This is a genomic window from Sporomusa sp. 246TCP1 (assembly GCF_057319775.1).
This window is the reverse complement of sequence record NZ_CM170492.1, coordinates 795874-853544: the sequence shown is the minus strand read 5'-3', so window position 1 is coordinate 853544 and position 57671 is coordinate 795874. Positions and strand designations below refer to the sequence as shown.

Annotated in this window: 60 protein-coding genes, 1 tRNA gene and 1 pseudogene (1 of these 62 running past the window's edge); 9 read left to right on the top strand and 53 right to left on the bottom strand. The window is 43.5% G+C overall.

All coding sequences use genetic code 11. The features are described 5' to 3' along the window. Positions 1-5: 5 nt before the first annotated feature. Positions 6-1379, bottom strand: a complete 1374-nt coding sequence (locus AC1ECB_RS04085) for an aminotransferase class V-fold PLP-dependent enzyme (RefSeq protein ID WP_485667577.1) — start codon at positions 1377-1379, stop codon at positions 6-8. Positions 1380-1534: 155 nt separating this feature from the next. Between AC1ECB_RS04085 and AC1ECB_RS04080 the strand changes: the two genes are divergently transcribed. Together AC1ECB_RS04080 and AC1ECB_RS04075 are read left to right on the top strand one after the other, a co-directional pair. Then, positions 1535-4801: a DEAD/DEAH box helicase gene (locus tag AC1ECB_RS04080; protein ID WP_485667576.1), complete on the top strand. Its 3267-nt coding sequence runs from the start codon at positions 1535-1537 to the stop codon at positions 4799-4801. A 106-nt stretch (positions 4802-4907) separates the two neighbouring features. After that, positions 4908-5603, top strand: coding sequence for a metallophosphoesterase (locus AC1ECB_RS04075; RefSeq protein ID WP_485667575.1), 696 nt, complete (start codon positions 4908-4910; stop codon positions 5601-5603). 11 nt (positions 5604-5614) lie between these two features. On the opposite strand, the gene AC1ECB_RS04070 is transcribed toward AC1ECB_RS04075, so the two are convergent. Then, on the bottom strand, positions 5615-6319 hold the full coding sequence (locus tag AC1ECB_RS04070) for a cytochrome c biogenesis CcdA family protein (RefSeq protein ID WP_485667574.1): 705 nt from the start codon (positions 6317-6319) through the stop codon (positions 5615-5617). Then, positions 6309-6842, bottom strand: coding sequence for a TlpA family protein disulfide reductase (locus AC1ECB_RS04065; RefSeq protein ID WP_485667573.1), 534 nt, complete (start codon positions 6840-6842; stop codon positions 6309-6311). Before AC1ECB_RS04065 ends, AC1ECB_RS04070 begins: the two co-directional genes overlap by 11 nt. 78 nt (positions 6843-6920) lie before the next feature. On the opposite strand from AC1ECB_RS04065, the gene lgt reads away from it, so the two are divergent. Next, a complete protein-coding gene (lgt, locus tag AC1ECB_RS04060; RefSeq protein WP_485667572.1) occupies positions 6921-7718 on the top strand; it encodes a prolipoprotein diacylglyceryl transferase in 798 nt (265 codons plus the stop codon). Positions 7719-8022: 304 nt separating this feature from the next. On the opposite strand, the gene AC1ECB_RS04055 is transcribed toward lgt, so the two are convergent. Together AC1ECB_RS04055 and AC1ECB_RS04050 are read right to left on the bottom strand one after the other, a co-directional pair. Beyond that, a complete protein-coding gene (locus AC1ECB_RS04055; protein ID WP_485667571.1) occupies positions 8023-8373 on the bottom strand; it encodes an Hpt domain-containing protein in 351 nt (116 codons plus the stop codon). 19 nt (positions 8374-8392) lie between these two features. Then, positions 8393-10975, bottom strand: coding sequence for a response regulator (locus tag AC1ECB_RS04050; RefSeq protein ID WP_485667570.1), 2583 nt, complete (start codon positions 10973-10975; stop codon positions 8393-8395). 232 nt (positions 10976-11207) lie between these two features. Here AC1ECB_RS04050 and AC1ECB_RS04045 point away from each other — a divergent pair, with 232 nt between their 5' ends. Then, positions 11208-12293, top strand: a complete 1086-nt coding sequence (locus AC1ECB_RS04045; protein WP_485667569.1) for a response regulator — start codon at positions 11208-11210, stop codon at positions 12291-12293. 284 nt (positions 12294-12577) lie between these two features. Here AC1ECB_RS04045 and AC1ECB_RS04040 read toward each other — a convergent pair whose 3' ends face one another. From AC1ECB_RS04040 to AC1ECB_RS03995, 10 genes and pseudogenes are all read right to left on the bottom strand, one after another. Continuing rightward, positions 12578-12958 carry a RidA family protein gene (locus tag AC1ECB_RS04040; RefSeq protein ID WP_485667568.1) on the bottom strand — a complete coding sequence of 127 codons (381 nt, stop codon included), beginning with the start codon at positions 12956-12958 and terminating at the stop codon, positions 12578-12580. A gap of 62 nt (positions 12959-13020) precedes the next feature. Then, entirely contained in the window at positions 13021-13908 is an 888-nt protein-coding gene (gene sdaAA, locus AC1ECB_RS04035; protein WP_485667567.1) for an L-serine ammonia-lyase, iron-sulfur-dependent, subunit alpha, read from the bottom strand. A 15-nt stretch (positions 13909-13923) separates the two neighbouring features. Beyond that, positions 13924-14526, bottom strand: a pseudogene (sdaAB, locus tag AC1ECB_RS04030) (L-serine ammonia-lyase, iron-sulfur-dependent subunit beta); the annotation flags it as partial. Between the two features lie 62 nt (positions 14527-14588). Next, on the bottom strand, positions 14589-15308 hold the full coding sequence (locus AC1ECB_RS04025; RefSeq protein ID WP_485667566.1) for an NADH-quinone oxidoreductase subunit B family protein: 720 nt from the start codon (positions 15306-15308) through the stop codon (positions 14589-14591). A gap of 12 nt (positions 15309-15320) precedes the next feature. Then, a complete protein-coding gene (locus AC1ECB_RS04020; RefSeq protein ID WP_485667565.1) occupies positions 15321-16832 on the bottom strand; it encodes a hydrogenase large subunit in 1512 nt (503 codons plus the stop codon). Then, a complete protein-coding gene (locus AC1ECB_RS04015; protein ID WP_485667564.1) occupies positions 16829-18307 on the bottom strand; it encodes a hydrogenase 4 subunit F in 1479 nt (492 codons plus the stop codon). The genes AC1ECB_RS04020 and AC1ECB_RS04015 overlap by 4 nt, the downstream gene beginning before the upstream one ends. 4 nt (positions 18308-18311) lie before the next feature. After that, positions 18312-18938, bottom strand: coding sequence for a hydrogenase (locus tag AC1ECB_RS04010; RefSeq protein ID WP_485667563.1), 627 nt, complete (start codon positions 18936-18938; stop codon positions 18312-18314). A 15-nt stretch (positions 18939-18953) separates the two neighbouring features. Beyond that, positions 18954-19841 carry a respiratory chain complex I subunit 1 family protein gene (locus AC1ECB_RS04005; RefSeq protein WP_485667562.1) on the bottom strand — a complete coding sequence of 296 codons (888 nt, stop codon included), beginning with the start codon at positions 19839-19841 and terminating at the stop codon, positions 18954-18956. A gap of 5 nt (positions 19842-19846) precedes the next feature. Continuing rightward, positions 19847-21877 carry a hydrogenase 4 subunit B gene (gene hyfB / locus AC1ECB_RS04000; protein ID WP_485667561.1) on the bottom strand — a complete coding sequence of 677 codons (2031 nt, stop codon included), beginning with the start codon at positions 21875-21877 and terminating at the stop codon, positions 19847-19849. 222 nt (positions 21878-22099) lie between these two features. Then, a complete protein-coding gene (locus tag AC1ECB_RS03995; RefSeq protein ID WP_485667560.1) occupies positions 22100-22774 on the bottom strand; it encodes a TerC family protein in 675 nt (224 codons plus the stop codon). A 463-nt stretch (positions 22775-23237) separates the two neighbouring features. On the opposite strand from AC1ECB_RS03995, the gene AC1ECB_RS03990 reads away from it, so the two are divergent. Continuing rightward, positions 23238-24185 carry a metal-dependent hydrolase gene (locus AC1ECB_RS03990; RefSeq protein WP_485667559.1) on the top strand — a complete coding sequence of 316 codons (948 nt, stop codon included), beginning with the start codon at positions 23238-23240 and terminating at the stop codon, positions 24183-24185. A 17-nt stretch (positions 24186-24202) separates the two neighbouring features. On the opposite strand, the gene AC1ECB_RS03985 is transcribed toward AC1ECB_RS03990, so the two are convergent. From AC1ECB_RS03985 to AC1ECB_RS03970, 4 genes are all read right to left on the bottom strand, one after another. Next, complete coding sequence (locus AC1ECB_RS03985) at positions 24203-24883, bottom strand: TerC family protein (RefSeq protein ID WP_485667558.1); 681 nt, start codon at positions 24881-24883, stop codon at positions 24203-24205. A gap of 94 nt (positions 24884-24977) precedes the next feature. Then, positions 24978-26354, bottom strand: coding sequence for a VWA domain-containing protein (locus AC1ECB_RS03980; RefSeq protein WP_485667557.1), 1377 nt, complete (start codon positions 26352-26354; stop codon positions 24978-24980). Next, positions 26351-27214 (bottom strand): AAA family ATPase, encoded by an 864-nt coding sequence (locus tag AC1ECB_RS03975; protein ID WP_485667556.1) that lies wholly within the window; start codon positions 27212-27214, stop codon positions 26351-26353. Before AC1ECB_RS03975 ends, AC1ECB_RS03980 begins: the two co-directional genes overlap by 4 nt. 46 nt (positions 27215-27260) lie before the next feature. Continuing rightward, positions 27261-28454, bottom strand: coding sequence for a metal-dependent hydrolase family protein (locus AC1ECB_RS03970; RefSeq protein WP_485667555.1), 1194 nt, complete (start codon positions 28452-28454; stop codon positions 27261-27263). Between the two features lie 133 nt (positions 28455-28587). On the opposite strand from AC1ECB_RS03970, the gene AC1ECB_RS03965 reads away from it, so the two are divergent. From AC1ECB_RS03965 to AC1ECB_RS03950, 4 genes are all read left to right on the top strand, one after another. Continuing rightward, positions 28588-28663, top strand: a tRNA-Ala gene (locus tag AC1ECB_RS03965). 177 nt (positions 28664-28840) lie between these two features. Beyond that, positions 28841-29428, top strand: a complete 588-nt coding sequence (locus tag AC1ECB_RS03960) for a YqaA family protein (protein ID WP_485667554.1) — start codon at positions 28841-28843, stop codon at positions 29426-29428. A gap of 64 nt (positions 29429-29492) precedes the next feature. Further along, positions 29493-30827, top strand: a complete 1335-nt coding sequence (locus tag AC1ECB_RS03955) for a hemolysin family protein (RefSeq protein WP_485667553.1) — start codon at positions 29493-29495, stop codon at positions 30825-30827. A 354-nt stretch (positions 30828-31181) separates the two neighbouring features. Further along, positions 31182-31316 (top strand): hypothetical protein, encoded by a 135-nt coding sequence (locus tag AC1ECB_RS03950; RefSeq protein ID WP_485667552.1) that lies wholly within the window; start codon positions 31182-31184, stop codon positions 31314-31316. A 19-nt stretch (positions 31317-31335) separates the two neighbouring features. Here AC1ECB_RS03950 and AC1ECB_RS03945 read toward each other — a convergent pair whose 3' ends face one another. The 34 genes from AC1ECB_RS03945 to rnfB all read right to left on the bottom strand — a co-directional run. Then, a complete protein-coding gene (locus AC1ECB_RS03945) occupies positions 31336-32217 on the bottom strand; it encodes a CvfB family protein (protein ID WP_485667551.1) in 882 nt (293 codons plus the stop codon). Positions 32218-32225: 8 nt separating this feature from the next. Beyond that, entirely contained in the window at positions 32226-32576 is a 351-nt protein-coding gene (rsfS, locus tag AC1ECB_RS03940) for a ribosome silencing factor (RefSeq protein WP_028971725.1), read from the bottom strand. An 86-nt stretch (positions 32577-32662) separates the two neighbouring features. Continuing rightward, on the bottom strand, positions 32663-33664 hold the full coding sequence (locus tag AC1ECB_RS03935; protein ID WP_485667550.1) for an LCP family protein: 1002 nt from the start codon (positions 33662-33664) through the stop codon (positions 32663-32665). 42 nt (positions 33665-33706) lie between these two features. After that, positions 33707-34279: a bis(5'-nucleosyl)-tetraphosphatase (symmetrical) YqeK gene (gene yqeK, locus AC1ECB_RS03930; RefSeq protein WP_485667549.1), complete on the bottom strand. Its 573-nt coding sequence runs from the start codon at positions 34277-34279 to the stop codon at positions 33707-33709. A 134-nt stretch (positions 34280-34413) separates the two neighbouring features. Beyond that, entirely contained in the window at positions 34414-34665 is a 252-nt protein-coding gene (locus AC1ECB_RS03925) for an RNA recognition motif domain-containing protein (protein WP_021167256.1), read from the bottom strand. A 119-nt stretch (positions 34666-34784) separates the two neighbouring features. Next, positions 34785-35399: a nicotinate-nucleotide adenylyltransferase gene (gene nadD, locus AC1ECB_RS03920; protein ID WP_021167255.1), complete on the bottom strand. Its 615-nt coding sequence runs from the start codon at positions 35397-35399 to the stop codon at positions 34785-34787. Positions 35400-35473: 74 nt separating this feature from the next. Continuing rightward, entirely contained in the window at positions 35474-35638 is a 165-nt protein-coding gene (locus AC1ECB_RS03915; protein WP_485667548.1) for a hypothetical protein, read from the bottom strand. A 1-nt stretch (position 35639) separates the two neighbouring features. After that, complete coding sequence (locus AC1ECB_RS03910; RefSeq protein WP_485667547.1) at positions 35640-36896, bottom strand: glutamate-5-semialdehyde dehydrogenase; 1257 nt, start codon at positions 36894-36896, stop codon at positions 35640-35642. 14 nt (positions 36897-36910) lie between these two features. Next, positions 36911-38038 carry a glutamate 5-kinase gene (gene proB, locus AC1ECB_RS03905; RefSeq protein WP_485667546.1) on the bottom strand — a complete coding sequence of 376 codons (1128 nt, stop codon included), beginning with the start codon at positions 38036-38038 and terminating at the stop codon, positions 36911-36913. Positions 38039-38057: 19 nt separating this feature from the next. Beyond that, a complete protein-coding gene (gene yhbY, locus AC1ECB_RS03900; RefSeq protein WP_485667545.1) occupies positions 38058-38369 on the bottom strand; it encodes a ribosome assembly RNA-binding protein YhbY in 312 nt (103 codons plus the stop codon). 8 nt (positions 38370-38377) lie between these two features. Next, positions 38378-39649 carry a GTPase ObgE gene (gene obgE / locus AC1ECB_RS03895; protein ID WP_485667544.1) on the bottom strand — a complete coding sequence of 424 codons (1272 nt, stop codon included), beginning with the start codon at positions 39647-39649 and terminating at the stop codon, positions 38378-38380. Positions 39650-39746: 97 nt separating this feature from the next. Continuing rightward, the gene (locus AC1ECB_RS03890) at positions 39747-39962 is read right to left on the bottom strand and encodes a Spo0B domain-containing protein (protein ID WP_021167250.1); all 216 of its coding nucleotides are present in this window, start codon (positions 39960-39962) and stop codon (positions 39747-39749) included. A gap of 197 nt (positions 39963-40159) precedes the next feature. Next, positions 40160-40453: a 50S ribosomal protein L27 gene (gene rpmA, locus AC1ECB_RS03885; RefSeq protein WP_028971723.1), complete on the bottom strand. Its 294-nt coding sequence runs from the start codon at positions 40451-40453 to the stop codon at positions 40160-40162. Positions 40454-40475: 22 nt separating this feature from the next. After that, positions 40476-40796 (bottom strand): ribosomal-processing cysteine protease Prp, encoded by a 321-nt coding sequence (locus AC1ECB_RS03880; RefSeq protein ID WP_485667543.1) that lies wholly within the window; start codon positions 40794-40796, stop codon positions 40476-40478. A gap of 9 nt (positions 40797-40805) precedes the next feature. Beyond that, positions 40806-41117 (bottom strand): 50S ribosomal protein L21, encoded by a 312-nt coding sequence (rplU, locus tag AC1ECB_RS03875; protein ID WP_021167247.1) that lies wholly within the window; start codon positions 41115-41117, stop codon positions 40806-40808. Between the two features lie 179 nt (positions 41118-41296). After that, positions 41297-42733, bottom strand: a complete 1437-nt coding sequence (locus AC1ECB_RS03870) for an Rne/Rng family ribonuclease (RefSeq protein ID WP_485667542.1) — start codon at positions 42731-42733, stop codon at positions 41297-41299. 33 nt (positions 42734-42766) lie between these two features. Continuing rightward, entirely contained in the window at positions 42767-43474 is a 708-nt protein-coding gene (locus tag AC1ECB_RS03865) for a TIGR03936 family radical SAM-associated protein (RefSeq protein WP_485667541.1), read from the bottom strand. After that, entirely contained in the window at positions 43474-45336 is a 1863-nt protein-coding gene (locus AC1ECB_RS03860) for a TIGR03960 family B12-binding radical SAM protein (RefSeq protein ID WP_485667540.1), read from the bottom strand. Before AC1ECB_RS03860 ends, AC1ECB_RS03865 begins: the two co-directional genes overlap by 1 nt. 95 nt (positions 45337-45431) lie before the next feature. Beyond that, positions 45432-46310, bottom strand: coding sequence for a M50 family metallopeptidase (locus AC1ECB_RS03855; RefSeq protein ID WP_485667539.1), 879 nt, complete (start codon positions 46308-46310; stop codon positions 45432-45434). Between the two features lie 15 nt (positions 46311-46325). Beyond that, on the bottom strand, positions 46326-47075 hold the full coding sequence (locus AC1ECB_RS03850) for a M23 family metallopeptidase (protein ID WP_485667538.1): 750 nt from the start codon (positions 47073-47075) through the stop codon (positions 46326-46328). A gap of 162 nt (positions 47076-47237) precedes the next feature. Then, a complete protein-coding gene (rodA, locus tag AC1ECB_RS03845) occupies positions 47238-48344 on the bottom strand; it encodes a rod shape-determining protein RodA (RefSeq protein ID WP_485667537.1) in 1107 nt (368 codons plus the stop codon). A gap of 132 nt (positions 48345-48476) precedes the next feature. Beyond that, on the bottom strand, positions 48477-48752 hold the full coding sequence (gene minE, locus AC1ECB_RS03840; protein ID WP_021167240.1) for a cell division topological specificity factor MinE: 276 nt from the start codon (positions 48750-48752) through the stop codon (positions 48477-48479). 26 nt (positions 48753-48778) lie between these two features. Further along, entirely contained in the window at positions 48779-49570 is a 792-nt protein-coding gene (minD, locus tag AC1ECB_RS03835) for a septum site-determining protein MinD (RefSeq protein ID WP_021167239.1), read from the bottom strand. A gap of 24 nt (positions 49571-49594) precedes the next feature. Further along, entirely contained in the window at positions 49595-50245 is a 651-nt protein-coding gene (minC, locus tag AC1ECB_RS03830; RefSeq protein ID WP_485667536.1) for a septum site-determining protein MinC, read from the bottom strand. Between the two features lie 168 nt (positions 50246-50413). Beyond that, positions 50414-52246 (bottom strand): penicillin-binding protein 2, encoded by a 1833-nt coding sequence (gene mrdA / locus AC1ECB_RS03825; RefSeq protein ID WP_485667535.1) that lies wholly within the window; start codon positions 52244-52246, stop codon positions 50414-50416. 69 nt (positions 52247-52315) lie between these two features. Continuing rightward, complete coding sequence (gene mreD / locus AC1ECB_RS03820) at positions 52316-52810, bottom strand: rod shape-determining protein MreD (RefSeq protein ID WP_485667534.1); 495 nt, start codon at positions 52808-52810, stop codon at positions 52316-52318. Continuing rightward, complete coding sequence (mreC, locus tag AC1ECB_RS03815) at positions 52807-53712, bottom strand: rod shape-determining protein MreC (RefSeq protein WP_485667533.1); 906 nt, start codon at positions 53710-53712, stop codon at positions 52807-52809. Before mreC ends, mreD begins: the two co-directional genes overlap by 4 nt. Before the next feature lie 48 nt (positions 53713-53760). Then, a complete protein-coding gene (locus AC1ECB_RS03810; RefSeq protein WP_021167234.1) occupies positions 53761-54795 on the bottom strand; it encodes a rod shape-determining protein in 1035 nt (344 codons plus the stop codon). Positions 54796-54826: 31 nt separating this feature from the next. Next, complete coding sequence (gene radC / locus AC1ECB_RS03805; protein ID WP_485667532.1) at positions 54827-55516, bottom strand: RadC family protein; 690 nt, start codon at positions 55514-55516, stop codon at positions 54827-54829. Further along, a complete protein-coding gene (locus tag AC1ECB_RS03800) occupies positions 55513-56082 on the bottom strand; it encodes a Maf family protein (RefSeq protein WP_485667531.1) in 570 nt (189 codons plus the stop codon). The genes radC and AC1ECB_RS03800 overlap by 4 nt, the downstream gene beginning before the upstream one ends. Before the next feature lie 12 nt (positions 56083-56094). Continuing rightward, entirely contained in the window at positions 56095-56385 is a 291-nt protein-coding gene (locus AC1ECB_RS03795; protein ID WP_255451285.1) for a DUF4321 domain-containing protein, read from the bottom strand. Positions 56386-56544: 159 nt separating this feature from the next. Continuing rightward, complete coding sequence (locus AC1ECB_RS03790; RefSeq protein ID WP_485667530.1) at positions 56545-57063, bottom strand: Gx transporter family protein; 519 nt, start codon at positions 57061-57063, stop codon at positions 56545-56547. 2 nt (positions 57064-57065) lie between these two features. Continuing rightward, entirely contained in the window at positions 57066-57449 is a 384-nt protein-coding gene (locus tag AC1ECB_RS03785; RefSeq protein WP_485667529.1) for a NusG domain II-containing protein, read from the bottom strand. Between the two features lie 141 nt (positions 57450-57590). Continuing rightward, a protein-coding gene (gene rnfB / locus AC1ECB_RS03780) for an RnfABCDGE type electron transport complex subunit B (protein ID WP_485667528.1) crosses the window boundary here: on the bottom strand, positions 57591-57671 show its 3' end. The gene runs 774 nt beyond the window's last position; the window shows 81 of its 855 coding nt (coding positions 775-855); the start codon falls outside the window, past its right edge; the stop codon is at positions 57591-57593.

Sequence of the window (57671 nt, the reverse complement as noted above, 5' to 3'; positions counted from 1 at the left end):
AGCGCCTAGCAATATGGATATTCTTTTGTCTGGTTGGTATTGCAGCGCGCTATTACATAACCATATTTATGGGCATAATATTGCCGCTGGGTGGCGATATGTGACAATAAGTTCAAAAAAACATCGATCTCCCGCATGGTATTATATAAGCCAAAACTAATTCGCACCAATCCTGGTATCGTTTTATCATCATGGGTCTGATAATAGTTAATTTCTTCTGTACTTACATTAAGTAAATTTGCTACATACGGATGGGCGCAGAACAAACCATTGCGAACAGCAATACCTGCTTCCTTAGACAGTATCTCAGCTATTTGACTATGGTGCAGCCCCTCTAAAGCAAATGATATCAGACTCACTCGTTCTTCGCTGTTATTCCCCATACTGTACAATGTAATACCCGGTATTGTTGACAAACCATTAATGGCATAGCCAATCAATTCGCGCTCATGCTGATAAATAATGTTAAGATCTAACTTAGATAATGTATCAATTGCCGTAGTAAGTGCTAACACACCCATCATATTAGGTGTCCCGGCTTCATACTTGGCAGGTGGATTATCCCATTCTATTGTTTGATGCGAAACCAGGCCAACAGCTCCACCACCCTGATATACAGGAACAGCCTTCTCAAACGTTTCTTTGGGCCCAATGAGGACCCCTGTTCCAAAAGGTGCATACATTTTATGAGCAGAAAAAACCAAATAATCAATGTGTTCGGGAGAATTAACCGGTTTCATGTCCACAGGCATATGTGGCACCCACTGGGCACCATCTACCAGAATCTTTGCTCCATATTGATGAGCCAGCCGGGCAATCTTGTTGATGGGATTAACATAACCGGTAACATTGGAGGCACCTGCTACAGTTACAAGTTTAACCTTGTTTTCATAGGCCTGAAGTTTTGACTCCAAGTCTTGTAGTGACAACCTGCCAGACTTAGTTAGTGTTATATAATCAAGCATGAATTTATCCCGCCAGGGCATATCATTGGCTAAGTGTTCCATGTATGTTGACAAAACAACCTGCTGCTCGCTCTGATTGACTAGTGCATAGGCTAACATGTTGATTGATTCTGTGGTATTCTTGGTAAAGATCACCGCGTCACTTTTATCTGCTTTAACAAATTTTCTTACCACATCCCGGCTATTCTCATAATATTCAGAAGTAAGAATAGACTTATAGCCTTTGCCACGATGAACAGAGGCATACCAAGGAGAAAATTGGGCTATTTCTTTCAGTATAGAGCAAAGTGGTGGCGTAGTAGCCGCATTATCAAAATTTATGGCGGTAACATATTTGCCATTTGCCAGCGGTATCTTGGTTTCTGTTCCGGCCACTAAGCTCCGGAAATAGCTATTCCTCTTATGGTAGCTCATGTTTCAACCCCGCTTTACATTATTCTAGCTATCTGCCGTCTCTACACTATATGCTGCATAATGATATATTGGGAATAATAATGCAGGATTTTTACTTGTAACAGGATAATTAATACTAATTGGATTACTGATAGAAACGTGAAAGGAAACTATGAATGTTAGCAGATGAAACAATTAAGTATGAAGCAGATTCTGACACTTCCTATATACGAGGCTGCCATTATTATCACAACAACTGTGTCGATAACTTACATTTGACGCGCCAGGATAATACCTTTGAGGCCCGGGTTCGCGGCCACTATTTCTATATCGTATCCGTGACCTTTAACGGTCAGGAGAAAATCAAAAATTACGTCTGTGATTGCCCTGCATTTCATCCTCGCAAAGGCGCCTGTAAACATGTTGTTGCCGTTTTAAAAGCCATACAACAATCTTGGTCAGACTACTTTGGTATAGTAAAACCAGTGCCGCTAACACGTTCCACTCAGGAAATGCTCGATTTTTTCCAAAACCAGGCTACCGCCGGAACTTCTGAAAAACCAGGCTCAAGTCAGTTAGTAAAGCTAACTCCAACCTATGGTTTCCAGGTACATAATACGAGAAAAATAAGTTACTTAGAATTTACCATTGGTTCTGACCGCATGTATGTCCTGAAGGATATTGTGCAACTACTTGTCGCCTTAGATACCAACCAGGAAATTGTTTTTGGCAAAAATTTGACTTTGACTCCTCAGGACGTATTGTTTGATGATTTGTCAGCTATGTTACTAAAAATGCTGCAGCAGGCTTATAAAGAAGAAAAGGAGCGCATCTTTTGGAATCTTCCCAACTTTTCAGGCTCTGCGTCACATTCAGCCTTTAGTGATTCACGGCACTTTAAACTTACTAATACAAATCTGTTACATTTTTTAACCGCTATGGGCTCTGAGCCATTTACGGCAATAGTTAACGATCAAAAAATAACAAATCTCACTATTAATAATGGCAGACCACCTGTCAAGCTGGCTATTACGGCTATCAATGGCGGCTTAAGCCTAACCATGAATTTGACAAATGACGTATTTTATGGGCTTGATGCTGATTTTCAATACATCTTTCATAATAAAGCCATCTATCATGTGGATACTGTTTTCGCACAATATATTAAACACTTACTGAATTGCTTTAGTGAAAATCGCAAACCTGAATTATACATTCCTGCTGCCGCTGTGTCAGAGTTTGTATCAGCTACCTTACCGGCATTAGAAACAATTGCCGCTGTTACCATTGATTCAGCTGTACATAAGAAATTCCATAAAAAGCACTTGCAAAAACGGGTATATCTCGATAAATATGCCGAAGGCATAAGTGCCAAAATTGAATTTTGCTACGGCGATGTGGTTATCCAGTATAATGCCGGCACCACTCCGGCACCAACTGCTGTTAACGATAAATGGCTGCTGCGGTCAGCCATTGAAGAAAAAATACTAGTAAACATTTTTCAGCGGCATGGTTTTGTCTGGGCAGCTGACAAGTTCATTTTAGCCGCAGAAGAAGACGCCTACACCTTTTTGCAGCAGGCTTTGCCGGAGTTGCAAGATAGTGCTGAAATTTTTTATTCAGACGAATTTAACAATATGAAAATCCAGTCTCCCGGAAAAATTGCCGCCGGTATAAGACTGAATACAGCTACCGACATGCTGGAGTTTTCCCTTGACCTTGAGGATATATCATCAAAAGAGTTAATTGAATTATTAGCCGCCTATAAGTTAAAAAAACGGTATCACCGCCTCCCTGCAGGCGGGTTTATACCGCTTGATTCCCCTGAATTCCAGACGGTTGCCGGGCTTATTGAGGAATTAGGTCTCCGTCCCGGGGATATTGAAAAACAAGTTGTTGAACTACCCAAATACCGGGCCTTATACTTGGATAACCTGGCAAGAGAAACAGCTGACTTTTCCATTGAAAGAAACAGCGCTTTTAAGCGCATGGTGCAAGATATCCGTGAACCACAAGATATTGAATATGCTGTTCCCCCGGGAATTCAGGGAAAACTGCGAGATTATCAGAAAACAGGTTTGAAGTGGCTTAAGTCACTGGCACATTACGGTTTGGGAGGAATTCTGGCTGACGACATGGGTCTGGGAAAGACCCTGCAAGTACTCACTTTTATTCTTGCAGAAAAAGAACATTCTCCTGCACCAGCACTTGTTATTGCACCAACCTCACTGGTATATAACTGGCAGGAAGAAGTAGTAAAATTTACCCCTAGTCTAAAAGCAGTCGTTATCTCTGGTCAGCCTGCAGAACGGTTAGAACAGTTCAAAGCTATTGACAACGCCGATTTAGTTATAACCTCCTATGCCCTTATCAAACGCGATATCGAATTCTACAAAAAAAGAAACTTCTCGTACTGTTTTCTTGATGAAGCGCAACATATCAAAAACCCCAACACCCTAAATGCCAAATCGGTGAAACAAATCAAAGCCAAAAGCTATTTTGCTCTTACCGGTACCCCTATTGAAAATACACTGACAGAGTTATGGTCAATTTTCGATTTTTTAATGCCAGGCTATCTGCGCACACACAAGGTTTTTACCAACCGGTTCGAAATTCCGATAGTCAAAAATGGCGACCAAAAAGCTTTGCAAGAGTTAGGCCGTCATATTAAGCCTTTCATTTTGCGGCGCATGAAAAAAGCAGTTCTAAAAGAACTGCCGGAAAAAATCGAGAGCAAAATGGTTAACGAAATGACCGCCGACCAAACCAATTTATATGCCGCCTGGCTCCTAAAAGCCAGGCAGGAGTTTGAAACTGAAGTCAACACCAAAGGCTTTGAAAAAAGTCATATTAAAATATTATCCTTATTAACCCGCCTGCGCCAAATCTGTTGCCACCCTGCCTTGTTTATTGAAAATTATCAGGGAGGCAGCGGCAAACTTGAGATGCTGCAGGAATTATTGAAAGACGCTACCGATGGTGGTCACAGAATTCTGCTATTCTCACAATTTACCGGCATGTTAGCCATAATTAAGCAACAACTTGCGGCCATGAAAATTAACTACTACTATTTAGATGGCGCAACTAAGGCTGAGGATCGAATTACACTGGTTAATTCTTTTAACGCCGGTGAAAAAGAGGTCTTCCTCATATCGCTGAAAGCAGGTGGAACCGGCCTCAATCTTACTGGTGCCGACATAGTTATTCACTATGACCCGTGGTGGAATCCGGCTGTCGAAGATCAGGCTACCGACCGTGCTTACCGAATTGGGCAAAAAAATTCTGTCCAAGTCTATAAGTTAATTACCAAAAATACGATTGAGGAAAAAATATACCTGCTGCAGCAGAAAAAGAAGGAAATGATTGACTCTCTCATTCAGCCTGGTGAAAACCTCCTGACTAAGATGAATGAAACTGAAATCAGAGAGTTATTTACTTTATAGTAACGCGTTCTTGTATTGCTTATCCATTTGCTATTCATTCAACTATTCGCTAAAATATATAGATGGTAAGCCTTGCTAAATAAACATACGAAGGATGCTTTCTTTTATGAAGATATTTGCCATAGCCGACACCCACTTATCAGGCCAACCAGTCGTCAAACCGATGAGCATTTTTGGCAGCCATTGGGAAGGGCATTGGGAAAAAATCAAAACAAGCTGGCAAAAACAAGTAACTGCTGAAGATGTTGTCTTGCTTGCCGGCGATATTTCCTGGGCAATGAAACTTTCGGACGCGCTTGTCGATTTGAATGCCATTGCCAACCTCCCTGGACGAAAAATCATAATTCGCGGTAATCATGACTACTGGTGGCAGACGGTAAGCAAGATGACCACAGCCACTGAAGGCAAATTTGAATTTCTTAATAACAATTTTGCCATTGCCGGTGAATGGGCAATTTGTGGCAGCAGGGGCTGGACCTGCCCGGAAGACCCCCTATTTAAGTCTAAGGAGCAGGCAATTTTTAACCGCGAGCTCTTGCGCGTTGAAGCTTCGCTCAGCGCTGCCCGCGCTGCCGGTTTTTCGCAAATCATTCTTATGCTCCACTTTCCCCCGTTCTATAACCACCAAACGAAAACAGGCTTTGCCGGTCTAATTAACAATTATCAGGTAATTCACTGTGTTTATGGTCACTTGCACAGTGAATCATCCATAAAAACTGCCGCTACCGGCATGATTAATGGCACCACTTACCATCTGGTATCTTGCGATGCATTAGATTTTACCGTGAAACCACTTATCTAAATTAAGCCCTTTTAATAAAACAGGCCTGAGAATAATCCCAGCACCTTCTGCAGCAAATCAAAATAGATCAGCATACCTGCCATAACAAGTACAGCTCCTGCTGTCTGTTGAATAAGCGGCAACCACTTATATAGCCCTTTTATTTGGTTAATATAACGATTTATCACGATAGCTACGGCCAAAAAGGGCAAACAAAAGCCCATAGCGTAAATAAACAGCAAAAAAGCGCCTTGAGCGACAGTGGCCGCAGAACCAGCATACATTAGTACGGTAGCTAAGATCGGTCCTGTGCAGGGTGTCCAGCCGGCAGTAAATGCCAATCCCAGCAAAAAAGCCCCACAGGGACCAGTAAATGTTCCCTGTAATGGGAGACGATATTCGCGCTCCAGACCGGGAAGCTTTACTACCCCCAGCACCTGTAAACCCATGAGTACCATGAAGGCCGCCCCTACTTTACGGATAACCTCCTGATAATTTATAAAAAGCTCGCCAATATAAGATGCAGTAGCCCCCATAGCGACAAATATCAGGGTAAATCCGCACAAAAAACTAAGGGCATTCACAATGAAATTCCAGCGATTAGTACTTAGATTTAGCTGATTTCCAGTACCAGCTAAAAGAGCCGTATAGGTCGGCAGCATTGGCAGCACACAGGGTGACAAAAACGAGACTACGCCTGCCCCAAAAACTGTTATGATAGTGAGGTTATAATCCATTCAGCACTCCTTCCAGTTCAGCCGCCGTAACCGGCCCTGACTTTCGATATTTGATAATTTCTTGTTTATCAATTACCAAGGTTGTCGGAATGCTGTTAATATGAAAGGCCTTGGTCACCTCCCCGTCTTTATCAGTAAGTACATTCATGGTGTACTGGTTCTGCACCATAAATTCAGTTACTTTATCAACAGGCTCTTGAATATTGATGGCATAAAATGTCAATTTCCCATTATGCTGTCTGACAAATTTGTCAAGCTCAGGCATCTCCTGGCGGCAGGGTGGACACCATGTTGCCCAGAAATTGAGCACAATAATTTGGTTATCCGTGGTAACTTTGGTTTCCTTGCCATTTAAATTGGCAAGGGTAAATTCTGGTAACCGCTTTCCAACGGTTACACCCGTATCTACTACTGGTTTACCGGCATCAGGCCCCGAAAAGTTCTCCGGCTGCATGGCCATAAAGCCCATAGCGACAGTCAGCGCAATCATTGCTATCGCTAATACGATAAATCTTCTTGGCATTCTCTCCCCGCTCCTCTATGAAAAATATATGTTTGACAGTTTACGAATATTAATTACTAATGGAGGTTTCAACAGCCTATGCATCAGTACCTCTTTTTTATTGGCGATTTTCCTATCCGTGCTTATGGGTTAATCTTGAGTCTAAGTATTATTCTAGCTACCGGCACCGCTTATTTTCTTGCCAAACAAGACGGACGCTGGCACCAGCATGTACCAGACATCGGAATTTACTGTGGGTTAGCCGGTATTGTCGGCGCCCGACTATGGGATGTTTTCTTTTTTGACTGGGAGTATTATCAGCACCACCTACTAGAAATTCCTTTTGTCTGGCAGGGTGGTATGGCCATCCAGGGCGGGGTTTTACTAGGCGCAGTTGCTGGTATTATCTATACCAAAATCCACAAAATTGATACCTGGGCCTTTGCTGATATTGTGGCTGCCCCAGCAATTATCCTCGGACAAGCCATTGGACGAATGGCCAATTTAATGAATGGCGATGCCTTCGGACACCCCACAGGCGGTAGTTTTGGCATAATCTATCCTTCAACCACCTTAGCCCACCAGGTATATGGCGATAAGCCCCTGTGGCCAGCAGAAATTTGGGAAGGGCAGATTGATATCATTATCTTTGCATTGTTATTGATCTTTAGAACAACCAATCATGCCAAAGGGCAGGTTTTCATCCTTTATGCCATTTTATATTCGACAGCTCGCTTTTTTCTGGAATTTCTCCGGGGAGACTACGGTACACTTATGTTTGGCCTAAAATCAGCCCAACTTACCAGCCTGGCAGTTATCCTCATCGGGCTTATCCTGTTTATCTGGCAAGGTTATCATGCGGAACGCATCGGGCTGCCAGATAAAAAAAGTAAGTAGTATAAAAAAGCCGAAACCTGTTATTCCATATATTTCTATCAAGATCGAAAAAGGGTACACAAAAGAAGAGGAACATCTCCTCAAACTTTTGTGTACCCTTGTGTTATTTTTATGCTACTTTCAGTGGATGAAGATGAGACCCACATCTTCCATTTTGTATTTTGTTAGGCAGTTTATCTTAGAACGCGAGTCAAGACTCCCGTTCTACAGGCGGCGTTAATTCAGGCGGAGTAGATTCTCCACCTGAATCCCCAATGTTTCAGCTTGCTAAAACGAGTTCACTCACAGATACCTAAAGTACCTGCTAGAATACTATGTTGCGACGATAATAATCGCTAATATGCTCTTTCACCATAGTAATCTTATCGAAAAGGCTCTCTAAACATTGCTTTACCTGAGTTCCGTCCCCGGTAACTAAGAGGTTTTCAAGGCTAGCAGCCATTTCAGCAATTTCGGTCAGTCTTAGATTATTTGAAGACCCTTTTAAACTGTGTAGCGCTTTAGCCATCTCAGCATATTCTTGTTGATTTGCCGAATTTTTGCAAACTGACAAAATGTCAATCGTTTCATCAAAATAAAGATCAAATACCTCTTTCAATTCTTCTACATTTAACATAAGTTCATCTGCCGTAGCTTTAACGTCATACTTAATCATTTCTTTGAACCTCCAATACTTATGCTAACCAGTGTTCTAGTATTTGTTGTAACTGCTTCGGATTAATCGGCTTACTAAGGTAATCATCCATACCAGACAACATGCATTTTTCCCTATCACCGTGCATAGCGTTGGCTGTCATAGCTATAATTGGAATGTGCTTCCCGGTAACTTTTTCTGCTTCCCGAATCGCTAAAGTAGCTTCGAAGCCATCCATTTCAGGCATCTGGCAGTCCATCAATATAAGAGAAATTTCCTCTTCGCGCGCTGCCAATACTGCTTCCCTGCCATTGACCGCAGTATTCATCTTATAACCAAACTTTTTTAAGAGCAACATAGCCAATTTTTGATTAGCAGGGTTATCTTCAACAAGTAAAATGGTGTAAGACTCTGGATTGTTGGGTGCAGTGACTGTTGTTAAAGTTGCTGCAGTTTCTTCTCCACGTATAAGATCACTAGATACTGACATTTTACTCATGGCGACGGCAATACAGTCAAATAGCTGCGATTGTCGTATGGGTTTTAAGATATATCCATCAGCACCTGCCTGAATCGCTTCTTCCTTTTGACCTGGAGTATCAAACGGAGTCGTAAGAATAATTTTAGTTGCGATCAGTTTCGGTTCTCTCTTAATCTGGGAAACAAGCCTCAAAATATTATCGAAATCAGGTAAAATGTCCATAATTACTAAGTCATAAGGATCTCTCGAAACTTCCTCACTCTTCAGTTTGGAAATAACCCCTTGTCGAGTGGCAGTACTTCCGTTACGCATGCCCCATGCCAAAATATAATTATGCATGATTGCTTGACTTTCAAGACTATTGTCCACTATCAAAACCCGAAGACCTGCTAGACTATTTTGGGATATAGACTTATCCCTACAACTACAATCCTTAGTCATGGGAATAGTAAAATAAAACAGAGAACCGTTCCCCTCAATACTATCAACCCCAATAGTACCACCCATTAGCTCTACCAGACTCTTGGAAATTGATAACCCCAAACCAGTGCCACCGTATTTACGAGTTGTCGACCCATCTGCCTGAGTAAAAGGCTGAAACAGCCATCTTTTTGACTCATCAGAAAGCCCAATACCGGTATCTTTGATTTCAAAACGAATAAAGTTCGCTCCCATAGATTCTGCGGGCAGAGCGCGGATTATAATTTCTCCTGTTTCGGTAAACTTTACCGCATTACCCGCCAAGTTTAACAGCACCTGCCTCAAACGCCCAGGATCTCCAGAAAAAGTGGAAGAAATAACGGGATCAATAAACGTCATCAGTGCTAATCCTTTATCTCTAGCTTTCCAGGCAATAAGATCAGCAACATCCTCGATTAGTACGGTAAGATTAAATGAGATATCTTCTAGCGCCATTTTTCCAGCTTCAATTTTCGAAAAATCTAATACGTCGTTAATTATTCCCAACAAAGATCTGCCTGCACTTCTTACAGTTCGCAGCATTTCCCGCTGCTCATGTGTAAGTGAGGTGTCTAACAGCATTTCAGTCATTCCTAAAATGGGGTTCATTGGTGTACGGATTTCGTGACTCATATTAGCCAAAAACTCACTCTTCGCTAAGTTAGCAGCTTCAGCTGCATCCTTTGCTATTATTAACTCCTGTTGTATTACATTACGCTCATTTAATTCCTTTTCTAACGTTTGGGCGACTAACTTCTGTTGGGCAGTTACCCGTAGCAATATTGTGATAAATACCAAAATGATTACAGTAACCGCTATTGCGACAATGTAATAGAGTTCTACTCGCTCACGCCAGCTGCTAAGAACTTCTTCTTCATCCACTCCTACTACTACCACAAAAGGATAGTCGCGTAAGGTTCTATAGCTAAAGATACGCTTTTGGTTATCAATTAAACTTGCTGCTGAAAATGATCCAGTACTCGCCTTTGCTAACAGATTCATAATCGTACTTTGACTTAAGTCCTGCCCCACTTCTTCGTTATTGTCAGATTGGCGCGCCCGTACTATCCCGTCTGTTCCAAGCAACATAACAGCTGACCGTTTCCCCAAATCAACTTGCTGATAAAACCCGGTAAAGTAATATGGATTAACCCCGACCACCACTGTGCCGCCGTAAGAGCCATCAGGTTTATTGATTCGCCTAGTCATGTTAATAGACCACTTACCTGATGATCGCCCAATAATAGGCTTACTAATGAATAGTTTACCTGTGTCTTCTTTAACATGAACCATAATATGCTCACGATCTGCCAGATTTGAAGGTACATGAGGCTCTTGGTTACTAATTATCCAATTTCCGTTTTCATCAGCAATTCCCATCAAAAGAAAAGTTGGATTCCAAAATGAACCGCCTTTTTTAAAAGGGGACATGTCTATTGCTGTACCCACTTTCTCGTACTGAGTCTTTAGCAATAACAACACTTGATCTGCATTCATAATGGTACGAGTCGTATTTTCTTCGAAAGCTCTGGCAAAATTTCTGGTTTCCCGTACTGCACTGTCAATCTCAACTTTCCGTTCGCTATTAATTTTATAAAATAAGCCTGCCCAAATGATGCCAAGCAAAAGAAGGCCAAAAACGATAATAATACTACTAATTTTACGAGATGTTGGCTTTTTCAAATTTCACGCGCCTCCTCCCTTCAAAAGTTTAAATAATTTATACTTAACAACAAAAATAACACTTACTCCTGCATCACCAGTTTAGCAAATGAAGTAATTATACGTTTTGACAAGATATGCTAAATTCCTTTATTTTTTTATAGGAAATAATACTATTTTTGAAGGAAAATTATCACGCAATCTCGAAATTATCCATACTAATATTTGTAAATTAAGATTGGAGGCTTTTTTCTTGGAAGGACCAAGTAAGGACTCTCCCTTTTCACAAACTTTGTTTCGTGACCGTAAAAAAAGAATCTTACTGGTTGATGACGCTCCTAGCAATACAAAGTTGATGAAACTTATTCTCGCACAATACGATTGTGATATAGCCTTCAACGGACGGGAAGCATTGCAAAAACTTCATGACAATCCTCCGGATATTATTCTTCTTGATGTTATTATGCCTGACATGGATGGGTTTCAGGTCTGTAAGGAAATAAAGAAAAATCTCAGTTTTCAAAACATTCCTGTCATTATTGTGACTGCACTAGATGATCCTCATTCCAAGATAAAGGGGCTTCAATCCGGAGCAAATGACTTTCTGTCAAAACCTATTGATTCTTCCGAATTAGTACTTAGAGTCGCTAATATGTTAAAGATCAAAGAATATAGTGATTTCCTAACTCACCATAATGACATACTTCGCAACAAATTAGACAAAAGAACCCGTGAACTCGAAAGCTCATATCACGAAACCATCCAACGCCTTACTATAGCTGCTGAATTTAGGGATATGGATACTGGCAGTCACATTAAGCGAATTAGGTATTACACAAGACATTTGGCTTTACTTCTAGGGTATGCGAATGTACATGTGCTGGAGTTAGCAAGTCAAATGCATGATATTGGAAAGATTGGTATTCCCGACCATATCCTTTTAAAAAGAGATAAACTAACACCTGAAGAATTTGAAATAATGAAAACTCATACGTTGATTGGTGGTAAAATACTTGATCATTCTGTGTCACCTGTGTTACAAACGGCAAAAATAGTTGCCTTACACCACCATGAACGTTGGGATGGAAGCGGATATCCTTTTGGCCTTGCTGAGGAAACCATTCCTGTAGAAGGCCGAATTGTAAGTATTGCGGATCAATATGATGCTCTACGTATAAGTAGATCCTATAAACCAGCATTCACTCACGACAAAGCTTTCTCAATTATTACGAAAGGCGATGGACGAACTCTTCCCAACCATTTTTGGCCTCTTGCCCGTGAAGCCTTTATGGATTCTCATCATGTTTTCAATGAAATATTTAATACCTACACCGATTAATAGCGAATCCCTACCGACTTGATTATTATTGACAGTTAATAATAACAAGGAAACTCACTCTTCTTAAAGAAGCAAAGCGATTTCTTTTGCTTCTTTGGTAAGGCTCATGCTGAACACATGGGGACGACCAGATAAAAAAATAAGTAGAAGTAAAAAAGCCGAAACCTGCTCAAAGGTTTCGGCTTTTTTATCCAGCTGGAAAGTATAACTTTCCCTGTGGATTGAACGACTAAGGCTTCTGCCGGTGTCCTAAAGGTGCCGGCACAAGCCAAGGCTTATCTGATTTAGGAATACACAGCGATCACTTCAATTTCCACACTGACATCGCGCGGTAACTTTGCAACTTGAACGCATACACGGGCGGGTGGCTCATCAGTAAAGTATTTACTGTAGGTTTTATTCATTACCGTAAAGTCATCCATGTCTTTCAAAAATACTGTTGTCTTAACGACGTTAGTAAAACTTAGACCCTCTTTTTCTAAAATTGCCTGAAGATTTGTAAGTACCTGACACGTTTGAACCTCTATGCCACCAGGGACAATTTGTCCGGTAATGGGGTCCATTGGAATTTGCCCTGACACAAATAAAAAACCATTGGCCTTAATAGCCTGCGAATAGGGACCAATGGCCTGCGGGGCACGATCAGAAGCAACCACTGTTTTCATGCTGCAGCCCTCCAAAAATTATATTCTCTTTGGTCTTTCTACATTTACTTGTAAAAACCTGTTTATTTTTTGTTTCCAAAAATTTTTTCCGTCAACGCCAGGGCGGTAGGTGTTATCGCCAAACCACCCTGGGCTGTTTCTTTGAGGGAACAATGCATTGACTGACCAACCGAATCCATGGCATCAATAACTTCATCAACCGGGATGACGCTTTCAATCCCGGCGAGTGCCATTTCGGCAGCAACAATAGCTTGGGATACAGCCCCGGCATTGCGTTTAACACAAGGTACTTCTACTAAACCCGCTACTGGGTCACACACCAGGCCTAGCATATTTTTAATAGTAATGGCCACAGCGTTCCCAACCTGCACCGGTGTCCCGCCTAATAAAGATACCATCGCAGCAGCGGCCATAGCCCCTGCCGAACCACATTCTGCCTGACAACCGCCAGTCGCACCGGCAAGAGAAGCTCGCGAAGCAATAACCATGCCAACGGCTCCGGCTACTACCAGACCTTTGGCTAAATCAAGCGACTTGACATTATACTCCTCTTTAAGAGTAAATAAAATGGCTGGCAATACGCCACTTGAACCAGCCGTGGGTGCAGCTACAATCCGGCCCATAGCAGCGTTGGCTTCACCGACTGCCATCGAATAAGCTACGGCTTTACCGATAAAACTTCCCAGCATGCTTTGTTGTTTACCTGCCAGATATCGCTGTAGCTTTTCGGCGTCACCCCCTACCAGACCACCTTTGGAACGTGGGCCTTTAAGTCCGGCGGCAATAGACTCTTCCATCACCGAAAGCAGGCCTTCCATACGGGCCAGTACTTCTGTGACTGTTAATTCCAACTCTTTACTTTGAAACTCCACACAAAAATCCGCAAAAGAAACCGCTTGCGCTGTAGCTGCCCCAATCCATTCCTCAAGTGATACTTTGGCTAACGCCATGCACTACACTCCCTATCAGCTTATTGCATTAATGCGCCGTACTGATCGAATCAGCGGCAACCCTGTCACAGCAGCAATATCAGCATCATCCACCGGTTGGTCGGTTTCAAGCACCATGTTGGCCAACCCACCTTTGTTTCTGCGGAAGACACGCATTTGGGCAATATTCACACCGCGCTTAGATAAAATGCCAGTAACCTCAGCTACCGCACCCGGACGGTCTTCATGCAATGTCAGGATAGTTGGAAAATCTCCGGTAAATTCAAGTGAAAAGCCATCCACTTCGCTGATAACCACCCGGCCGCCACCGACAGAAGCGCCGGCCACCTGACTCTCATTTCCCGTTTTCCCTACCAGCTGAAATTTAACAAAATTGGGATGAGCCGCATCACCAGCATTAATATTCTTAAAAACATAGTTCAAGCCGGTTTCTTTGGCATACTCAAAGGCTTGTGGAATCCGCAAATCATCAGTAGACCAGCCCATTAGACCTGCTACCAGTGCCAAGTCGGTACCATGCCCCTGGCCGGTTTGGGCAAAGGAACCGTGCAGCCCGATGACAGCATTAGCCACTGGTTCTCCTAAAATAGCGCGGGCAGCATTCCCTAACCGTACCGCTCCGGCAGTATGAGAACTGGACGGGCCAACCATAACCGGACCAATAATGTCAAAAATATTCATTACCTGCGGGCCTCCTTCAGCCGGTCAAGTGCCAATAGCAGCCCGTAGATAAGCGCCGCCGGACGCGGCGGACAACCTGGCACATAGATATCAACAGGTACGATTGTATCAGCAGCACCACAAATTGCGTAGCTGTCGCCAAAAACCTTACCGCTAGCGGCGCAGGCACCTACCGCCATCACTAGTTTAGGGAAAGGTGTCGCCTCATAGGTCATAGTAAGGGCTTGCAAAAGATTGCGGGTCACTACGCCAGTAATCATCAACATGTCCGCATGCCGCGGCGACGGTACAAAATCAATACCATACTGCTGTAAATCGTAAATAGGATTATTCAGCGCCGTCATTTCCCAATCACAGGCATTACAAGAGCCGGCATCAACATGTCTGATATGAAGTGAACGCTTAAGCACTGACCTAATTTTACCGGATAACTGATTCTTCATTTCTGCCAACTGGTATTCGCCCGTATGAGCGATTGCATTATGTTCACAGGCAGCAACACACTGTCCACAAAATATGCAGGCAAAGTGATCAATTGTCAATTTCCCATCGCTAAATCCAATAGCGCCTGTAGGGCAGGCACCAAGGCAGCGATGGCAATCCTGACATTGACTTTCCGTCCAGGACACTTCGCCCCGAAAACGGGGCGGCACACTGCCGCCGTCATAAGGCTCAGTAACACAACCTGTTTTTATAATTTTTCTTAGAAGGTTAAGCATACTATTCCTCCTTTACCGATCAAGGCACGCATAGCATAATTCAAAACTTTTATTTATCAAGGGAAAATCCGGAATAATATTTCCCGGAACAGCAACTGTAAGTGCCGGCCAATTCGTATATGAGGCCGAACGGACAAAATAACGGTAAATTGTGTTATTCTCGCCAGCCATGAGCCAGTGCAAATTAGAGCCACGCGGCGATTCTGTCACACTAAAGGCTGTCTGGTATGGCTCAACTGAACCCAACTTACTTGTAAGCTTGCCACTTGGTAACCCGGCAAGCAGCTGACCGATAATTTTGATGGACTCGACTGCTTCATCAGCTCTCACCCACAGGCGAGCAGCCACATCACCTTTAGTATATACCGGTATGTCAAAAGTAAGACGACTGTAGGCAGCATAAGGGAAATCCCGCCGCACATCAACGTCAACGCCTGACGCTCTGGCCGCGACGCCGACAACCCCCAGATCAAGTACTGCCTGCTCAGGCAAAATACCTGTCGTGTTAACCCGGTCTAAAAATGCATCATTATCACGCAGCAAACCGGTTAACTCACCAAGCTCGCTCATAATTCCGGCAAGCAGCCGCGAAATATCCTGCACTAGCTCTCGCGTTATATCCATCGTAACCCCACCCAGGGTAATCCAGCCACGCAAGAAGCGATTTCCTGTCAATCGCTCATTCAGCCGCATTAACTGCTCTTTAAGACGAGACCCATTGCTGGTACCGGGAGCAAAGCCTAAGCCAGCACACAAATTACCAATATCACCAACATGATTATATAATCGCTCCAACTCAGCAGCCAATACTCTTACATACTCAGCCCTTGCCGGAATTTCAGTACTAGCAAGACGTTCCACTGCCTGAACATAAGAAAGTGTATTGGCCACTGAGCAAACACCACAAATACGTTCCGTCTGAAATAACGCTTTGCTAAAGGAAAGACCTTCCACTGATTTTTCAATACCTCGATGTGTAAAAAACAGTTTGGCTTCAAGACTGATGATATTTTCACCAGCCTGGCTAAACCGGAAATGTCCTGGCTCAATGATACCGGCATGAATAGGTCCAACAGGTACTTCAAATACCCCTTCTCCCTGAACAGGCGGCACTGGATATTGGGTTCTTTCTCCAGACTCCAGGCTGACAGGATCAAAATCCTTTCTAAGCGGATATCGTCCCTGCGGCCAGTTTTCATGCAGTACCAGCGGTCGTAAATCCGGGTGTCCCACTGGTGTTAAGCCAAACAAGTCATGAATTTCCCGTTCATACCAGGCAGCAGCTGCCATAAGCGGTGTAAGTGAGGGAAACTCCAGCGGTTCATCCTGATTTATAATGGCCTTGATTGTTTTATAAGCCGCATCTTCCTTGCTAAAAAATATGGCATAAATAGCAAAATTACCGTTTATCACCCGTTCATCATTAGCAAACATCGCTGTCAACTGATAGCGTCCACCATGACGGAGCACAGTGGCCGCGGCCCTGAGGGTTGCTGCCGGTATAACCTGTAATGTCTCGATCATAATCTCCCTCCTAGTATAATAGCTACCGCCTGCTTAATAAGCATATCAAGCCAGGGAGGCAGATATATTCCACTAACAATCATAATCACCATAGAAACCGCCACCGCTGCCATAGCTGGTTTGCCCAGCCGGTAGTCACCGGTTACTTTGCCTGGTATTGGACCAAAACCAACTTTCAAAGTATAGTAAATCATACCGGCAAAAATAGCTGCCATCAACAGCAATATAATCGCCCCCAACCAGGAATTCCCTGATTGAAACGCAGCCCAGACAATGGTCAGTTTGCTATAAAAGATGCTAAATGGCGGTAACCCCGCAATCGCCAGCACGGCCGCAACAAACATTGCACCAATTACCGGCATAGCGCTTACCAGCCCCTTAATACGCATAATATTCTTTGTCCCATAGTGCTGAATAATAGCCCCAGCCAGATAAAATAAAGTTGACTTTGTTACCGCATGATTAATAATATGCAAGAGTGCGCCATATAAGGCAAGCGGGGTTCCCAGCCCCAATCCCAAAGTAATCAGCCCCATATGTTCAATGCTTGAATAGGCTAACAAGCGTTTAAGATCCTGCTGTACTAAAATAAACGGCACAGCGATCACAATCGATAATAAGCCAAAGCCGATCAAAAACTGCTCAGGAAAAGCAGGCCCTACAGCCCCTTTTACAATAATAACCATGCGAATAATACCATATAAAGCACAACTCAGGAGTCCTCCTGACAACAGCCCGCTAACAGGCGACGGGGCTTGACTATGAGCATCAGGCAGCCAGGTATGCATTGGTGCTAAGCCAGCTTTTGTACCATAGCCGATCAATATAAATACAAAGGCTAACTTAATCATGCCGGAATCGAGTTTATCACTAACCGCCAGGATTTCCAGCCAGCTTAGTGCCCCGCCTGCGCCGCTAAGATCAGCATTCACTTGCGCATAATACAAGAGAATAGTCCCTAATAAGGCCAAGCATATGCCGACTGTACACACCATAACATATTTCCAGGCCGCTTCCAATGCCGCCCGGTTGAAATAAAACGCTACCAGCAGCGCTGAACTAAGAGTAGTAGCCTCAACAGCCACCCAGAGCAATCCCATATTTTCTACTACAGGCACGCAAACCATCGTAAAAACAAATAAATTAAATAACGCATAATAGCGTTTTAGCATTTTTAAGGAAACCTTTCCCGCCAGGATTTCCTTTTCCATATAAGAGAGGGAAAACAAGGTAGCCGTACAGGTAAGAGTAGCTATAACGAGCAGTATAACGGCACTCAAAGAATCAATATAGAATTGACTGACATGAATTGTCCCATTTTCCACTACATGATGTACAATGATTATCAAATTGATACTCAATAGTATACTGCCTATCAAATTGATAACCCGAATCGCTTTTTGCCCTGACTGGGTCATAGTAAAAGCACCGGTTATAAGCGGCAAAACAAGCGCTACCACGATCAAATGCCCCATAATATCATCCCTTTAATTTTTTTAGCATACTGGTATCTGTAGACATAAAGGAGCGTTTGAGCCGATAAGTCAGGATAACCAGCACCACTACCGCCACTAACACATCCAAAAATACACCCAGTTCAATAATGAGTGGCAATCCTTTGGTTACCGAAAGTCCTACTAAATATATGCCGTTTTCCATAGTGATCAAACCAACAATTTGGAGTACTGCCTGTCGCCGGGTCATGATCATTGTCAGACCGATTAACATCATAGCTACCGCCGCCGCCAGCGCATCCCGGCTAACAATTCCTGGCAATGCCCGATCAATCAGTCCATAGGACAGAACAATCATAATACCGGCAGCCATAACCGAATGGTTAGGACTTATAATTGGATTAACTTCCCGTTCGCGGCGCAGCATTCTTACAATACGGAAAAGGGCGTAAGGAATAAGCCCGGCTTTAATACTAAGTGTAAGGGCTGCTGCAATATACGTATGCACCGCTCCCGTTTCGGCAGCGACAAATGCACAGGCCAATGCCACCAAAGCGGATTGAAGCAGTAAAATATTTACAGCCGTTTTAAGACTGGTGACCCGGCTTAACAAAAGTGACAGAAACAGCAAAATAATAATCAGTAAATTCATAGCTACACCCCCTTCTTACTGTGCCACTAACGCGAGCAGTGCCAACATGCCCGCTAGGCCTATAAATCCCGGCACTTTAAATAAACGCAATTTATTAGTACTGGTCTCAATCACTGCCAAAGCTACTGCCGTAAGTAAAACTTTAGCAACAAGCCAAAGGAATGTTAGTAAGGGCGACAAGCCCTCTGGTTGCCATGGTAAAAACAGCATTGTAAATAAAAGGATAAAAACCAATTGTTTGCTGGCAGCTGCTAAAAAAATCAGTCCCAGCCTGCGGCCTGAATATTCAAGTACCATAGCTTCGTGGATCATCGTTAATTCTAAATGTGTATCCGGATTATCTACAGGAATTCGTCCGGTTTCTGCTACTAATATAATTAAAAAAGCAACAGCGGCAAAAATATATGGCAATGAAAACGGCGTAATGGCAGCAGCAGCCGACATAGCGGCTAACTGAGTCGAACCAGCCCTTGCTGCCACCGTAAGCATCGTTACTAATAGCACGGGTTCTACTAACACACTAATATACATCTCGCGGGAACCGCCCATACCGCCAAAGGTGCTGCCGGCATCAAGTGAAGCCAGCGCCAGAAAAAAGCGACTAGCCGCCAAAAGATATAAAAGCGCAAATAAGTCACCAGATGTCAGCAGTGCTGCTGCACCAAAAGCGCCGGCAAAATAAATATACGGTGCGAGGTTGAATACCCACGAGGTAGTGGGTGACACAATACTGTCTTTCTGTAATAGCTTAAACAAGTCATAATACACTTGCAATATTCTCGGCCCACGCCGGTTTTGCAGCCTTGCTTTGCTAACCTTGATAATTCCCGCAACTAATGGCGCCGCCAACACAAGCGCTAAAGCATAACCAAGCGAAATTACTATTGTAGTCAATTGTTCCATATTGTTCACCACCCAGTACTCAAGATAAGAGCTATCACAGTAATTGCTGTAATATACCCGATATAAAGCTGAACACTACCTGCCTGAATGGCTTTCATAAACTGAGCCGCACGAATAATTCCGGTATTAATCGGCCGATACATAGCGCTAAAAATATCAGTAATACTCATATGATAACTCAGCCGCCGGCCAAAATAACGATTGGGAGTCAAATCAGCAACCGTTTCGTGTTGTGGCCGCAATATAGCCTTAAACGCCAGCCTAATCGGTTTAGAAAAACCAGTAGCGGTATACTCCATCCTGGCAGTCGGCACAATACCACAAGTCCAGGTTTCCCCTTTATGCAGCTGCTCTTTTCCATATAAGCTGGATAATACCCACGCACCCATTACTCCAACTAGCAGTAAAACTGCCACTACAGGCATTTGCAGACTGCCATTAGCTGTGCCGGCATGAACTTCAGCCGCCTGCCAGGTAGTTCCGGCAAAAACCTGCGTTGGATCAACTCCAGCTATGCCTGACAAGACTTGCCCAAGAATACGGAGCACCAGCTCAGGCCAGAGTCCAAGCAGCAAACATAATCCCGACAGCGCGGCCATTGCACCAAGCATAGGTTTATTGGCTTCCCGGGCTTCTTCGGCTTGGCTGCTCCGTGGCTTGGCCAAAAAGATGATGCCAAAAGCTTTAACAAAACAGGCTGCTGCCAATGCCCCTGTAAGGCCCAGTAAGGCCAGTAAAAATCCGCTAAATACCTTCCCCAAAGCCCCAGCCATACTTTGTGGCAAATAAAATAAAGCCTGAAAAGTCATCCATTCACTAACAAAACCATTAAGCGGCGGCAAAGCGGAAATAGCGGCTGCACCCACCAGAAACCATACTGCAGTATAAGGCATCTTGCTGATAAGTCCACCCAAGCGTTCAATATCTTTAGTATGAGTTGACTGAATCACTGCCCCTGCGCCCATGAACAGCAGTGATTTAAATATAGCATGATTGAGCACATGGTATAGTGCCGCTGTCCAAGCCAGCGCGGCCAAAGCGCTTTGCCCTTTGGCCATAAATACTAAACCGGCGCCGATTCCTAAGAGAATAATACCAATGTTTTCCACACTATGGTATGCCAGCAGACGTTTCATATCATGCTCCATTAGCGCATAAAGCACACCTAAAACCGAAGATGCAATGGCAAGACCAAGTATAAGTACCCCCCACCAAATCGGGCCCACTCCTAAGAATTCAAGATAAAACCGGCAAAACCCATAAATAGCAGTTTTTATCATAACACCTGACATCAGGGCTGATATATGGCTGGGTGCTGCCGGATGAGCCCGCGGTAACCAGATATGCAAAGGAATAATGCCTGCTTTGGCACCGAAACCAATAAGGGCACATAAAAAAACAGCATTTTTGGTCCAAGTATCAAGACTGCCTGCACTTTGCAGTAAGCGCAAAAAATCTAAACTACCGGCCTTATTTGCCAGCAGGAAAAAAGCGGTAATAATAAAAGCTGTCCCTACATGAGTCATAACAATATACACATAGGCGGCCTTACCGGCTTCATTTTTTTCATGCTCATAATTAACTAACAAAAAAGACGTCAGGGCCATAATCTCCCAAACAATAATAAACGCGGCGGCGTGACTGACACAGACTACTAAAATCATAGACAGTAAAAACGCATTATACAGAGATGCCATTACCCGGTAACGACAACCATCCCCAAGGTACTCTCTGCTGTAACCGATAGCATAAACACTCGCAGCACAGCCGACCACTCCGATTGTCAGCAAAAAAAAGGCTGCCAAATAATCCAAACGGATATAGACAGGCTCTGCAAGCAAAGTCCAAGGCGTAATTATTTCAATCTTTCCACTGTAAAAAATAAAAATAGCACACAGTACGGCCGCCAAACATCCTAGCGCTGCCATTCCATGTGCAACATAATTGACTATTTTATTTTTGCTAGTGAAAAATGGTGATAGTACACCTACAATATAGAAAATCACCAAAAAATACAATAATAACTCAACAATCAAAGCACTCGCCTCCGGTATATTGGTAAATGGGTAACATTTTGATATTATACCACACTATTATACTTATATGAAATAAAAATATATCTGTCTCTTACTATTTTTATAAATTGTTATATATTATGCCTGAACAAAAAGGAAACAGAAAGCCACAGGGGACTTAAGTCCCCTTGCTTTCCATTTCCCATTGTGCTAACTATTCGCTCCAGGTTGAAAAACAATAGCCTAAGCTCCGTGCGTATCCTTACTGCCAACCTGTCCACGTTTTTTCTGCCAATAGCCAATCGCCAAAACAGCTGCCGTAACCCCAATCTCAAGCATAAGTGCATATGGCTCAAACCATACGCCAAGCTTCTCATCAGCAATCATCATCTTAGCAGCCGTCCAGGCAAGAATAGCTGAGCCCGCCCAAATAATAATGGGAAACTTATCCATAAGTTTCATTAACATCTGACTACCAAATACCACCAGTGGTACACTCAAGACCAAACCAAATACTAACAAACCAAAATGTCCATCAGCTACCCCGGCAATCGCCAATACATTGTCAAGACTCATTATCAAGTCAGCAAAAATAATGACTTTAATTGCTTCCCAAAAGCTGGCTGCACCTTCACAGGCGACTTCTTCCTGCTTGTCTCCCAGCAAATTCACGGCGATATATACCAAAGCAAGTCCCCCAAAAAATTGCACATACGGGATTTTAAGCAAAAATGCGGCAACTAGTGTAAGTAAAATCCGTAAGATTACAGCACCGGCACTACCCCATATTACAGCTTTTGTCCGCTGCTCAGGAGGCAGATTTCTACTTGCTAAAGCTATGACAACCGCGTTATCACCACTTAAAATTAAATTAATCAGAGTAATACTACCTAACGCTACCAATAATTCCATTTCCATCAAAAAAACCCCCTACTATATATGATACTTGTATCTGACATCTTCTTATACCATAGTATGCAACCTTGGTACCCACCTCCATCACAAATAAACAAAGACCTTATCCGTCAGCAACGGTAAGGTCTTTTTAACATAAAAACAAGACCTTGCTATAGTATATACTGGTCATTCATATACTAAAGGTCTCACTATTGGACTGATCCAACGGCACAACCATGCACTAATGCGCAGAATTGTTGACTGTGCCTGCCAGTTACTCCCCTTTATAGTATTCACTTTTACTTGCTAAATACTAATGCAATGATAATATAAATTCTTATCTAAGTCAATATACTTTATCTAAATGTATCTAAATCAAATTCGTTTGTCCACCAATTACCATTAGACCTCCTCCCTACTTGTTGTGATATAATTAGTAAGTATTTTTTAATTTATGTCAACTAGTTTAGGAGGTCCCGTTTCTATGGACGCTTTATCACATGCTTTGCTAGGCGTTGCTGTTGCTGGTTTATCTGGTCATCCCCTAAATCTTACTGACCCTATTTACTTAGCCAGTGTACTCGGTGCTCAAGCACCTGATTTAGATATCATCTCCATAGTCCGCGGCAATTTTGCTTTGCTCAGACAACACCGCTCTTTCTCACATTCTATTCCTGGCATCGCTATTTGGTCAAGTTTAATTGCCGCTATTTTTTTTATCGTTTACCCTGGGGCAGCCTGTACGGAAATATTTATGTGGGCCTTTTGGGGCGGACTATCCCATATTGTTTTGGATTTTTTCAATGCCCACGGTGCAGCTGTTCTATGGCCGTTTAGCCGGGAACGCAAAAGCTTTAGCTTGTTAAATGTGTTTGATCCCTTCCTGTTAGCCATCATGCTTACCGTCTTTATGCAGCAGCTGCCTGCCCGCGAAACTTCGCTGTTATTTTTCCTATCAATTAGCCTATATATTGGTATACGGTACTTACTGAAGCTACAGACCATCGTGCGACTAAACCAATATTTCGCTACCTATAGTCTTATTCGCCTGCTGGTTATGCCTTCACTCAAAAGCGTACTTTCCTGGGATTTTGTTGCTGAAACCCAAGACCGGTATTATGTCGGACAAGTCGGATTGTTACAGCAGTGTTTGACGATTCATACCAAATTTACTAAACAAACATTATCTCCTGCCACTCAAGAAGCGCATACAACAGTTTTAGGCGAATTCTTTTCTTCCTTTACACCATTTAGCTATTTTACCGAATATCAGGATAATGAACACGCCGGCAGGCATGTTCACATTTATGATTTGCGCTATTTTCTTAAGCAAGACTTTCTCCATAGTGCCACAATTATTTTTGATTGTGACCAACATCCATGTGATTCTTATATTAAGACATCTGGACGCATCATAAAAATACCTTGTTAAAAAGCTCTTTTTTAACATTACAAATTGTTTTGTGGCTCCTTGTTACCAGATTGCTTGCGGCCGGCAAGCAGCGAACCAATAAAGACAACAATAACGGCAAAGGCTACCGGTATAGCCCAATGCATCCAGGGATATGGCGCTAACAAGGGCTCCATTTTTTTATCAGCAGTTGCCATCTCACCACCAGTCCAACCCAGAAAAGCTGCACCGATTGTAATTATTATTGGCCACCGTTCCATTAGCATATTAATTAGTTTGCTACCCCAAATAATAATCGGAATACTAATTACCAAACCAATAATCAGTAACGTAACATTCCCTTTTGCTACGCCGGCAATGGCCAGTACATTATCAACACTCATAACCACATCAGCAACAATTATTGTTTTAATAGCCCCCCATAAATTACTATTTGCTTGCATCTCATGGTTTTCTTCTTCACCTGCCAAAAGCTTAACAGCAATCCACAACAGAGCTAAACCGCCAATTAGCTGTAAGTAGGGAATCTGAAGCAATACTATCGCAACAAAGGTAAGAACAATACGGAGCCCAATAGCCCCCGCCCCACCCCAGATCATCGCCTTTTTTTGCTGATCAGGTGGCAGATTGCGACTGGCTAAGGCAATAACCAATGCATTATCGCCGCTTAAAAGCATGTTGACAGTAATAATACTCATTAGCGCTACTAACCACTCCACAAAATCATCCCCTAACTGTGTTCGAAATACTAACAGTATTAGTATTTCCGTTTTTTAAATAAAATGTCCCTAACAAAAATAGCCAACCGTATATTCACAAAATACGGTTGGCTACTTCTGTTAATTGTTCTAAATTGCGACATTCAAATACTTGTTGGCAATACGGCTGGTATTCTTTCATGAGACAGTCGCCTTCAAGCCATTCCTCTTCCGGCAGGGGGTTGAGCCAATAAATGGCCTGTGCCTGTTCAGCAATCTTAGCCAACTCGTCAGCTCCGCCCGGATGCCAGTTGTTGCGTCCATCGCCTAAAATAATCAGCTTAGTCCGGCCACCAATGGCCGCAAGTTCATAACGAGCCATTTGTTCAAAAACCAAATCATAGCGGGACAGTCCTACGCGACGGTTAAACCGGTCTCTAAGATGCCTCGCCTGCAAAAATGCATTAACGTCTTGACTTTTAAACCAATCAGTTACTTCCACTGCTTCATCAATAAAAACAAAGGATCTAATGTTAGCGTAACGCCGCTGCGCCGCCTGGACTAATTGCAGCATAAAACGGCTAAACCGTTCAACTGAATTGGAAACATCACATAAGAGCCATAAGTCTACTTTGCTTTTCATTTTGTCCCGGTATTTCAGATGTAATGGACAACCACCGGTTCGTATTACTTCCTGAAAAGTACGGCGAATATCTACCTTGCCACGTTTGGCCCGACGCAGGCGAATTCCCGGTCTCTCAGCCATTTTTTTTGCTAGTTTGCCAATTTCCTGTTCAACAGCTATTATTTCTGCTGCTGCCAGGCAATCAAATTCCCGGCGACGAATATTGGCGTGCTCTACCAGTTTAAGAATATGCCGGCGACCAAACTGTTTGACAGCCTTGCGCTCCAATTCACGACGAAGGAGCGCTTCTAGCTGGGCAAATATTTTTTGCCATTTTAGCAACGTCGCTTCCTTCATCTTTCCGGTAGCATAGTTACGTTCAACCTTATTGACAGCCTCAAACCATCTTAGATTTACTTGAACCTGACGCAGCTTTTGCGAAATCTCTGTCGGCTCGGCATTAGTAAGCGGTATATCGGCCGTAAATTGCCTTGCCAGTTCTTCCAATATGGCCGCAGGTTGATTATTGATGGTTTCCAGCAAGCCCTCGGCATCGCCACCGGCACCTGACGAACTACGCCCGCTGCCATCAGCAGTCGCCCCCTTAATCGTCAGTACTGTCGACTCAGAGTTAGCTTGCATTACCGGGGTTTCCGGCGCAAGATCAAAATATAGTTCAAATAACGCAGTAAAAACAGGGCGCTCCCAAGTGCTTTTCACCAGGGTGGTTTCCAGCACGCCCCGCAGTAAGGCAGGGTCAAAACAAGTAAGCTCAGCTGCCTTTAATGCATCCACAGCTTCCATTGTTGTTACAGTTAACCCCGCTTGGCGCAACAGCCGGATAAATTCAACAAGTAATTGTTTCATGGCTTTAGTAAAAATGGCAGTTTATCAGTGACAAGCTCGCGGTCTTTGGTATATTTGAGCAAAGCACTAAGCGTAGCACGAACTGTATCTGTAGTTAGCTCGCTGCCAAGCAGTGTCATTGATGCCACCCAATCAATAGTTTCTGTAACACTAGGAGGTTTTTTGAGCGACTGCTTGCGAATAGTTTGGACAAATTCGACAAGTTGACTGGCAAACTTTCGTTCAATATCGGGAACATTTAATTCAACGATGGCCAACTCCCGCTCAAATTCAGGATAGTCAATATTAAAATGCAAGCACCTGCGGCGCAAAGCATCACTAAGTTCTCGCGTACTATTGGATGTCAAGACAACATAGGGACGGGTAACCGCGCTTATCGTACCCAGTTCAGGAATCGTAACCTGCCAGTCAGATAACGCTTCTAGCAGAAAACTTTCAAATTCCTGATCACTTTTATCAATCTCATCAATCAACAATACCACAGGCTCCGGGCTGGTAAGCGCCGATAACAGAGGACGTTTTAGTAAAAACTCCTGGTCAAAAATTTGTTTGCGTCCTGTATCCCAGCCTTTTTCCGTCAATGCTGCGATTTGAATATATAATAACTGTTTTTGATAATTCCATTCATACAGTGCTTTACTCTCATCAAGACCTTCATAGCACTGCAGCCGGATAAGCCGCCGCTTACGCAGGCGCGACCACGCCTTTGCCAATTCCGTTTTTCCAACACCGGCCGGTCCCTCTAACAGCAGCGGTTTTTCCAGGTTCTCCGCTAAATATAGGGCAGCAGCCAAACTATCATCAGTAAGATATCCATTTTGGCCAAGCCGGGCCTTAAGATCTTCAATTGCTTCTATCAATAGTATCAACTCCGTTGCTGTTGTTTTACGTGACCGGTCAACTCAATTATGGAAGATACTCCTGCCCGTCTTTAAATACTTTTACGACATTTTTTATACAGTTGATATCTTGTAACGGGTTACCTGCCAGAACCAATAAATCTGCCCGCTTGCCTGCAGCCACTATCCCAATTTCCTGTTCCAGCCCTACTGCCTGGGCAGCAAGACCAGTGGCAGCATGGAGCGCGGCTGCCGCCGGCAGACCACATTCCACCAATAAAGCAAGCTCCCGCCATATATCACCATGCCCAACACCTAATGCGCCGGCATCAGTACCAGCGACAATGTTAGCCCCTGCCTGATAAGCTCTTTGTACCATGGCATGATGTTGCCGGTAAACAGCCTCAACACCCGCGGCCGGTAATGTTCTGGTCTCATGAGTGCGTCCATAGTCCATCATGCGTTCAAAGGGAACTAACGTAGGTATCCAATATACCCTACTTTCGGTAATCATATCGGTAGTGGCTGCATCAATGAGTGCGCCATGTTCAATCGTATTCACACCAACTGCCAGACTCTGGCGCACACCGTCTACGCCGTTGGCATGTGCCGCCACCATTTTTTTCAAATGTCGTGCTTCAGCAACAGCCGCCTGGGCTTCAGATAGTGATAATTCAACAACTCCCGCATCCTGGCGCACAAAATTAACGCAGCCGGTCATCATGATTTTTATACAATCAGCACCAGCCTTAGCCTGCTCCCGCACAGCTTTAACTACTTCGTCTGCCCCGTCAGCTTCCCGTCCGCCCGCATAGTAAAAGTGCCCGCCGGTGATGGAAATGGCCTGACTGGCACTAAGCACACGCGGCCCGGTAACAATACCCTGCTTAACTGCCTTTTTTAATAATGTATTAATAGCAAACGGACCACCTAAATCACGTACAGTAGTTACCCCGTGACGAATGGTTCTAGTCAGGTTGTTGACAGCTCGCAGCAAGGTTGTCTCTTTATCCTCCTTCCACCGTAACGTGCGGGATTTTAAATCAGAAATTCCCTCTAAGAACAAATGCACATGGGGATCAATGAGCCCCGGCATCACGGTGTATTTAGAATAATCAACAGCGGTCGCCACCTGCTCAGCCGCAAAATCATCCGCTTGGCCGATACCAGTAATATACTCATTTTCAACCGCCAGATAACATGAATCTTGTGGCGTAAAGCCTGTCCCGTCAATCAACAGGCCAATTTTAAATAAATGCATAATTGCTTCCTTCTTCCTTACTCTAATCTCAAAGTATTCTGCATACTATAGATAAGTACCTGCTATAATGGTTTGATTTAAGAAAAAATCTTGACATTATGTTACTGTCTAAGTATAATTAATATGTATTTATGGGGGTATAGCTCAGCTGGGAGAGCGCTTGAATGGCATTCAAGAGGCCAGCGGTTCGATCCCGCTTATCTCCACCAACACCAAAGCTTGCGATGGTTTATCTCGCAAGCTTTTTATTTTGCTTTCTTTCCTTCTTAGCGCATTCTTGCTGCTCCTTACTTCTTGACTGAAGTACTACATGTAAGCTAAACTATTACTATCGTATCGTATACTTTATTATAATAATGACAATCTAAAAGAAAGGAAACATAGTAATGGAAGCACTGCTGGCAATACTCTTAGAATGGGGTCTTACGGGCCTCTTACTTGCTGCTTTCACAGAGTCCTTTATTTCACCGGTATTACCTGATCTGATTCTCATACCACTTGCAATAGCCAACCCGCAAAATGCTATTTTTTACGGCTTGGCAGCTACTGTTGTTTCTATTTTGGGTGGCTTAATTGGTTATCTGCTCGGCCTAAAAATTGGTCTTCCGGCTGCCCGTAAGTTTATTCCTTCCAAATATATGGACAAAATACAAAACACGGTACAGGAAAATGCCCTGTGGGCTATATTTTTAGCATCTTTGTCACCCATTCCGTATAAGTTTGTCTGCATCACAGCAGGCGCTCTAAAAATCAATATGACGGTATTTTTCCTGATCTCCTTCCTGGGCCGTGCGAAGCGTTTTTTACTGGAAGGCGTACTCATTTACTATTTTGGATCGCAAGCTGTTGAAATGTTTACACAGCATAAATCGGATATGCTGATTATTACACTTATAGTTATACTAGTCGCAGGTGTCATTTCTTATGCTACAAAGCGAAGTAAAAAAGCGGCGGCAGCAGTCAATAAATTATAATCAGACTACCCGCTGCTGCTAAGCTAGCGGGTAATTTATTAGCAAGGAGAGTGCTATCTTAATTTTGGATACAGGTTCGATTGGCACCGAAATTATAATTATCCTAATTCTGATTTTTGCAAATGGACTATTTGCCATGACCGAAATGGCTATTGTTTCTTCCCGTAAAAGCCGGTTGGAGAATATGGCAGCTACCGGCAACAGAGGCGCGCAGGCTGCACTAAAGATGGCGGAAGAGCCTACAGCGCTGTTGTCTGCCGTACAAATTGGCATTACTCTTATTGGAATTCTTACTGGTGCTTTTGGTGGTGCCAAGTTAGCTAACTATCTTGCTTCTTTTTTGAATGCAATTCCTATTTTGCAGGGATATAGTAATGCTATTAGTCTTGCTATTGTCGTAAGTATCATTACCTATTTGTCACTGATAGTCGGCGAACTGGTGCCTAAAAAGCTGGCACTTAATAACCCGGAACCCATTGCAGCCGCTATCGCCAGACCAATGTCCGCCTTTGTACGTATCAACCGGCCACTAGTTCATTTATTAGGTTTTTCTACTACTATGGTCATGAAGCTTCTGGGCACTAAGCCGCCGGCAGAACCACCGGTAACAGAAGAAGAAGTAAGAGTACTGATTGGTCAGGGAGCCCAACACGGTGTCTTTGAAAAAGCTGAGCGGGAGATGCTGGAAAAAATTTTTATCCTTGGAGATATGCGAGTAGGAGCACTTATGACACCGCGGACTCAAATCAAGTGGCTGGATCTAGAAGATAATGACCAGTGCAACTTACGGATTATTCGCAGTACCAACCATCTGTTTTTTCCTGTAGCCCGCGGCAGTTTAGATGAAATAGTGGGTGTTATTTATTCCAATGAAGTCTTAGCTCACTATATTCCCGGCCGCCCCTTGGCACTCGAAGAGGCCTCTCGCCAACCTCTTTTTATTCCCAAAAATACACCGGCTTTAAAAGTTCTGGAAAGCTTTAAAGATACCGGAATCTATGTCGCATTGGTAGTTGATGAATATGGTGGCATGTCAGGCATGATTAGCCTTTATGATATTGCTGAGCACATTGTTGGCGATATGCCATATCTTGGCGAGGATGAGGAACCTGATATCATCCCCCGCAGCGATGGCTCATGGCTGGTAGACGGTATGTTGGCAGCGGAAGAACTCAAGGAACTGCTGGATGTTGATCATTTTCCTGGTGAAGAAAGAGGCTATTTTCAGACGCTTGGCGGATTTATTGTTTCTTATCTTGGTCATATTCCCAGTACCCCCGAGAAATTTGAATGGAATGGCTATACTTTTGAGATTGTTGATATGGACAAAGCGCGGGTTGACAAAGTACTCATTACCCGCAATTTACCTTCAATAGATGGTGACCATTCCTTGGAGTGAGTAAACTTATTTACCAAAACCCCGCTATAAAAAATGACGGGGTTTTGGTATTTTTTAAACGCTTACAGCTAGCAATCATTGTCGCTCATGCTAATTCATCATCTGGGAAAACTATATGTAGCCCAGTATAAAATTCAGCATGTGAGGTGAATAATTTGGCAAATAAAAAACCACCGCTTGGTAATGGCACTCCACGCTCAAGCCCCACCCAGTCAAACTATCAGGAGGTAAGCAATGACACTATCTCTGCAAATGAGCTCCAGTCTTCCAAAGAACTTAGCAAAGCAGATGGCTGACCGCCCCGCGGATAAGCTGGCAGCTTATCTAACTAATAATTTTTAGGAGGGATTGCTTATGGCTGCCAAAAATTTGTCAGGCTCAACTACTGCCAAGAATGATAAACCGGCAACTACCATGACAAACACGAACAAAGACAATAAGACTGAGCAGAAGATGCATATGCCCTGTAAAAATTCTCTGCCAACATGAAAAAAATAACGAAGATGGCTTACTTGCCATCTTCGTTATTTTGTAAATATGTCCAGCCCTCTCTTTGTTCAACGAGCCGGTCTTTGAGCAGACGTCCCATAGCCCGTTTAAAAGCCGCTTTACTAATGTTAAACTTTTCCTTAATGATTTCTGGCGGCGATACATCACTGTATGGCATCTGGCCGCCTCTGGTGCGAAGTACTTCAAGTATTTTGGCAGCGTCAACATCCATTGCATTTTCTTTGATCGGGCGCATAGATACATTAAGCCGGCCATCTTCCCGTAAATAGGTAACCCGGACAGTAAGTTCGGCCCCAACACGCGGACGTTCAAGCATTTCATCATTGTGCAAAAAAGCAATAAAGCGCTCTTTGGTAAATAGGAAGGCCCCTTGATCACTATAGTTATAGACCGAGCCGGTGACAGTATCGCCGACTTTGATGTTCTCAGCCGGACGGGAAGCCTGTCTAAGTTCATCCTCAACTTCCATAGTAACTGCAGGGCGGTCAGACTTATCACGATACAGCTTGACCCACACCTTTTCGCCAACCTTCGGCAAGCCTCGCCGGCCAGCATGGGGCATGAATACCCCTCGTTCAGCACCAATATTAACAAAACTACCATCCCGTGTTGTATTAATAACCTCTACTCTCGCAACCTGTCCTTCTTGCATCTGTGGCAGATGCATACTGGCAGTTAACCTGCCCTTAGGATCTTTATAAAGGTATACCTTAACCGCTTGTCCAACAGCAATTTCTTCCGTTTGCTGGGCCTTATGCAATAAGATATCATCATTGGTATTGCCTGTACCGGCATCCAAAAAAACTCCCAACTCACTTTTCCGGACAGCGATTAGCTCTACTACATCACCTGGTCTGTAATTATGTTTTATATTATCCATTATTACACCTATCCTTGATAAGACACTTGTTTGGCATCACCCCATAACCGCTCAAGGTTATAGAATTGACGATCCTCTTCCACAAAAATGTGGGCCACACAGTTGCCATAATCCAAAAGAACCCACCGTGCTTCCCGATAGCCTTCTCTATGCAGTACTTTAACACCTTGGGCTGCGAGCTGTTCTTCCACATTATCAGCAATCGCTTGAACCTGAATAGTCGAATTAGCACTGCAAATAATAAAGTAGTCAGTCACCGGTGAAATACCCGCCAAATCCATAATAATGATATCATGTGCTTTTTTGTCACTGGCGGCTTTGGCCATTAGCTCAGCTAACTTGCTGTCATTATCAATCATCAATTAACAAATACCTCCTGCAAACTCTTCCTATAGCTTTTTCTTTCCAAAAATATTTTATTCGGACTAGGCAAGTTTCTTAAGTCTCATTTTATATTGGCAGAGACATTATTCCCCACTCCTTTTACTTTAGAAGCAGACAAAAACATGGCTTGGACTAGCTGTTGCGTTTGTTCCTTATTAGGAATCCAATAGCTTAATTCATCAATTGTCGCAAAATCTCCTGGCAGCATCTCAGCTACTAGATTATTTGAATTAAAGCTCTTGAGGCTATTGCCAACTTTAATCATGGTCATTGCCGACATATCAGTTTCAACATACTGATCAAGCGTATTAACTAACGCAGGAACCTTAAAAATAGTGCTTACTTGCATCGTCTCATTAGCCAACTCTTTTAGAAAACGCTGCTGGCGTTGTACCCGACCAATATCGCCAAGTTCATCATGGCGAAACCGTACATATTGGCCAGCCTTTTCTCCATCCAAATGCTGATAGCCTTGGGCAATATTAATATCAAGATCTGCATAAGGGTCTCGATATTTCATATCTTGTTCAACGTAAAGATTCACACCGCCCAGGATATCAATTACCCTGATGAATGCTTGCCAGTCAATGACTACGTAGTAATTAATCGGAACTTGCAAAAACTGCTCGACTGTACTTTTAGCAAGTTGCACGCCACCGTAGGCATACGCATGATTAATTTTATCATAGCCTTTACGACCTGGAATGGCAACCATGGTATCGCGCGGCAAAGACAATAAGTTAATTGTGCCATCCTCCGGGCTTATACTTGCAACCATCATAGTATCCGAGCGTCTGGAGGTATCACCGGGTATTTCCTTATCCTGGTCATCAACCCCCAATAATAGAATATTCACCCTGTTCGTCAGTTTCTCAGGAGGGTTCTCCTTCGACTTGACTACCTGCACAGCAGGCGAGACACGAGCCATGTTAAGATAAGCATACACAGTAGCTCCCGCTAATGCCACTGCAGCAACTAACAGTATTACCAGCATAATAAAAATTCTGTCCCACCGAATAATTCTTCGACGCCGTTGTCCTGCTCTATCTTGTACCTTTTTCATGGCATCATCTCCTCTCCCCAAAGATAATACCCTACATTAAAATTACTTGTTTTGCTGTTGTAATAAATAATTACGGCCTTCAATAGTAGCCGGATGGATAAGCAAACCCAGCTCAATAACATAATGCAGGGATTGATCAAAAGCGGCAAGCATCGCCGCATCTAAATCAGTAAAAGCTAAACTGCGCAGCCTGTCTATACCGGGAAACTCCCGGCCTGGCTCAATACAGTCAGCCAGATAAACAATCTTAGCAAGTGTTGCCATATCACGCCCACCAGTGGTATGAAGCGCGATAGCCTGCAAAATTTGCGGATCATCAACGCCATATTCTTTTCTGGCCAAATGAGCACCCAGTGGCGCATGCAAAAGTACGGGTTGGCAATGTTCGACATCATTCACCACTATAGCAAAGGCTTCGGCCATTTGCAATAGGTTATTGCTGGATAACGCCCGGGCACAATCATGAAGCAAACCAGTCAACTTAGCCTTCTCTACATCTACTCCGAACTGAACCGCAAGTTCTGCTGCGCTCTGGCTAACACCTAAAGAATGCTGGAACCGTTTAGCTGACAAAACCTGTGAAAGCTTGTCTAGTACTTGATTATAATCCATCATTTTACATCACCTGTCTTCCAGTACTAAAATTCGGCAGTTTCCTGCAAATATCCTCTTTTACAGAAATAAAAAACCTCCTGCGACAGGAGGTAAATTTCATACATAGTCGTTGACAAACTAATATATCTTAAAAATTAACCTTGACGCGGTTTAGCTTCATTAACAACGATCTGCCGACCATCAACTTGCGCGCCGTTCATGGCCTCAATCATTTTATCCGCGTCAGCATCTTCTACTTCTACAAACCCAAATCCACGGGACCGTCCTGTTTCTTTGTCTGTAATAATTCTGCTTGAAATTACAGCACCATGGGGACGAAAAGCGTCGGCAAGAGTAGTGTCTGTAGCACTCCAGGCTAAATTACCAACATACAGCGTTTTTGCCAAAGGAAATCACCTCCGTTACTCAAGCTACTTAAACCAGAATAAGTTTACGTTAACATTATCTGCAAAAAACCAGGATTTATGCTTGACTGGTACTGCCTTTATCTGCCACATTACCGGGCTTAACGATACAAGCCTTCTTTGTAAATATAGTCTTCCACACTTTCTGGTACAATGTATTTAATGGAGCGACCCTTCCTTACCCGTTCACGAATATCGGTTGAGGATATCTCTAACTCCGGCGTCGCCAGGCGCTGAATACTCCGGCGGCCTTTGGCACCAAATTGTTTTATTACCTGGTCAATATAGCTGATACAGCCTGGGCGAGCTGCTGCTACAAAATAACACAAATCCAGAAGTTGATCAATCTCCTGCCAACTGGGCAAATCCTTCACAGCATCAGCACCAGTAATAAAATAAAACTCCGTACTGGCTCCATAACATTCGATTAAATCCTTAACCGTATCAATTGTATAGGATAAGCCAGAACGTTCAAGCTCAATACCAGATACAAAAAAATGACGGTTGGAATAGGTTGCCATAATGGTCATGATATAACGATGAATGGCCGGCGTAACCAGCGAGTCCTGCTTATGGGGTGGGTTGCTGGCAGGAATAAATAAAACTTTTTCAAGATTATACTCAATACGGACAGCTTCAGCTGTTACCAAATGCCCGACATGAATAGGATCAAATGTTCCGCCCATAATGCCTATCTTAGCTTTTGCATGTAACATACTATCTGCCTTTCAAATATCCAAAAAATTCTAATCATTTTCATTATATCAAATATTCGTCAATGTGAAAAGAGTTACATGTTGCGCCACCACTTTATTGCCCCAATTAGTATTGCAGCAATTCCCATAATTATAACCGCTGCCCGTATGTAATCAACAGCATCATGCCGCCCTTTTGGTGTACGCAAATAGTTGTAAATAGCATAATAGTAACCCTGCCACTGTTTTTGCTTACTCATTTTACTTTCGTATTTGCCCATTACCATTGATAACGTATTTGATACTGGTCAGTTCCGGCAAACCCATCGGACCACGGGCATGAAGCTTTTGCGTACTGATACCAATCTCAGCACCAAACCCAAACTCAAAGCCATCCGTAAAGCGTGTTGATGCATTAACATAGACAGCAGCAGCATCCACTTCCTGCTGGAAACGTCTGGCATGTTCATAGTCGCAGGTAACAATGGCCTCTGAATGACAGGTACTATAGGCAGTAATATGTTCAATAGCCGCCTCTAAACTGCTTACCACACGTACTGCAAGAATGAGATCCAGAAACTCTGCCGCCCAATCTTCAGCTATAGCCGGTTTAACAGCTGCGTGGTATTTTATGGTTTGTTCACAGCCTCTGATTTCAACGCCAGCCTGGTGATAACGCTCAAGCATTGCCGGTAAAAACTGTGCTGCCACGGCCTCATGAACCAGTAACGTTTCCATAGCATTACATACCCCTGGCCGCGAAACCTTAGCATTAAAAGCAATTTCCTGGGCCATCGCCAGATCAGCAGTCGCATCGACAAAGGTATGGCAAACGCCTGTGCCTGTTGCGATGACCGGCACCGTACTGTTTTCTACAACCGTTTTAATCAGTCCCGCCCCGCCCCGGGGAATAATAACGTCCACATATTGATTAAGCTTCAACATAGCCGAGACTACTTGCCTGTCGGTAGTTTCAACAAGAGCAATTGCTCCAGCAGGCACACCAGCTGCATAAGCTGCCCCGGCAATAATTTCAGCAATGGCCTTATTAGAGTCAATAGCCTCAGAACCGCCACGTAAAATAACGGCATTACCGGCCTTTAAACACAATCCGGCAGCATCCACTGTAACATTAGGACGAGCTTCATAGATAATGCCAATAACGCCCAGTGGTACACGAATTTTAGTAATAGCAAGTCCGTTAGGCCGCAGCCAGCCACCGAGTACCTCACCGACCGGATCTGGCAGAGCTGCAATCTGCCGCAGGCCTTCGGCCATGGCTAGTATTCTGGTTTGATTTAATAGCAGCCGGTCAATAAGCGGTTTGGGCATACCATTTGCCTGTGCTCTGTTAATGTCTTGGGCATTAGCAGCAACAATAACGTCTTGCTTTTTTTCTAAAGCAGTGGCCATGGCTAGTAATGCCTGATTCTTCAGAGCTGTTGACATTGTCGCCAGTTTACGAGCTGCTTGTTTTGCGTCCTTGCCTTTTTCTGTTAATTCACTTATGTAGTCCATGCGTTAGCCCCCTCTTATACTAACAATACCAGGTTATCGCGATGTACAACCTCGTCATAAGGCTTAAAACCCAGTATAAAACTAATTTCATAGGTATGAGCACCCTTGATTTTTTTTAAATCATCAGCGCTATAATTACTAATACCGCGTGCTAATTCACGCCCAGAGCCACTTATGATACTTATGGTGTTACCTAACTCAAAATCGCCGTCAACAGCCGTTATCCCAGCTGCCAAGAGACTAGACCCATCCTTTAGAAGTGCCTGCTCACAGCCTTTATCCACACAGACTTTACCGCTCACACTCGCGCCAAATGCCAGCCACCGTTTGCGAATTTGCAGACGATTTTCTTTGGAAATAAAGATGGTTCCCACTTTTTTTCCCTGTACAATTTCACGAACTGCCCCCTCGCGCCCACCAGAAGCAATTACCATAGTTACACCCGAGTTAACCGCAATTTTTGCAGCCTGAATCTTAGTATACATGCCGCCTGTACCCCGTGCTGTCCCTGGTCCACCAGCCAATTCTTCAACAGCTGGTGTAATATCGGTAATTTCACTCAATAACGTCGCACTTGAATCTGTCTGAGGATTTGCGGTATAGACACCTTCGATGTCTGAGAGAATGATGAGTAAATCAGCATCAATAATACTGGCGACCATCGCCGAAAGTGTATCGTTATCGCCAATTTTAAGTTCGTCAATAGCAACCGCATCGTTCTCATTAATAATGGGAATGACGCCCTGATTTAAGAGCGCCATTAGTGTGTTGCGAGAGTTGGTATAACGCTTGCGATTGACTGAATCGGCACGGGTCAACAACACCTGCGCAACAATTTGTCCGTATTCTCCAAACATTTTTTCATAAATATGCAGCAAAATCCCCTGACCGACAGCGGCAGCCGCCTGCTTCTCTGGAATAGTCCTGGGTTTTTCCTTCAGTCCAAGGCGATCCATCCCGGCACCAACTGCACCTGAACTCACTAAAATCATTTGTTTGCCTTGGTTGGCAAGATCAGATAGCTCACGAGCTAGTTTCTCGATGCGTAAAAGATTAAGTTTACCTGTCGAGTGAGTTAATGTGCTGGTACCAACCTTAATGACAATGCGTTTGGCATTGTTTAGATTTTCTCTGGTAAACATACGCAAAGCTCCCCCACAATTATGGTAATTCCAGCTTGGATTTTTCTTCATTTTTTTTATATAACAAACCATTACGGCCAATCACCTGCACTAATTCTGCGCCAGTGGCGTTAGCCAGAGCAGTAATGAGTGTTTTTGGTTCCTCCGGACTGTTTTGCAATACCCGGACTTTGATAATTTCACGGGCAGCCAGTGCTTGACCTGCACTCTCAATAACAGTATCTATTATGCCGCCTTTGCCGATTTGCACCACAGGATCAAGAGTACTGCCAAGGGCTCGCAAATAGCGTTTTTGTTTGCCTGTTAATGGCGTTTTTGTTTCTTCTAACATAGTACCTCCTATGGTCTAAACTCAAATTCCATATCGCGAATGCGGACAGTCTCACCTTCTTTGATGCCACGTGCCCGGAGTTCTTCATCAATTCCAATTCGCCGCCAAATAGCTTGGAAACGAAGCACACCTTCCTCGTCATCAAAACGTGTCATTGCCACTAATTTCTCAATCCCGGCGCCTTCGACGACAAAGGCACCATCCTCATCCCTTCTGACAGAAAAAGCATCCTCAGGTTTAGCTTCATATATCTTAGCCTCTTCAATTTCTTCGGGTTCTTCCACATAGTCAGCCAAAAGCTGTGCTGCCCGCTGCATCAAAACAGTCAGACCATCACCGGTAGCGGCCGAAATAGGATAAATCTCATGACCGAGTTCAGCCATATAGTTAGCTACTCGCTCATAATTTTCCTGTGCTTCCGGCAAGTCCATTTTGTTAGCTGCAACAATTTGCGGTCGCTTGAACAGCTTTTCGTTATATAAATTGAGTTCATTGTTGATCTTGTGAAAGTCATCAATAGGATCACGGCCTTCCAGCCCTGACACATCAAGTACATGAATAAGTACTTTGGTACGTTCAACATGGCGCAGAAAATCATGCCCAAGCCCCACGCCCTCATGTGCACCTTCAATCAGCCCCGGGATGTCTGCCAAGACAAAATTCTGACCCTCACCAATACTAACAACCCCGAGCACCGGTGATAATGTCGTGAAATGATAAGCGGCAATATCTGGCTTAGCTGCTGATACCATTGCTAAGATGCTCGATTTTCCTACACTTGGATAACCTACGAGGCCAACATCAGCAAGCAGCTTAAGCTCCAAAGTAAGCAGACGTTCTGCTCCTGGTTCACCGAGCTCGGCAAAAGTTGGTGCCCGATGGACACTATTAACAAAACGCGCATTGCCGCGTCCACCACGACCGCCTTTGGCAACTACTATGGTTTGACCTATTTCTGTAATATCACCAAGTACTTGCCCAGTGGCTTCATCTTTAATAATAGTACCTGGCGGAACTTTAATCAAGAGATCTTCCGCTCCCCGGCCATGCATATTGCTGGATTGACCGTTAGCACCATTATCAGCCTTAAATATACGCTTGTAACGAAAATCAAGCAACGTATTCAGATTAGAATCCCCAATCAGTACTACATTGGCACCACGGCCGCCATCGCCACCACTTGGTCCACCGTTAGGAACAAATTTTTCCCGCCGGAAACTGGACATACCGTTACCGCCGTTACCGGCCTTAACAGTAATTTTAACTCTGTCAATAAACATTAAAATCCCCTTGTATTTTTATATGTAATATGCGCTTTTACGCTCATTTTTACCCTAACATTAGCTAAAAAACACTAAGCCACAAAGTCATAGATAGTTATATACACTCGTTTTTATATGTTGCGAGCACATTTGATATCATCTCAGGATCATGTGCCAAATTCTCGATATATTGCAGCGCCTTTTCGTTACGCCCCAATTGAATCATAGCATGAATAACCTGCAGGTGATTTAAAAAATCATGACGCTGAATGCGAAGTAAATTCATTACGTCCGGACATGATGCAACTTCAGAACATGGCGTGCTTATCATACTATCATCCTTCCAACATGTTGCAGAATGGTATATCTTTCGCTTCCATTAGCCTAAATACCTGTCTGATTTCGACATTTTCAGTGAAATTAATTTAAAAAACCTGCGGCTTTATGGGCCGCAGGTTTTTTTTATCCCAACAGAGCAGGATCAAGATCGGCTGTCACGTTCGCCAAGGCTTGACACAAGCCGTTTCTTTAGATAGCTTCTTCAGCTGCAGGATATACACTAATTTGCCTGTCATAACGTCCTTTACGCTCGAAAGCGACCTTGCCAGGGACTTTGGCAAATAAGGTATCATCTGAACCAATGCCGACGTTATTACCAGGATGGAAATGGGTACCACGCTGGCGCACTAAAATGCTGCCTGCAGTAACAACTTCACCGGCATGACGCTTAACGCCCAGGCGTTGGGCCTCACTATCGCGACCATTGCGGGAGCTACCCACACCTTTTTTATGAGCAAACAACTGTAAATCAAAAGAATTCAGTTTGAAATTTCCCATCTTGCTTTCACCTCCTGTGCTCAGTAATACGAACACTCTTAGGGTATAGTTTGGCTATTTCGTTTAGCCCCAGCAGCATTGTTTCAAGAATTGCACCTGTAAGACTGTCTGGTTGACCTATAAGTCTCATCGTAATACCGTCATCATCCTGCCCAAAGTCAATATCCCGCCCCAAATGACGTTCAATTCCCATAATGGCTGACTGAGCAAGCGCAGATATACCGGCACATACAATGTCCTGTCCATGTGGTGCCGTCTTGGCATGACCGCTAATGGCAAAACCAGTAATTGCCTTGTTTTTATCACGAACCAATGTAACCGTAATCATTTTCTGTCCTTAGGCATGAATCTTTTCAATACGGACTTTAGTGAACGGTTGACGATGACCCTGGCGACGACGGTAATTGGCTTTGGCTTTGTATTTGAAAACCAAAATCTTTTTACCTTTACCATGGGCTACTACTTCAGCAGTAACTTTTGCATTAGCTACCAGCGGTTTGCCAATAACTACTTCACCGTCTTTTACAACAGTCAAAACGCGATCAAAGTCAACAGTTTGACCTTCCGTTACTTCAATTTTCTCAATTGTGAGAACATCACCTTCAGTAACGCGATACTGTTTACCACCTGTTTCAATAATAGCATACATTATAAACTTGCACCTCCCCCATATAAGGACTCGCCAGATTCGGTACACTGGAACGGTTTACAAAAATGTAATCTATGACTGCATTTTCAAGTGCTCCAAGTGTTTAAAAGAACCTCTCCGCGCGGTTAGAGTAGGCAAACGCCTACTTCATGAAATTTTACCATACTGATCATAGTTTGTCAATCAGGTTTCCACAGCAGGGAAAATCTCTCCGGACTAATATTGGCAGCTGATTCTACTACAATTGTTCTGGCTGTTTCCCGTTCTAGACGTTTGAGTTCTTCCTGCCTGCTTAGATAATCAGCTACCTGAGGATGAACTTGTAATAGCAGCCGTCCTCCTGAGCGGGAGCGTTTATTTAATTTTCTCAACTCCCGCTTAATATCTATTGCCACGGTTTCCGGTGATTTGATACGGCCCTTTCCCCTACAGTGCGGGCAGGGACTGTATAGCATATTGGTAAGATTCTGCCTGGCCTTCTTCCGTGTCATTTCTACTAACCCCAGACTAGTAATACCTAATACATTTGTTTTAGTGCGATCCTTTTTCAGCTCTAGTTCTAGTCCGGAAAGTACCGCTGAGCGTTGCTGCGCTTTATCCATATCAATAAAATCAATGATAATGATACCGCCAATATCCCTTAACCTAAGCTGTCTGGCGATTTCGGCAATGGCCTCTAAATTAGTCTGAAATACAGTCTCTGACAGATTGGTATTACCAACAAATTTACCAGTATTAACATCAATAACTGTCATAGCTTCTGTATAATCAATGACAATATAGCCGCCACATTTCAGTTCTACCCGCCGTTCACGCAGACTTTCCAGGCTATCCTCAAGATTGAACCACCTGAATATATCGCTGTCCTTAGCGGTTGGCTCATAGAGTGTTACAGAGTCAATTAACTCTGGTGATATATATTGCAATAAATCAACAACCCTGTTATATGCTTCCTGACTATCAATAACAAATTCATTCACATCACTGGTAAAATAGTCACGAACAATCCGTACCACAAGATCAGCATCCTTATAAATAAGCGCAGGCGCATTGCTCCGTTTGGCCCTGGCGCTCAAAGTTGACCACATGCTTGCTAGATAGGCTATATCTTTCATGAGATCATCCTGACTCTTATCCTGGGCTACTGTCCTAACAATAACCCCCATACCTTCCGGACGGATTTTCTCTGCAATCTGACGCAAACGTTCTCGCTCTGGTTCAGATTCAATACGGCGCGAAATGCCAATATAATCGACAGTTGGCATGAGTACAATATACCTTCCAGGCAGTGTCAGACTAATAGTGGCTCTTGGTCCCTTATCACCCATAGGATCTTTAGCAATCTGCACCAATACATCCTGGCCAATAGTCAAATGCTGACTGGCAGCCTGACGACCGGCATCTCCCATATATAAAAAAGCATTTTTATCTCGTCCAATATCAACAAAAGCAGCTTGCATACCTGGAAGGACATTTTTAACCCGGCCTTTATAAATATTTCCAACTAAGTGCCCGCTCTCGCTGCGTTCCACCGAGATTTCCATGAGTTCATCGTCTTCCAGGAGTGCAACTCGAGTTTCTTCCGGCATAACGCTGGCAATTATCCTTTTATTCATAGTTCGTTCCTTCTGTTTTTTATCTGTCATTGTCTACAATTCAATCGGTGATCTCCATACTTTACCGTTAGTCACAAACAGCCCAATACGATTAATTAACGCCGCGTCTTTATCAACAGGCAAACCATAGGTATCTGTTAGCACAGTAAGCACCTCAACTGGCTTAACACTGCCACCGGGCGTAATTTTTATCGCAAGGTTTAGGATCAGTTTTTGGTGATTAGCAGGAAGTGGTTTAACAACTACCGGCTCGGTCAGATATTCTTTAATATCGATTTCCCGACGACCTTTAGGGGTTTGTTTGATATAAATCACTTCAACTTCACGATTAAAATTATCTATGCTGGTCTCCACGGCATCCCAAACCGCACCCGGAGCTAGTGAACCGATAATATCATAAGTGGCCAGGTTAACAACCGCCATCAAGGCTTTGCTATGTTGCTCCACATATTTTGCCGCTCTAAGTTCAATCCCAGCAGGTAACTGTGGTGTAAGCCTGGCATCCAGCAAAGCAATATCTATTGCTTCGGTCAGTTCAAGATCAAGATATTCAGCCTCACTTGTTACTCCTACTGCCAAAGCCGAAGCAAAGGCTAACTTCATATGAGGGTTAAAGCCTTCAGAATAGGCTGCCGGCAGTTTGGCACGACGCACAGCCCGCTCAATTGTGCCGGCAAAATCCAAATGAGAAACAAAGCGAATTGGATTTCCCTTGGTTATCTTAAGCCGTAATTTTGCCATTATTCCTCCTGCCCCCAATCAACAACGTTAGCATCAAGAGCCTGGCAAACGCCACAGGCACCGCAGTGTTTATGACGGCAGTCAGCGGTGAGAGACTCTTGCTGTGCAGCTTGCCACTCCTTAGCCAGGAAAGACTTGTCCACCCCTGAGGATAAATGCTCCCAGGGTAAAAGTTCAGCAAGTTCCCGGCCACGTCTGGCATAAAATTCAGGGTCAATCCCCACGGCTTCAAAAGCCTCCATCCAAACCTTAAACTTGAAATGTTCAGACCAGCCGTCAAATCTTGCCCCCTGCTGCCACGCCTGGAGTAACACCTTTCCAAGACGTCTGTCACCACGGGCAAATACGCCTTCAAGATAGCTTGTCCGCGCATCATGCCAACTAAGCGAGATGCTACGGTCTTTAATTAGCGACCGTAACAACCTTTGCTTGCGTTCAATTTCCTCGACCGAGTTTTGTCCAAACCATTGGAAAGCAGTATGCGGCTTGGGAACAAATGATGACACACTTACAGTCACTTTGGCACCTTTTCTGCCTTTTATCTGCTTATATAAATCCGCAACTTTCTGAGCAAGCCTGGCAATTCCGGCTACATCTTCGTCAGTCTCGGTTGGCAATCCGATCATAAAGTAGAGTTTAATGGTTGACCAGCCGGCTAAAAAAGCAGCACTTACTGCTTCAATAAGATTTTCCTCAGTAACGCCTTTATTAATTACATCCCGCAGGCGCTGCGTTCCGGCCTCAGGTGCAAAAGTCAAACCACTCTTTCTCACTTGCTGCACTTGTTTTGCCAATTCAATGGAAAAGCTGTCAACCCTTAGTGAAGGCAGCGACACACTTACCCCCTGCTGCTTAAAGCGGGTGACTAACTCCGTGATTAACGGGCTTAGACAAGAGTAGTCCGCTGAACTCAATGACACCAGCGAAACTTCGTTATAACCCGTATTTTCCACAAGTTCCTGGACATGGTTAATCAGTGTCTCCATTTTGCGTTCCCGTACAGGGCGATAAAGCACCCCGGCCTGACAGAACCGGCACCCCCGCGTACAGCCACGAAATAGTTCCAGCATAATACGATCATGCACAATTTCAATAAATGGCACAATGGGCTTAGTAGCAAATGTCACTTGATCCAGATCTTTTACTAACCGTTTGACAATAACAGGTTTAGCTGCCGGCACCAGTGGCCGCAAGGCGTTGACCTGTCCGGCTGCATTGTACTCTTCTTCATAAAAACCCGGAACATATATGCCGTCAATTATCGCAAGCTGCTGTAATAGGGCGTTTTTGCCGCCTGGTTTGCCTGCCTGTTTCCACGCAGCAATAGCAGCAGCTATCTCACCAACTGCCTCTTCGCCCTCACCGAGGATAAAGAAGTCAACAAAATCCGCCATAGGTTCCGCATTAAAGGCGCAAGGCCCACCGCATACCACTAGCGGTTGATTCTCATCACGCTTCGCTGCCACTACCGGAATACCGGCTAAATCAAGCATATTGAGCACATTACTGTAGCTCAACTCATACTGCAAAGAAAAACCGATAATATCACATTCAGCAACAGGCCGTTTGGTTTCCAGGGTATATAATTTAATATTAGCGGCTCTCATCTCGGCTTCCATGTCTACCCAGGGAGCATAAACACGCTCAGCGAAGGTATCTTGACGGTTATTTAATATCTGATACAATATTTTAAGCCCCAGGTTGGACATGCCAACTTCGTAAACATCAGGCATAGCCAGCACAAAACTGACTAAATCGGCTTTAGGGTCTTTGGTCACACTGTTCCACTCATATCCAGTGTAGCGTGCCGGCTTTATCACTTTGCTTAAAATAGCAGGGCTGACAGGATCTATAGGCTGCATATATACCTCCATATTTATAGCTATAAAATTTATTATGTATTTTTTGGGTGGAAATATCAAGACTTATTTTTTCCAGGTAGTACTGATTTTTTCAGCTATGCTGAAAAGAGTTCACTGATTCTAGACTTTATCCCCTTTTTAATTAACCCCTCCCATACCTGGGTCTCAGTCAAAGCCCCACATAATTTGAAATTTTGATCAACAATATGGATAATATAATATTTTTCCGGACCAAACAGGCGAATAATATCACCAATCACTGCACTCTCCATCGCGGTAAGGTGACTGGTAGGCATAATCTGGCTGGAAATCAGCCCTGCCTTTTTATTGGCTAAGATACGCATAGCTCGAAACCCGGCTAAATCTTTTTCAGTTCGGACAGTAAGAAGCAAAAAAACGGCTGCGACCAACAGCGTTAAATTTATCGTATTATAGAGCCAGTACCCTACACCTGTACAAATTACCAGCATACAAATAATACCATGACTAATAGTAACAACAATAGCTGTGGCATCACGATAATTACGCCGGTAACTTAAAATAGCCCGTAAAATTCTCCCACCGTCCAATGGCAATGCCGGTAGTAAATTAAAAAGTGCCAACATGAGATTTACTTCACCATAAAACTGACATACATCCTGCCAGTTGCCTGCCTCATTTATTCCGATATAACAGACAGCCGCCAGACCCAAACTTGCCAGTGGCCCGACGGCGGCTATCATTAGTTCACTTGTCGCCCCTGCATCGGCAAGACCATCTACCCGCGCCACAGCCCCAAACGGCAATAGCTCTACCTGTTTAACCTTATAGCCTAAGCCTATAGCCATGAGCAGGTGTGCCAGTTCATGGCATACAACAGCACTAAACACTACCAGCACTTTGCTCACAAGGCCAGCGGCCGCAAATAGGGCAATGAGTCCAATAAACCAATTATTCATTACTAGCTCAACGCCTGCTATCTTTCCGGCTCTCATAATTCACATCCCATATTAGGTAGATTCACCTTTAATTCTAGATAACGGATCCACGGCTTTGCCGTTTTCCCGTAGTTCAAAATAGAATTCAGACCCGGCAGTCGAGCCAGCTTTGCCAATATGAGCCATTACCTGACCCTGACTCACTAAATCGCCTTCTTTAACCAGAATATCGCTTACATGTCCATATATTGTTTCCACATTTTGTCCGTGGTCAATAATCAGCATTTTACCTAACTGAGCACTATCGGTAACAACTTTTATTCGTCCGTCGGCCGCCGCCTGTACACTTGTTCCTATGGGAGCTGCAATAACAATTCCTTCATGCCAAATCGCCGGTTTTGGCGCCGGATTGGTCTGCCAGCCATATTGTGTTATTATCTGCCCTTGAACTGGCTTAGTCATGTAGCGTAAAGGATCAGCAGAGCGCGAAATTGTCGTCTGAACCTGCTTTAAAACAGGAATACCTGGCATCTTGACCGCATTAGGCCAATGAACCGTAACATACTCGACCACTCTTTCGGTATAGTAAGCAAAATCAGTCTGCGTAGCCAGTATTTGACGAACGGCTCCAGAGACTTCCTGCCCAATTCTGGTATTTGACACATGAGCACTATACACCAGCGCAAAAAGTGCCAAAGCCGCCACCGTCCTTTTGAGCCAGGTATAATCTGTTTCCTCTTCATAGTATGATTGCCAATTATTCTCATTAGTGCGGTTACTAAACTGCCCGCCATTTTTCAAACGATTCCATAACTTCGTCATCGTAAGCCCTCCATAATACCAGTCCGGAGTATTCTTACGGAATATATATGACAAAACTATAAAATTATAACCAGTGAAGTGGCACCTTTAGGCGCTGAAGAAAAAGAAAACGGAGATAGTTGCTTTTAAATTAAAAAGCCCTTTATCTCCGTTTAAAATAAATCAAAATAGTATCTTTTGTCGTCGCATATAAATGTTTAATAATATCCCAATACTGATGAGATTCGTAGTTAATGCACTTACGCCATAACTCATAAGTGGCAGCGGAATGCCTGTCACCGGCATAATTCCTGCTGTCATGCCAACATTAACCAGTAGGTGAAATGCTATCATTGAGGTAATGCCTGTTGCCAGAAGTGTGCCAAAGTTGTCCCGAGCTTCACTTGAAATTTTAACACCACGGTAAAGCAAAATAAGATAGAGCAACAGAATTAGACTAGCTCCAATAAACCCTAACTCTTCTCCAATAACGGCAAAAATAAAATCAGTATGGTTCTCCGGCAGGAAATTCAATTGGCTTTGTGTGCCGTTGAACAGACCTTTACCAAAAAGCATTCCTGAACCAATGGCAATTTTAGACTGAATAATATGGTAACCCGAACCCAAGGGATCGACGTTAGGATCAATGAACACAGTTAAGCGTTTTTTTTGATAGTCTTTTAAGAAATGCCAAAAAATCGGCAGAAAAGCTATCCCTACACCGACTATCGTCGCTAAGTGCCGCAAGCTTACGCCTGCTACAAAAATCATGCCAAATAGTATGGCTAAAAATACTAACGAAGTACCCAGATCGGGTTGCTTTAATACCAAAATAAAGGGTATTCCCACATAAAGAAACACCGGAATTATTTCTTTAAAAGAATTAAGTTTGCCAGCACGCTTATCTAAAATTTGCGCCAAAGAAATAATCATAATAATCTTAGAAAACTCTGAAGGCTGTAAACTAATTGGGCCAAGCTGTATCCAGCGTTGAGCGCCCAGTGCCGAGTGGCCGACAAACATAACCGCAAGCAGCATTACTAAGTTCAAAATATATAAAAATCCCGAAACTCTTTCTAGCGATTTGTAGTCAAAATTGAGCATAACAAAAACAATAAGAATATTCGCTACAGCAAATAAGCCCTGGCGCTGTACAAACCAGTATCGATCCTCACTGGGATTATTGATATGTGTGGCGCTGCCAATAATAACAAGACTAATAAGAACAAGTAGCGCAGTAACACCAATAAGTATGACATCTAAATTACGCAAGAGGCGCTGGTTAAGCATACCTTACTAACCTTCTCTCAATCAATATCTTGTTTATTATAATAGTATTTTTCACTCACGTCTAGTATCTTTCCATTAGCATAAAGAAAAAGCAGAGCAAGTATTCTTGACTCTGCATAAATAAATAATTACTCATTCACCTGAGAGGTTGCGTTTCATACGATTAACCGGAATATTAGCCACTAAAGCTACCTGGGTGTTGCTTCTTGTCAGATTTATCTCCATCTCTGTTTCGTTAATATCCATATAGTTAGAGATGACTTTAATCATATCATCTTTAATGGCTTCCATATATTGCGGCGATACATTGACGCGGTCATGCACCAGCACAAACCGGAGTCGTTCTTTGGCGATATTTTTCGATCCTTTTGGTTCTTTGCCAAACAGTTTCTGAATAAGTTCTAGCACCTTGCTTCTCCTCCTAGACTACTAATTTAAAATCCTAGCACTTTTTTGAATTTTCCCCACAGACTGTCATTCGTTTCAAACGTCATTAACGGAACATTCTCTCCCATCAGCCGCCTGACAATATTTCGATAAGCCAAACTGGCTAGGGCTGCAGAATTAACAACTGCCGGCTCACCACGATTAGTAGAAATAACAATATATTCATCCTCAGGAATAATCCCTAGCAAATCAACAGCTAAAATTTCAATGATATCATCAATATCCATCATATCGCCCTTTTTAACCATCAGCGGTCGAATACGATTGACAATAAGTCTAGGATTGTGCTTTCCTTCTGATTCTAGCAAACCAATAATACGATCCGCATCGCGAACCGCAGATACCTCCGGTGTAGTAACGATAATAGCACGATCAGCCCCGGCAATAGCATTTTTAAATCCTTGCTCAATTCCAGCCGGACAATCAATAATTACATAGTCAAATTCCTCTGCCAAATCCTTACATAACAGTTTCATCTGCTCCGGACTAACTGCATTCTTATCTCTGGTCTGCGCCGCCGGTAACAAGTACATTGTTTCATAACGTTTGTCCCGAATCAATGCCTGTTTTAGGCGGCAGTTACCTTCGGTAACATCCACTAAGTCATATACGATCCGGTTCTCAAGGCCCATAACTACATCAAGATTTCTTAACCCGATATCGGCGTCAACCAAAACAACCTTTTTGCCTTGAAGTGCAATACCAGTGCCAAGATTAGCGGTTGTCGTTGTTTTGCCAACTCCTCCTTTGCCTGACGTAATAACGATTACTTCTCCCATCTATGTGTACCTCCTATTTATCAATCATGCCGGTTCAATGACAACGGCACCATTAGCAATATGGGCTATCTCCCGACATGCTGGTTCAACCTGATTATCAGGTGCCCTGGCAATCAGGCCGGCAATTCGTAACTGGCCTGCAATCAACTTATCAGCCGTAATTGTAGCTGTTTGATCGCCGTTAACTCCGGCATGAGCTATACCACGGCAGGTTCCCTGAACGGTAATATTACCACTGGCAATTACCTCAGCTCCAGGATTCACATCCCCCACAATGATAACAGAACCATTGAATACTATTTTTTGACCGCTGCGCAGCATTCTTGAGACAATTAATGTTTTTCCACCTTTAGCCTCCTGACGATATTCAACAGGACTATCGCCAATATGAATGTCAGTATCCTGAACAAATTCCGGCGGCAACACCTCTGAATCGGGCTGTTCATGCAAGGCTAGTCCATAATCGGCCAGTAAGTTAATCAGTTGCCTACGTTCATCGCCTGTTAACGAATTTGCACCAGATATTACTCTGATGGCAGTACTGCCAATAAAAAAATTGGCAGCCGATTCTAACTTATCCCTTAGTTGTTCCAGAATATCAGTAAAATCAGCCGCTTGGTTTATTACTAATTCGAGGCCGCCTTTACTTCCTTTAAACAAAACATCCTCCCGCATATCTACTCCTAAATTTTACCATAAATAATTATCTATATGTCAACAGGAATTCGCCTTACTTCTAAAATTTCCTGCAGGATACACAACTATCTATTTAAAATTGTTCTCTCCGGCTTCTTATCCATATTAAAGCGGGGTCAGGCTCATTTATTGAGCCTGACCCCGTTATTATAGCGCCGTATGCGGGCTATATATCTTCGCTGATTCAGAAGGAGGCTGATTAATATTAAAAGCAGCTTCCAGAATCTTTTTAGCGATAGGAACAGCCGAAGAGGAACCATACCCACCCTGTTCAACAATAACAGCTACTGCCACGCGCGGGTCTTCGTAGGGGCCATAAGCGACAAACCAGCCATGATCCTTACCATGCGGATTCTCTGCAGTACCTGTCTTACCAGCAATGGAAATTGGAAAGTCCTGAAAAGTACCTGCTGCAGTCCCGCCTTCTTGTGCTACTTCACGTAGAGATTCACGAATAAGATTTAGATTATACTCCGAAATAGTAACGTTACCTACTTCTTCCGGAGAAAATGTTTTAATAACTTCGCCGTTAGACCCTATTATCCTGCTGACAAGATTCGGCTTATAACGGTGACCGCCATTAGCAATTTGACCCATAATCATAGCCATTTGGAGTGGCGTCGCTAATTGAAATCCCTGCCCAATAGCAGCATCAAAGGTTTCCGACAAATACCAGTCTTCGCCATACACTTTTTCTTTATAGCGACGATTAGCTACTAAGCCTTCCGCTTCCCCTGGCAGATTAATGCCAGTAACCTCTCCCAGCCCAAATAGGCGGGCATATTTTTCCAGATTATCAATACCTAAGCGATTACCCATCTCGTAGAAATATACGTTGTCAGACTTAGATAACGCTTCCCGGAAATTAATCCACCCCAGCGCTTCCCCCCCAGCATTACCTTTAGGGATAATCCAGTGAGTACCTGCATCGAGAATTTTTTCCTCTGGTGTAACCTTGCCAAGTTCTAAGGCCGCCGTACCAGTAATAATCTTAAAAGTTGATCCCGGCGGATATTCACCTGAAATAGCCTTATTATCCATAGGATGGTAAGGATTTTCATTGAGCAGATTCCACTCCTTAGATGAAATACCGCCGTTAAATAAATTAGGGTTAAAAGCAGGGCGGCTTACCATTGCCAGAATTTCACCTGTCTTGGGATTTAAGACAACAGCTGCTGCTGCTTTTGCCTTGACAAACTCAGTTTTTGTTTGAAGATAAAGAAGTTGTTCATCAATGGCAGTTTCAGCAGCCTTTTGAATCCGATAGTCAATTGTCAATACCAAATTATAACCTGGCACCGGATCTTTTTTACCAATTACCTGTACAGGACGGCCATTTACATCAACCTCAACCTGGTTACCGCCATCAATACCGCGAATTTCCTTATCATATAACTTTTCCAGTCCAAATTTACCAACAATATCTCCCGACTTATAACCATTCGCTTTACGCTTTTCCAACTCGACATCATTAATCTCACTCACATAACCAAATATATGGGCTCCAAGCTCATTATTAACATAGTTTCGCAGTGGTTGAATTTCAATAACCACCCCTGGTAGTTCAGAGCGACGTTCTTCGATTTTAGTAACAATATCAGGACCGACATCAGTTTTGACTCTGATAGGTTCAAACGCACCAGTATGCTGTGCTAACTTAACTTTTATCTCTTCTGCATTCATACCGAGGATACCAGCCAATTTAGCAATTACTTCATCAGAAACAGGGCCGCTTATTGCTAATACAGATACCGTAAAACCCGGACGATTGGACACCAGCATCACGCCGTTCCGGTCATAAAAAACACCACGTGGCGACATGATGGGAATAAGTCGGATGCGGTTGCCGTCGGCCAGACGATCATAGTATTGACCCTGTGCCATTTGCAAATAGGCAAGACGAATTACTAATGTCATAAAAATAAAAACAATGATCAGACTCAAAATATCAAGTCGTCCATTTGATCGCTTAACAAGCATACGGCAACCTCCTTTCTACACTATATATTTTGCATAAAATTTACAGACATGTGGTAACACAACATCTCCTTAAAATTGACTTTTATCACCAAATGTAAGCCGATAAATCAGCCTATGCACCGGAATGCAAAATAAGATATTATAGCCTAATGAAACCAACATTTGCTCTTTCAGCATTGACATCACTTCAACCTTATACCCTAATAAAAAAAGCAGCGCCTGCATGATTACGCCATTAAAAAAAGTAGCTAAAATAATTGCCAAAACCGGCAATACTACACTTTCTTTAAATACCTTTCGTTCAGCCAAACCGGCAACATAGCCTATCGCCATCTTTGATAAGGTGTTTAACCCAAAAATATTGCCTGAAGCAAAATCCTGAAGTAAACCAGCCATAAATCCGACTCCAATGGCATGCTCCCGTCCGGCCAACAAACCACAGGCAACCACAATAATCAAAATAATGTCAGGCTTAGCCCCTGGCGAAAATATAAGTGGTAATAATACGGCTTGGACAGCAATAGTGACAATCAGCAGGCTGGTCCAGACAAGTATCATTTTCATCGTCCAGCCTCTTTCGGTTGGGCAGGCTGCTGATTAGTTTTTCCCGGTGTGGCCGGCGTGAGAACCTCTGGCAAAGTTTCACGGGAGCGCACAATAACCAACACTTCTTCTAGTCTATCAAAATCCACAGCTGACTTCAAGACAGCATATTTTAACAATCCGCCTTCTTCATTAACAATATCGACAACCTCACCTACCAGCAGTCCCTTAGGGAATATACCACCAAAACCTGAAGTAATAATTTTATCACTCTTGATGATATCAGCATCACGGGCAATATTAACCATGTGCGGGGCCTGTGGATTCGCCGTACTGCCTTCAACAATGCCTGCAACCCGCGACTCAGGCCGCTGCACAAGACAACCGACAGCACTGCGTGGATCTAAAATAAGCTGTACTTTGGCAGAATTATTATAAACGCTGACAACACTGCCAACAAGACCCTGTGTCGCCACTACCGTCATATCTTTGGTAAGCCCGTCGGCTGCACCTCTGTTAATCATAATAATGTTCGTCCATGTTCCCGGATCACGGGCAATTACCTGTGCTGCTACAAAATCAAACTGCTGAGCCGCTTTTTTGTAATCAAGCATCGCTCGCAGTCTTGCATTCTCGGCCACAATCTCAGTTGTATTAATATTGTTTTGACGAAGTTCCTCATTTTCAGTTTTTAGCGTCTGGTTATCGCGATACACAGTCATAATTTCACTGGTAAAAGAACCTGTGTGACGTATGCCGTAACCAATTTTGCCTAATACATATTCAACTGGAAATAACAGCGTAGCTACAACCTGTTCCGTAAAAACAAATTGATACTTTCCCTTCGCAACTGTACTAGCTAGCAAAAAGACGGTTAGTACCGCCACGATAAGGATAACCGCCTTTTTGTGAATGAATCGCACTTTCTGGGCCCCTTCCTTACATTGATTAATTCAATTAACTATTTTACCCTAGTTAAGCTTTTTGGTAGTCATAAGTACCCGTTTCAACAAATCTATGCTTTCTAAAGCACCACCAGTACCTGCAGCAACACACGACAAAGCATCCTCGGCAATATGTACCGGCATGCCAGTTTCTCTGTTCAGCAGTAGATCAAGTCCTTTCAGCAGCGAACCGCCCCCTGTCATAACAATCCCCTTATCCATGATATCAGAGGCCAGTTCTGGAGGAGTTTTTTCCAGAGTTACTTTTACAGCTTCAATAATACCGGCTATCGGCTCACTAAGCGCCAACCGCACTTCACTTGCTTTAATTGTCAGTGTCTTCGGCAGACCGGTTACCAAATCGCGGCCACGCACATCAAATTGCTGATCATCCTTTATTAAGATGGCAGAACCAATTGTAATTTTAACTTCTTCCGCTGTACGTTCACCAATCATTAAATTATAAGTACGTTTAACATACTGAACAATGGCCTCATCCATCTCGTCGCCACCAACACGGATAGAACGGCTGGTAACAATGCCGCCTAGCGATATAACTGCCACCTCAGTCGTGCCACCGCCAATATCCACAACCATATTACCAGTTGGTTCATGCACAGGTAAACCAGCCCCAATGGCTGCAGCCATTGGTTCTTCAATCAAATATGCTTCCCTGGCTCCGGCCTGAATAGTTGCATCAATAACTGCCCTTTTTTCCACTTCGGTAACCCCGGAAGGGACACCGACAATTACTCGCGGTCTAATAAAAGACTTTGAATCCATAGCTTTTCTGATAAAATATTTAAGCATAGCCTGAGTTACGTCAAAATCAGCAATAACTCCATCTTTAAGTGGCCTAATAGCCACAATATTCCCCGGCGTACGACCAATCATTTGTTTGGCTTCCTCACCAACAGCCAGCACCTCGCCGGTATCACGCTGGATAGCGACTACTGACGGTTCTCTGAGAACAATTCCTCTGCCTTTCACATGCACTAATGTATTGGCCGTACCGAGGTCTATACCCATGTCACGTGATAGTGAACCAAATAAATTTAACATAGACTTTAACCCCTTTCATTTAGAAAACCTATTATATTATTCCCTTTTCTTTAAAGCTCACATACTTGCCATCACCGATTATTACATGGTCAAGTACAGAAATAGTAAGCAAATTTCCTGCCGCAACCAACTGTTTGGTCAGACTAATATCTTCCTGACTTGGCATAGGATCACCACTGGGATGATTATGAACCAAAATAACAGCGGCAGCACTATAACTAATAGCCTCCCGAAACAACTCTCGCGGATGTACAATAGAAGCATTTAAGCTGCCAACAGAGATAATTGCCCGGGCAATAACATGATTCTTAGTCGATAAAAGTAATGCCACAAAATGTTCTTTGTTTTCATACCTTAGCTCAGCCATCATTAAATCAGCAGCATCACGCGGACTTCTAATAATCGGACGTTCACCCGGCTCCTTCAGGCTTAACCTGCGCCCCAGTTCAATGCCAGCAATCACGGTGACGGCTTTAACTAAGCCAATACCAGTGGTTTTACTTAATTCGGGAGGCGATATGCTTGCAAGTCCCGACAATTCATACTTAGCTATAAGTTGTTCGGCCAGACGATTAACCGGCAAATTTTTCGTGCCTGTACGAAGAAGTATCGCCAGCAGTTCTGCATTACTTAAGGCCTTAACACCTTTTTCGAGCATTTTCTCGCGTGGCCTTTCGGTCTCAGGCAATTCCTTCATCATTAACTGCTTGTCCCTGGTCATAGCAAATCTACCCCTATTTGCCGGAGTAGTTCGGATAACTTAACAAGTGGCAAACCTACTACATTATTATAACAGCCAGTAATACTCTCTACTAACAATGCGCCCCGGCCCTGAATGGCATAAGCCCCAGCCTTGTCCATCGGTTCGCCGGTAGCAACATATCGTTCAATCTCACTTTGCGACAGCGGCCTGAAAGTAACAGTAGTAGTACTAAAACCACTAACAACCTTCCCCTCTTTAGCCACTGCCACTCCAGAAATTACAATATGATCCCGTCCGGCAAGAACAGTCAGCATTTGCCCAGCTTCGCTACGATCTTTCGGTTTGCCAAATACTTTGCCATCAACCACCACAATAGTATCAGCACCAATAACAACCGCATTGCCTGAAACTCGCTTGCTAACATCAATTGCTTTATCAATTGCATGGGCCATAGCCAGTTCCTCAGGCAGTATATCTTTGGTATTATCTTCTTCTACTTCACTGACCATAATTTCAAAATCAAGATCAATTAGTTTTAAAAGTTGTTGACGCCTTGGTGATGCTGACGCTAAGATTATTTGCATGCCCTCCCCCTCCTAAAAGCGCCGAAAAAGCAGGATGGCTGCTATAATTCCCAGGACGCTCATCAAATTCGGGTACAAAGCAAAGCCAATGACCAATTTTATTACATACAGATTAATCGCCACTGGCGGCAAATCAAATACCGGGAATGGTTTAATAAGATAAGGGGCTACTCCTGAGAGCAAACTGGAGCTGGCAGCAAGTTCGCCTAAAATGCCGCCAACTATTGCCCCGGTAATTAGAAATAAAAACATCATTCCCATACTTTTGCCGGCTGAACTGCCCTTATTAGTGCCAGTTCTCACCTTACCCCCTCCTTAGAAATAAAAAGTGTTGCAGTGAAGCTGAACCATCGGAAAATCAGGTGGGGATTCTACCCCACCTGATTCGACACCGCCTATAGAGACGGAAGTCTTGCCTCACTACACTAAGATAAGAAACATTCTCGTTTTTTACAAGTAATTTTAATTCTTGAGTCCATACTTTGCTGGTGCTTTAGCAAAACAGTAGTTAGCCGTCAAACCGGTAAATAAGCCAGTGGGTACCGCAAATAAAAGCAAATACGGTAAATACCATAGTAGCCCTGCGCTATGGACAAGCAAGGCTGCCAAAATCACTTGGGTTATATTATGAACAGCTGCGCCTACTAAGCTAACACCAGCAAGCGAAAATACCTGTTGGTAATTTTTACTGATATAAGCCATAATAAAAATGCTTGCAAGCGCTCCACCCATACTCATAACAAATGCCGGTCCCAACAGGGAGCCACCAAATAAAGAGCCTAGCAAAACACGCGCAACGGCAACATACACAGCAGCCTGCCATCCAAGCATAAGAATTGCCAGTAGTGAAATAATATTGGCTAATCCCAGTTTTACACCAGGTACAGGCACAGGAATTGGTAACTGACTTTCCAGAACATGGAGAGCCGCAGCCATTGCTACTAATAAAGCTAATAGAACCAAGCGCTTTGTTTTACTCACAACTACCTCACAATATCGTCAACATCAGTAGAATTATCAGCTACAACTTTAACGACTACCCGATTAGGCAAACATACAATCTGCTGTGGTGGAATACTGATCCAACCTGATTGCACACATATCTGGTCAGGGCAATCGGCTTCCTTCATGCGTACGCGCCCATCTTTATATTCAATAACGTTAAAGCCGCTATAACTGTCAATTCTAAATTCTCCTGTATAACCTTGACGCAACGGAAAAGTCTTAATCATTTGGCCATCAACAGTTATAACTATACTGCGGGCTTGACTGCTTTCCCCTGATATATGATAGATATTTAAACCAATACCTGATAATGCGAGTAGTACTAGTACAACAATCAGCCACTTGTCCGCTTTTGTCAACATCAGCTTACCACCCTGCTCATATTCTATTCCATTTTACATTATAATATAGGTTAATGCAAACCATAGGCCATAAAAATTGATAAAACCATAATAAAAGAGAAGGGGTCCCCCCCTCCTCTTTTATTGGCAAATAAAGTGTTATTAAGCTACCGGATCTTCACTGCCAGGCACTACACCAAGTATAGCGTGCCGAATAGCCTTTGTTGGACATTTAGCCAAACA

Coding starts and splice junctions, on each gene's coding strand:
- AC1ECB_RS03870 (WP_485667542.1), bottom strand. CDS start 42,733: ATGAATAAAAGGATAATTGCCAGCGTTATGCCGGAAGAAACTCGAGTT.
- yqeK (WP_485667549.1), bottom strand. CDS start 34,279: ATGATGGATTATAATCAAGTACTAGACAAGCTTTCACAGGTTTTGTCA.
- AC1ECB_RS03860 (WP_485667540.1), bottom strand. CDS start 45,336: ATGCAGCCTATAGATCCTGTCAGCCCTGCTATTTTAAGCAAAGTGATA.
- AC1ECB_RS03945 (WP_485667551.1), bottom strand. CDS start 32,217: ATGGATAATATAAAACATAATTACAGACCAGGTGATGTAGTAGAGCTA.
- lgt (WP_485667572.1), top strand. CDS start 6,921: ATGCATCAGTACCTCTTTTTTATTGGCGATTTTCCTATCCGTGCTTAT.
- AC1ECB_RS04040 (WP_485667568.1), bottom strand. CDS start 12,958: ATGAAAACAGTGGTTGCTTCTGATCGTGCCCCGCAGGCCATTGGTCCC.
- AC1ECB_RS03890 (WP_021167250.1), bottom strand. CDS start 39,962: ATGATAAGCACGCCATGTTCTGAAGTTGCATCATGTCCGGACGTAATG.
- AC1ECB_RS04055 (WP_485667571.1), bottom strand. CDS start 8,373: ATGATTAAGTATGACGTTAAAGCTACGGCAGATGAACTTATGTTAAAT.
- nadD (WP_021167255.1), bottom strand. CDS start 35,399: ATGTTACATGCAAAAGCTAAGATAGGCATTATGGGCGGAACATTTGAT.
- rsfS (WP_028971725.1), bottom strand. CDS start 32,576: ATGATTGATAATGACAGCAAGTTAGCTGAGCTAATGGCCAAAGCCGCC.
- AC1ECB_RS04065 (WP_485667573.1), bottom strand. CDS start 6,842: ATGCCAAGAAGATTTATCGTATTAGCGATAGCAATGATTGCGCTGACT.
- AC1ECB_RS03800 (WP_485667531.1), bottom strand. CDS start 56,082: ATGCAAATAATCTTAGCGTCAGCATCACCAAGGCGTCAACAACTTTTA.
- AC1ECB_RS03785 (WP_485667529.1), bottom strand. CDS start 57,449: ATGTTGACAAAAGCGGACAAGTGGCTGATTGTTGTACTAGTACTACTC.
- AC1ECB_RS03990 (WP_485667559.1), top strand. CDS start 23,238: ATGGACGCTTTATCACATGCTTTGCTAGGCGTTGCTGTTGCTGGTTTA.
- minC (WP_485667536.1), bottom strand. CDS start 50,245: ATGCGGGAGGATGTTTTGTTTAAAGGAAGTAAAGGCGGCCTCGAATTA.
- AC1ECB_RS03910 (WP_485667547.1), bottom strand. CDS start 36,896: ATGGACTACATAAGTGAATTAACAGAAAAAGGCAAGGACGCAAAACAA.
- AC1ECB_RS03880 (WP_485667543.1), bottom strand. CDS start 40,796: ATGATTACGGTTACATTGGTTCGTGATAAAAACAAGGCAATTACTGGT.
- radC (WP_485667532.1), bottom strand. CDS start 55,516: ATGACCAGGGACAAGCAGTTAATGATGAAGGAATTGCCTGAGACCGAA.
- AC1ECB_RS03995 (WP_485667560.1), bottom strand. CDS start 22,774: ATGGAAATGGAATTATTGGTAGCGTTAGGTAGTATTACTCTGATTAAT.
- sdaAA (WP_485667567.1), bottom strand. CDS start 13,908: ATGGCGTTAGCCAAAGTATCACTTGAGGAATGGATTGGGGCAGCTACA.
- AC1ECB_RS04085 (WP_485667577.1), bottom strand. CDS start 1,379: ATGAGCTACCATAAGAGGAATAGCTATTTCCGGAGCTTAGTGGCCGGA.
- proB (WP_485667546.1), bottom strand. CDS start 38,038: ATGTTTACCAGAGAAAATCTAAACAATGCCAAACGCATTGTCATTAAG.
- AC1ECB_RS04070 (WP_485667574.1), bottom strand. CDS start 6,319: ATGGATTATAACCTCACTATCATAACAGTTTTTGGGGCAGGCGTAGTC.
- AC1ECB_RS04080 (WP_485667576.1), top strand. CDS start 1,535: ATGTTAGCAGATGAAACAATTAAGTATGAAGCAGATTCTGACACTTCC.
- AC1ECB_RS03950 (WP_485667552.1), top strand. CDS start 31,182: ATGGCTGCCAAAAATTTGTCAGGCTCAACTACTGCCAAGAATGATAAA.
- AC1ECB_RS03855 (WP_485667539.1), bottom strand. CDS start 46,310: ATGAGAGCCGGAAAGATAGCAGGCGTTGAGCTAGTAATGAATAATTGG.
- AC1ECB_RS03810 (WP_021167234.1), bottom strand. CDS start 54,795: ATGTTAAATTTATTTGGTTCACTATCACGTGACATGGGTATAGACCTC.
- minD (WP_021167239.1), bottom strand. CDS start 49,570: ATGGGAGAAGTAATCGTTATTACGTCAGGCAAAGGAGGAGTTGGCAAA.
- AC1ECB_RS04015 (WP_485667564.1), bottom strand. CDS start 18,307: ATGGGGCATTTGATCGTGGTAGCGCTTGTTTTGCCGCTTATAACCGGT.
- AC1ECB_RS04010 (WP_485667563.1), bottom strand. CDS start 18,938: ATGAATTTACTGATTATTATTTTGCTGTTTCTGTCACTTTTGTTAAGC.
- obgE (WP_485667544.1), bottom strand. CDS start 39,649: ATGTTTATTGACAGAGTTAAAATTACTGTTAAGGCCGGTAACGGCGGT.
- AC1ECB_RS03915 (WP_485667548.1), bottom strand. CDS start 35,638: ATGAGTAAGCAAAAACAGTGGCAGGGTTACTATTATGCTATTTACAAC.
- AC1ECB_RS03850 (WP_485667538.1), bottom strand. CDS start 47,075: ATGACGAAGTTATGGAATCGTTTGAAAAATGGCGGGCAGTTTAGTAAC.
- rodA (WP_485667537.1), bottom strand. CDS start 48,344: ATGCTTAACCAGCGCCTCTTGCGTAATTTAGATGTCATACTTATTGGT.
- AC1ECB_RS04005 (WP_485667562.1), bottom strand. CDS start 19,841: ATGGAACAATTGACTACAATAGTAATTTCGCTTGGTTATGCTTTAGCG.
- AC1ECB_RS03960 (WP_485667554.1), top strand. CDS start 28,841: ATGGAAGCACTGCTGGCAATACTCTTAGAATGGGGTCTTACGGGCCTC.
- AC1ECB_RS04025 (WP_485667566.1), bottom strand. CDS start 15,308: ATGCTTAACCTTCTAAGAAAAATTATAAAAACAGGTTGTGTTACTGAG.
- AC1ECB_RS04020 (WP_485667565.1), bottom strand. CDS start 16,832: ATGATCGAGACATTACAGGTTATACCGGCAGCAACCCTCAGGGCCGCG.
- AC1ECB_RS04075 (WP_485667575.1), top strand. CDS start 4,908: ATGAAGATATTTGCCATAGCCGACACCCACTTATCAGGCCAACCAGTC.
- yhbY (WP_485667545.1), bottom strand. CDS start 38,369: ATGTTAGAAGAAACAAAAACGCCATTAACAGGCAAACAAAAACGCTAT.
- AC1ECB_RS03980 (WP_485667557.1), bottom strand. CDS start 26,354: ATGAAACAATTACTTGTTGAATTTATCCGGCTGTTGCGCCAAGCGGGG.
- mrdA (WP_485667535.1), bottom strand. CDS start 52,246: ATGCTTGTTAAGCGATCAAATGGACGACTTGATATTTTGAGTCTGATC.
- rplU (WP_021167247.1), bottom strand. CDS start 41,117: ATGTATGCTATTATTGAAACAGGTGGTAAACAGTATCGCGTTACTGAA.
- mreD (WP_485667534.1), bottom strand. CDS start 52,810: ATGAAAATGATACTTGTCTGGACCAGCCTGCTGATTGTCACTATTGCT.
- AC1ECB_RS03865 (WP_485667541.1), bottom strand. CDS start 43,474: ATGGCAAAATTACGGCTTAAGATAACCAAGGGAAATCCAATTCGCTTT.
- AC1ECB_RS03935 (WP_485667550.1), bottom strand. CDS start 33,664: ATGAAAAAGGTACAAGATAGAGCAGGACAACGGCGTCGAAGAATTATT.
- AC1ECB_RS03970 (WP_485667555.1), bottom strand. CDS start 28,454: ATGCATTTATTTAAAATTGGCCTGTTGATTGACGGGACAGGCTTTACG.